General features: G+C 61.9%; 53 protein-coding genes, 4 tRNA genes and 1 riboswitch (2 of these 58 only partly in view). Of the genes, 19 read left to right on the forward strand and 38 right to left on the reverse strand.

The features are described 5' to 3' along the window. From M5C56_RS19465 to M5C56_RS19475, 3 genes are all read left to right on the forward strand, one after another. Positions 1 to 804: the 3' end of an autotransporter outer membrane beta-barrel domain-containing protein gene (locus M5C56_RS19465; protein WP_247263260.1), read on the forward strand. 1,407 nt of this gene lie to the left of the window's left edge; 804 of the gene's 2,211 nt are visible here — the last part of the coding sequence; its start codon lies beyond the left edge, outside the window; its stop codon occupies positions 802 to 804. Positions 805 to 1,191: 387 nt separating this feature from the next. Next, complete coding sequence (locus M5C56_RS19470) at positions 1,192 to 1,452, forward strand: short-chain dehydrogenase (RefSeq protein WP_103496447.1); 261 nt, start codon at positions 1,192 to 1,194, stop codon at positions 1,450 to 1,452. Positions 1,453 to 1,809: 357 nt separating this feature from the next. After that, positions 1,810 to 3,252, forward strand: coding sequence for an Ig-like domain-containing protein (locus M5C56_RS19475; protein ID WP_247263259.1), 1,443 nt, complete (start codon positions 1,810 to 1,812; stop codon positions 3,250 to 3,252). Between the two features lie 94 nt (positions 3,253 to 3,346). Here M5C56_RS19475 and M5C56_RS19480 read toward each other — a convergent pair whose 3' ends face one another. Then, positions 3,347 to 4,309 (reverse strand): zinc-binding dehydrogenase, encoded by a 963-nt coding sequence (locus M5C56_RS19480; protein ID WP_103496448.1) that lies wholly within the window; start codon positions 4,307 to 4,309, stop codon positions 3,347 to 3,349. A 183-nt stretch (positions 4,310 to 4,492) separates the two neighbouring features. On the opposite strand from M5C56_RS19480, the gene M5C56_RS19485 reads away from it, so the two are divergent. After that, entirely contained in the window at positions 4,493 to 6,577 is a 2,085-nt protein-coding gene (locus M5C56_RS19485) for a carboxy terminal-processing peptidase (RefSeq protein WP_178129971.1), read from the forward strand. 136 nt (positions 6,578 to 6,713) lie between these two features. Beyond that, entirely contained in the window at positions 6,714 to 8,489 is a 1,776-nt protein-coding gene (locus tag M5C56_RS19490; protein ID WP_103496450.1) for a bifunctional diguanylate cyclase/phosphodiesterase, read from the forward strand. Between the two features lie 190 nt (positions 8,490 to 8,679). Here the strand turns inward: M5C56_RS19490 and M5C56_RS19495 are convergent, their stop codons facing one another. From M5C56_RS19495 to M5C56_RS19510, 4 genes are all read right to left on the reverse strand, one after another. Then, positions 8,680 to 9,051, reverse strand: coding sequence for a hypothetical protein (locus M5C56_RS19495; RefSeq protein ID WP_040065236.1), 372 nt, complete (start codon positions 9,049 to 9,051; stop codon positions 8,680 to 8,682). After that, entirely contained in the window at positions 9,048 to 9,389 is a 342-nt protein-coding gene (locus tag M5C56_RS19500) for a helix-turn-helix transcriptional regulator (protein ID WP_103499739.1), read from the reverse strand. Before M5C56_RS19500 ends, M5C56_RS19495 begins: the two co-directional genes overlap by 4 nt. Before the next feature lie 112 nt (positions 9,390 to 9,501). Beyond that, on the reverse strand, positions 9,502 to 9,957 hold the full coding sequence (locus tag M5C56_RS19505) for a YkvA family protein (protein ID WP_103499740.1): 456 nt from the start codon (positions 9,955 to 9,957) through the stop codon (positions 9,502 to 9,504). Between the two features lie 293 nt (positions 9,958 to 10,250). Continuing rightward, positions 10,251 to 10,967, reverse strand: coding sequence for an FKBP-type peptidyl-prolyl cis-trans isomerase (locus tag M5C56_RS19510; RefSeq protein WP_103499741.1), 717 nt, complete (start codon positions 10,965 to 10,967; stop codon positions 10,251 to 10,253). A 267-nt stretch (positions 10,968 to 11,234) separates the two neighbouring features. On the opposite strand from M5C56_RS19510, the gene M5C56_RS19515 reads away from it, so the two are divergent. Together M5C56_RS19515 and M5C56_RS19520 are read left to right on the forward strand one after the other, a co-directional pair. Next, the gene (locus tag M5C56_RS19515; RefSeq protein ID WP_103499743.1) at positions 11,235 to 13,040 is read left to right on the forward strand and encodes a di-heme-cytochrome C peroxidase; all 1,806 of its coding nucleotides are present in this window, start codon (positions 11,235 to 11,237) and stop codon (positions 13,038 to 13,040) included. Positions 13,041 to 13,077: 37 nt separating this feature from the next. Then, positions 13,078 to 14,214, forward strand: a complete 1,137-nt coding sequence (locus tag M5C56_RS19520; protein ID WP_103499742.1) for a catalase family protein — start codon at positions 13,078 to 13,080, stop codon at positions 14,212 to 14,214. A 78-nt stretch (positions 14,215 to 14,292) separates the two neighbouring features. Here M5C56_RS19520 and M5C56_RS19525 read toward each other — a convergent pair. The 6 genes from M5C56_RS19525 to M5C56_RS19550 form a co-directional block, all read right to left on the reverse strand. Further along, positions 14,293 to 14,369: transfer RNA gene (locus tag M5C56_RS19525), tRNA-Asp, on the reverse strand. Positions 14,370 to 14,388: 19 nt separating this feature from the next. Then, a tRNA-Val gene (locus M5C56_RS19530) sits at positions 14,389 to 14,464 on the reverse strand. Positions 14,465 to 14,631: 167 nt separating this feature from the next. Next, positions 14,632 to 15,927 (reverse strand): MFS transporter, encoded by a 1,296-nt coding sequence (locus M5C56_RS19535; protein WP_103499837.1) that lies wholly within the window; start codon positions 15,925 to 15,927, stop codon positions 14,632 to 14,634. Positions 15,928 to 15,978: 51 nt separating this feature from the next. Beyond that, a complete protein-coding gene (locus M5C56_RS19540) occupies positions 15,979 to 17,118 on the reverse strand; it encodes a mandelate racemase/muconate lactonizing enzyme family protein (protein ID WP_103499838.1) in 1,140 nt (379 codons plus the stop codon). A gap of 300 nt (positions 17,119 to 17,418) precedes the next feature. Then, positions 17,419 to 17,495: transfer RNA gene (locus M5C56_RS19545), tRNA-Asp, on the reverse strand. Positions 17,496 to 17,514: 19 nt separating this feature from the next. Further along, positions 17,515 to 17,590 (reverse strand) — tRNA-Val (locus M5C56_RS19550). A 160-nt stretch (positions 17,591 to 17,750) separates the two neighbouring features. Between M5C56_RS19550 and rdgC the strand changes: the two genes are divergently transcribed. From rdgC to sugE, 3 genes are all read left to right on the forward strand, one after another. Beyond that, complete coding sequence (gene rdgC / locus M5C56_RS19555; protein WP_103499789.1) at positions 17,751 to 18,671, forward strand: recombination-associated protein RdgC; 921 nt, start codon at positions 17,751 to 17,753, stop codon at positions 18,669 to 18,671. 353 nt (positions 18,672 to 19,024) lie between these two features. Beyond that, positions 19,025 to 19,990, forward strand: a complete 966-nt coding sequence (locus M5C56_RS19560; RefSeq protein ID WP_103499848.1) for a bile acid:sodium symporter family protein — start codon at positions 19,025 to 19,027, stop codon at positions 19,988 to 19,990. A gap of 116 nt (positions 19,991 to 20,106) precedes the next feature. Beyond that, entirely contained in the window at positions 20,107 to 20,424 is a 318-nt protein-coding gene (gene sugE / locus M5C56_RS19565; protein ID WP_100940919.1) for a quaternary ammonium compound efflux SMR transporter SugE, read from the forward strand. Positions 20,425 to 20,657: 233 nt separating this feature from the next. Here sugE and M5C56_RS19570 read toward each other — a convergent pair whose 3' ends face one another. The 3 genes from M5C56_RS19570 to M5C56_RS19580 all read right to left on the reverse strand — a co-directional run bounded on the left by M5C56_RS19570 (position 20,658) and on the right by M5C56_RS19580 (position 24,198). Continuing rightward, positions 20,658 to 22,535: an MFS transporter gene (locus tag M5C56_RS19570; RefSeq protein WP_103494384.1), complete on the reverse strand. Its 1,878-nt coding sequence runs from the start codon at positions 22,533 to 22,535 to the stop codon at positions 20,658 to 20,660. A 91-nt stretch (positions 22,536 to 22,626) separates the two neighbouring features. Further along, a complete protein-coding gene (locus M5C56_RS19575) occupies positions 22,627 to 23,781 on the reverse strand; it encodes a TDT family transporter (RefSeq protein WP_103494385.1) in 1,155 nt (384 codons plus the stop codon). Between the two features lie 105 nt (positions 23,782 to 23,886). Next, positions 23,887 to 24,198 (reverse strand): cupin domain-containing protein, encoded by a 312-nt coding sequence (locus tag M5C56_RS19580; RefSeq protein WP_103494386.1) that lies wholly within the window; start codon positions 24,196 to 24,198, stop codon positions 23,887 to 23,889. Positions 24,199 to 24,322: 124 nt separating this feature from the next. Between M5C56_RS19580 and M5C56_RS19585 the strand changes: the two genes are divergently transcribed. Then, a complete protein-coding gene (locus M5C56_RS19585) occupies positions 24,323 to 25,285 on the forward strand; it encodes a helix-turn-helix domain-containing protein (protein WP_103494387.1) in 963 nt (320 codons plus the stop codon). A 63-nt stretch (positions 25,286 to 25,348) separates the two neighbouring features. On the opposite strand, the gene M5C56_RS19590 is transcribed toward M5C56_RS19585, so the two are convergent. Together M5C56_RS19590 and M5C56_RS19595 are read right to left on the reverse strand one after the other, a co-directional pair. After that, a complete protein-coding gene (locus tag M5C56_RS19590; RefSeq protein WP_247263258.1) occupies positions 25,349 to 26,113 on the reverse strand; it encodes a hypothetical protein in 765 nt (254 codons plus the stop codon). Between the two features lie 89 nt (positions 26,114 to 26,202). Beyond that, a complete protein-coding gene (locus M5C56_RS19595; protein ID WP_103494390.1) occupies positions 26,203 to 27,399 on the reverse strand; it encodes an MFS transporter in 1,197 nt (398 codons plus the stop codon). A 90-nt stretch (positions 27,400 to 27,489) separates the two neighbouring features. Between M5C56_RS19595 and M5C56_RS19600 the strand changes: the two genes are divergently transcribed. Together M5C56_RS19600 and M5C56_RS19605 are read left to right on the forward strand one after the other, a co-directional pair. Further along, positions 27,490 to 28,032, forward strand: coding sequence for a TetR/AcrR family transcriptional regulator (locus M5C56_RS19600; RefSeq protein WP_103494391.1), 543 nt, complete (start codon positions 27,490 to 27,492; stop codon positions 28,030 to 28,032). 105 nt (positions 28,033 to 28,137) lie between these two features. Further along, positions 28,138 to 31,608, forward strand: a complete 3,471-nt coding sequence (locus M5C56_RS19605) for a hybrid sensor histidine kinase/response regulator (protein WP_103494392.1) — start codon at positions 28,138 to 28,140, stop codon at positions 31,606 to 31,608. Between the two features lie 11 nt (positions 31,609 to 31,619). Here the strand turns inward: M5C56_RS19605 and rmuC are convergent, their stop codons facing one another. Continuing rightward, positions 31,620 to 32,984 carry a DNA recombination protein RmuC gene (gene rmuC / locus M5C56_RS19610; protein ID WP_247263277.1) on the reverse strand — a complete coding sequence of 455 codons (1,365 nt, stop codon included), beginning with the start codon at positions 32,982 to 32,984 and terminating at the stop codon, positions 31,620 to 31,622. 1,172 nt (positions 32,985 to 34,156) lie between these two features. On the opposite strand from rmuC, the gene M5C56_RS19615 reads away from it, so the two are divergent. The 3 genes from M5C56_RS19615 (at position 34,157) to M5C56_RS19625 (ending at position 36,594) form a co-directional block, all read left to right on the forward strand. Beyond that, positions 34,157 to 34,381 carry a hypothetical protein gene (locus M5C56_RS19615; RefSeq protein WP_003214941.1) on the forward strand — a complete coding sequence of 75 codons (225 nt, stop codon included), beginning with the start codon at positions 34,157 to 34,159 and terminating at the stop codon, positions 34,379 to 34,381. Between the two features lie 305 nt (positions 34,382 to 34,686). After that, the gene (locus M5C56_RS19620; protein WP_103494394.1) at positions 34,687 to 35,169 is read left to right on the forward strand and encodes a hypothetical protein; all 483 of its coding nucleotides are present in this window, start codon (positions 34,687 to 34,689) and stop codon (positions 35,167 to 35,169) included. Between the two features lie 144 nt (positions 35,170 to 35,313). Then, positions 35,314 to 36,594, forward strand: a complete 1,281-nt coding sequence (locus M5C56_RS19625; protein ID WP_247263257.1) for an outer membrane protein transport protein — start codon at positions 35,314 to 35,316, stop codon at positions 36,592 to 36,594. A gap of 83 nt (positions 36,595 to 36,677) precedes the next feature. Here the strand turns inward: M5C56_RS19625 and M5C56_RS19630 are convergent, their stop codons facing one another. From M5C56_RS19630 to M5C56_RS19695, 15 genes are all read right to left on the reverse strand, one after another. Then, positions 36,678 to 37,229 carry a glutathione peroxidase gene (locus M5C56_RS19630; protein WP_103499003.1) on the reverse strand — a complete coding sequence of 184 codons (552 nt, stop codon included), beginning with the start codon at positions 37,227 to 37,229 and terminating at the stop codon, positions 36,678 to 36,680. Positions 37,230 to 37,298: 69 nt separating this feature from the next. Then, positions 37,299 to 37,421 (reverse strand): hypothetical protein, encoded by a 123-nt coding sequence (locus M5C56_RS32395; RefSeq protein ID WP_256261664.1) that lies wholly within the window; start codon positions 37,419 to 37,421, stop codon positions 37,299 to 37,301. Beyond that, positions 37,418 to 38,617: an MFS transporter gene (locus M5C56_RS19635; protein WP_177102187.1), complete on the reverse strand. Its 1,200-nt coding sequence runs from the start codon at positions 38,615 to 38,617 to the stop codon at positions 37,418 to 37,420. The genes M5C56_RS32395 and M5C56_RS19635 overlap by 4 nt, the downstream gene beginning before the upstream one ends. A 61-nt stretch (positions 38,618 to 38,678) precedes the next feature. Further along, on the reverse strand, positions 38,679 to 39,092 hold the full coding sequence (locus tag M5C56_RS19640; RefSeq protein WP_103499001.1) for a MarR family transcriptional regulator: 414 nt from the start codon (positions 39,090 to 39,092) through the stop codon (positions 38,679 to 38,681). Between the two features lie 51 nt (positions 39,093 to 39,143). Then, the gene (locus M5C56_RS19645) at positions 39,144 to 39,881 is read right to left on the reverse strand and encodes an adenosylcobinamide-GDP ribazoletransferase (protein ID WP_103499000.1); all 738 of its coding nucleotides are present in this window, start codon (positions 39,879 to 39,881) and stop codon (positions 39,144 to 39,146) included. After that, positions 39,878 to 40,453, reverse strand: coding sequence for an alpha-ribazole phosphatase family protein (gene cobC / locus M5C56_RS19650; RefSeq protein ID WP_103498999.1), 576 nt, complete (start codon positions 40,451 to 40,453; stop codon positions 39,878 to 39,880). The genes M5C56_RS19645 and cobC overlap by 4 nt, the downstream gene beginning before the upstream one ends. Beyond that, complete coding sequence (gene cobT / locus M5C56_RS19655) at positions 40,450 to 41,505, reverse strand: nicotinate-nucleotide--dimethylbenzimidazole phosphoribosyltransferase (RefSeq protein ID WP_103498998.1); 1,056 nt, start codon at positions 41,503 to 41,505, stop codon at positions 40,450 to 40,452. The genes cobC and cobT overlap by 4 nt, the downstream gene beginning before the upstream one ends. Beyond that, on the reverse strand, positions 41,502 to 42,023 hold the full coding sequence (gene cobU / locus M5C56_RS19660) for a bifunctional adenosylcobinamide kinase/adenosylcobinamide-phosphate guanylyltransferase (RefSeq protein WP_103498997.1): 522 nt from the start codon (positions 42,021 to 42,023) through the stop codon (positions 41,502 to 41,504). Before cobU ends, cobT begins: the two co-directional genes overlap by 4 nt. A gap of 12 nt (positions 42,024 to 42,035) precedes the next feature. Then, positions 42,036 to 43,490, reverse strand: a complete 1,455-nt coding sequence (locus tag M5C56_RS19665; RefSeq protein ID WP_103498996.1) for a cobyric acid synthase — start codon at positions 43,488 to 43,490, stop codon at positions 42,036 to 42,038. Continuing rightward, on the reverse strand, positions 43,487 to 44,479 hold the full coding sequence (gene cobD, locus M5C56_RS19670) for a threonine-phosphate decarboxylase CobD (protein WP_103498995.1): 993 nt from the start codon (positions 44,477 to 44,479) through the stop codon (positions 43,487 to 43,489). The genes M5C56_RS19665 and cobD overlap by 4 nt, the downstream gene beginning before the upstream one ends. Further along, positions 44,472 to 45,380, reverse strand: a complete 909-nt coding sequence (gene cbiB, locus M5C56_RS19675) for an adenosylcobinamide-phosphate synthase CbiB (protein WP_103498994.1) — start codon at positions 45,378 to 45,380, stop codon at positions 44,472 to 44,474. Before cbiB ends, cobD begins: the two co-directional genes overlap by 8 nt. Beyond that, positions 45,377 to 46,027 (reverse strand): 5,6-dimethylbenzimidazole synthase, encoded by a 651-nt coding sequence (bluB, locus tag M5C56_RS19680; RefSeq protein WP_103498993.1) that lies wholly within the window; start codon positions 46,025 to 46,027, stop codon positions 45,377 to 45,379. Before bluB ends, cbiB begins: the two co-directional genes overlap by 4 nt. Next, entirely contained in the window at positions 46,024 to 47,382 is a 1,359-nt protein-coding gene (locus M5C56_RS19685) for a cobyrinate a,c-diamide synthase (protein WP_103498992.1), read from the reverse strand. The genes bluB and M5C56_RS19685 overlap by 4 nt, the downstream gene beginning before the upstream one ends. Next, entirely contained in the window at positions 47,379 to 47,990 is a 612-nt protein-coding gene (cobO, locus tag M5C56_RS19690; protein ID WP_103498991.1) for a cob(I)yrinic acid a,c-diamide adenosyltransferase, read from the reverse strand. Before cobO ends, M5C56_RS19685 begins: the two co-directional genes overlap by 4 nt. 82 nt (positions 47,991 to 48,072) lie before the next feature. Beyond that, positions 48,073 to 48,295: riboswitch (cobalamin riboswitch) on the reverse strand. 127 nt (positions 48,296 to 48,422) lie between these two features. Then, positions 48,423 to 48,596, reverse strand: coding sequence for a hypothetical protein (locus M5C56_RS19695; RefSeq protein WP_177102130.1), 174 nt, complete (start codon positions 48,594 to 48,596; stop codon positions 48,423 to 48,425). A 36-nt stretch (positions 48,597 to 48,632) separates the two neighbouring features. Here M5C56_RS19695 and M5C56_RS19700 point away from each other — a divergent pair, with 36 nt between their 5' ends. Together M5C56_RS19700 and M5C56_RS19705 are read left to right on the forward strand one after the other, a co-directional pair. Further along, positions 48,633 to 48,887, forward strand: a complete 255-nt coding sequence (locus tag M5C56_RS19700) for a hypothetical protein (protein ID WP_247263256.1) — start codon at positions 48,633 to 48,635, stop codon at positions 48,885 to 48,887. A gap of 339 nt (positions 48,888 to 49,226) precedes the next feature. Next, entirely contained in the window at positions 49,227 to 49,805 is a 579-nt protein-coding gene (locus tag M5C56_RS19705) for a hypothetical protein (protein WP_103498989.1), read from the forward strand. Positions 49,806 to 49,813: 8 nt separating this feature from the next. On the opposite strand, the gene M5C56_RS19710 is transcribed toward M5C56_RS19705, so the two are convergent. From M5C56_RS19710 to M5C56_RS19735, 6 genes are all read right to left on the reverse strand, one after another. Then, complete coding sequence (locus tag M5C56_RS19710; RefSeq protein WP_103498988.1) at positions 49,814 to 50,476, reverse strand: class I SAM-dependent methyltransferase; 663 nt, start codon at positions 50,474 to 50,476, stop codon at positions 49,814 to 49,816. Between the two features lie 24 nt (positions 50,477 to 50,500). Next, entirely contained in the window at positions 50,501 to 51,037 is a 537-nt protein-coding gene (locus M5C56_RS19715; protein ID WP_103498987.1) for a C40 family peptidase, read from the reverse strand. Between the two features lie 232 nt (positions 51,038 to 51,269). Further along, positions 51,270 to 51,905: an NlpC/P60 family protein gene (locus M5C56_RS19720; RefSeq protein WP_103498986.1), complete on the reverse strand. Its 636-nt coding sequence runs from the start codon at positions 51,903 to 51,905 to the stop codon at positions 51,270 to 51,272. 211 nt (positions 51,906 to 52,116) lie between these two features. Beyond that, positions 52,117 to 52,821 (reverse strand): DnaA regulatory inactivator Hda, encoded by a 705-nt coding sequence (hda, locus tag M5C56_RS19725; protein ID WP_100940947.1) that lies wholly within the window; start codon positions 52,819 to 52,821, stop codon positions 52,117 to 52,119. Between the two features lie 124 nt (positions 52,822 to 52,945). Further along, a complete protein-coding gene (locus M5C56_RS19730) occupies positions 52,946 to 54,019 on the reverse strand; it encodes an AI-2E family transporter (protein WP_103498985.1) in 1,074 nt (357 codons plus the stop codon). Positions 54,020 to 54,068: 49 nt separating this feature from the next. Continuing rightward, positions 54,069 to 55,133 (reverse strand): DUF2066 domain-containing protein, encoded by a 1,065-nt coding sequence (locus tag M5C56_RS19735; RefSeq protein ID WP_103498984.1) that lies wholly within the window; start codon positions 55,131 to 55,133, stop codon positions 54,069 to 54,071. 378 nt (positions 55,134 to 55,511) lie between these two features. Here M5C56_RS19735 and purM point away from each other — a divergent pair, with 378 nt between their 5' ends. Then, positions 55,512 to 56,472 carry the 5' portion of a phosphoribosylformylglycinamidine cyclo-ligase gene (purM, locus tag M5C56_RS19740; protein ID WP_100940951.1) on the forward strand. 98 nt of this gene lie beyond the right edge of the window, so only the first 961 of its 1,059 coding nucleotides appear in the window; its start codon is at positions 55,512 to 55,514; the stop codon falls past the right edge of the window.

Consider the following 56,472-nt stretch of genomic DNA (forward strand, 5'->3'; position numbering starts at 1 on the left):
GGCAATACCGGCTTCTGGATGCGCACCTACGGGAACAAGTTCAACGTTTCCGCCGCCTCCGGTACTGAATACAACCAGACCCAACGTGGCTTTACCCTGGGTGCCGATGCGGCCCTGCCTTACGGCGACGGTCAATGGCTGGCGGGTGTGATGGCCGGTTTCAGTGACTCCGACCTGGTGCTCAACCGTGGTAGCGGCGGTACCGTGAAGAGTTACTACATCGCGCCTTATGCCACCTGGAAAGACGCGAAAACCGGCTACTACTTCGATGCCGTGGCCAAGGTCAACCGCTTCAACAACGAAGCGAATGTCCAGATGAGCGACGGTCAGAAAGCCAAGGGTTCCTACAGCAACACCGGTGTCGGTGGTTCCGCGGAGTTCGGTAAGCACATCACCCTGGACAACGACTACTTCGTCGAGCCTTACAGCAAGCTGTCCGCCGTGGTGATCCAGGGCCAGAGCTACGACCTGGACAACGGCCTGCAGGCCAAGGGCGACAAGGCCTACTCCGTGCTGGGCAGTGTCGGCAGCACCGTCGGGCGTAATTTCGTCTGGGGCAAGGACCGCGTCGTGCAGCCTTACGTGCGTGCCGCCGTGAGCCATGAGTTCGCCAATAACAACCAGGTCAAGGTCAACAACAATACCTTCGACAATGACCTGTCCGGTTCTCGCATCGAGATCGCCACGGGCATGAGCGCCACGCTCTCCAAGGAAGCCCGGGTCTACAGCGAGATCGGCTACGGCGACGGCAAGAACATCAGCCAGCCTTGGGCCGCCAGCGTCGGCTTCAGCTACAGCTTCTAAGTTTGGCCGGTCGGACGGCAGCGCCGTCCGGCAACGCAACTCCCCCTCTAGAGAGGGCTGATCTTTGGATCAGCCCTCTCTACGACCACAGAATGATCGGTAACAATTCCCCACCTTGCATCCTCGCAAGCCTGCGGCTTATAGTCCGCCGGTCGTCCTTATTGGCGATACGGGTTTGGCGACTCGTTAGACAAATCGTGCGAAAGCTCTGCGCTTGTTTGCAGGGCTTTGTGCACGCGCAAGGCCGCTTTATGGCGGCTGTGCGCGGGAGACCTTCGGGTCTGCCGGCTTGGTTTGTCCCGGTTCGCCAACCTGCGTACAGCTGCCACCTTTTCGTTTGGCGACGGTCGGGTGGTGATCCCCTACGACAAACTAAGAGTTACCCTCATGAGCAAATACATACCGTTAACCGCCATCGACTGCCTGATCCCCAGCCTGTTGATCGACGCTGAAAGCCCCACCGATGTCCTCCACGCCAACGCCGCCGCCCGCTTCCTCGCGGCGACGCAAATGCTCGAAGCGCTGTCCCGCATTGAACTGCACAACGCCAATGACATCGACTTCCAACACATCCTCCAGGTCCCCGCGATGGTCATGCGCGACGGCTGCGACCTGATGGACGTGCTGGGTTGGCGGCTGCGGGTCTGACCGCTGGAAACCTGAATCTAAAAACGATCTCAAGCCTGGTTTGATTTTGTGGCGAGCGGGCTTGCCCGCTCGCCACAAGGCCGTGTTCCACTCCAGCCCTTGCACCGGCCCTGATTAACCACAGGAACAACCTTCTGCCTACCCTTCGGATAAACGGCCTTCGTTTACCCCCTCGAACTGTCAATTCTGACAGTAGACACACCTCACGCCAGGGTCCTTTAATAACCCCATATCCGCCTCTATCGCCGTATTGGCTGCCCCTCAAACACAGAGGTGTCTTCCATGAACCGGCGACGTTCCAGCCACTTTTTCTCCAATGGCGCTCCATTGAGTCCGAAGTGGCTCTTGCTGGCCTCAATGCTGTTGATCCTGTTGGGCTGCACCGCCCGGCAGGATCAACGCTCACTGACACAAGCACGCCAATCCTCGGTGCATTCACAATTCATCCTCGCCGGACAGGAAACGGCGGCACAACTCACCCAACGTTATCGCGATACACGCTCAGACTGCGGCGCGCCCTCCCGCCCGGCCTTTCTGTGCTCCGGCATCCTCCTCAGAGGGACCAATCCCTCGCCGGACTATCACGCCTGGAACCCCAGCGATTTCTCGATAGCAAGCGGCGGCGTGTCCTTTTCCTATCTGCGCACCGATGCCAAATACAAAGTGCTGGCTTATAACTATAAAAACGGCTTTTTCTTCAGCCCTTACCTCGGCAGCGAAGGCAAGGTCCACCCCGAAGTGCTGTGCTCCTTTGTCATCGATGGGCACACCTTCGAACGCCCGACCGAGCAAGGATGTGGCGCACATATTCGTTACCCGGACAGCGGGCCGTGTCGAAACCAGGGCATTACCACCGCTGCGCAGTGGCTGGCACATTACAACCGTGTCACGGGTGACGCCCAACGGCAGCAGCATCAATGCGCGTTCGATGTGCGCGATGCATTGAACGAACAAGCAACCGCGGCCTTCAATACCAGCATTGCGGCCATGAAACTGATTCCAAGCGAATCATTCGCGATGGAAAACGAACTGCGCATCGCCACCTGGGCGCAGAACATCCCCACCCAACTGCCCATCGAAGCGTTCTTTTATGTCAATGACGGGCTGGCGGGAGCCCAGCATGACCAGCGGGATTTCTATCAGGCAACGGGCATCACTATCCCCATCATCCGCATGACCCTGCCCGCCGTGGCGGCGAACGACGCGACCTTCGAGTTTCGCGCCCAGGACCAGGTCGATCAGGACGAACTGGTGATCGCGCCGTCGGTCATGGTGCTGGATGGCCTGTCGATCAAAGCCAGCTGGCCCCGCCTTCGCGACTCGGTCGGCAATGCCGCCACCCGGCTGCCCACGGGCGGTCACCCCCCCTACCGGTATGTGTCGAGCGCACCGGCCGTGGTCTCGGTAAATGCGGCGGGCAAGGTGGTCGGCGAACGGACCGGCAGCGCCACCATCACCGTCTATGATGCCAGCCACCAATCGGTGTCATACCCGGTGCAAGTGGGCAATGTCTTTCTATTGGGCATACAACCCTACCCCTTTGCAGACGTGCACGCCGCCAACGCCTGGGTCGCCAGTCAGGGGGGCCACTCACCCGGCCTGGCAGGGGCAACGGATCTGGCCCACTCATTCGGGCTCCCCCTGCCTCCCGGCACGATCGGCGCACAGAACTACTGGCTTCTGACCACTGAAGGTTGCCCGGCCGGCATGTCCCTGTATTACGCGTATCAGACTGCCAACTACGGTTGTGGCTATAACGTCAGTGCCGGCCTGGGTGCCCTGTACATGATCAGATACTGAATATGACGGTGATCGACCCAAGCGTGCCGACGGCAACCGTGAGCGCAACACTGCGCTCACGGCATTGGACCACTCTGCAAAGCCGTATCAGGGCTCAGGACAGACGCTCATCAATCACCAGCACCAGCTTCCCCGCCACCTGATTGCTCGCCAGCGCTTCAAAAGCCGCCTCGGCATCCTTGATCGGGAAAGTCTTGGCCAACTGCGGGCTCAAGCGCTTCTCGGCGAACAACGGCCAGACATGCTCACCCAGGTCGCGCAACAGATCGGCCTTGAACTGATCGTCGCGGCTGCGCAAGGTCGAACCGAGCAACTGGATGCGCTTGGCGAGGATCTTCGCCAGGTCCAACTGGGCTTCCCGGCCGCCCATCAGGCCGATCAGCACCCACCGCCCGTCAGCTGACAAAAGTTTCACGTTCAGCGCGGCGTAGTTCGCCCCCACCGGATCGAGGATCACATCGAAGGGACCGAAGTCGCCCAAACCCTCGATATCGTCACCCCGGACCACCCCGCCCTGGGCCCCCAGCGCCTCGCAATAGGCCAGCCGATCCGCCGAACCGACACTCACCCAGCAGGGGTTGCCGAAGGCCTTGCACAGCTGGATCGCCGCCGAACCGACGCCACTGGCACCGGCATGCAACAGCACTTTCTCACCCGGTTTGAGGGCCGCCAGCTGGAACAGATTCAACCACGCCGTGGCATAGACCTCAGGCAGCGCGGCCGCCTCCAGCAGGCTCAGGCCTTCCGGCACCGGCAGCACATGACGCCCGTCGACCACCACTTCCTCGGCCATGCCGCCGCCGGCCAGCAGCGCGCAGACCCGGTCGCCGACCTGCCAGGACGCCCCCGGCCCGACTTCGCTGATCACCCCGGAACACTCCAGGCCCAGCACCTGGCTGGCCCCGGGCGGCGGCGGGTAGAGCCCGGCTTTTTGTAACAAATCGGCACGATTGAGGCCCGCCGCCGCCACCCGAATCCGAACCTGTCCCACATCGCAGGTCGGACTCGCCTCTTCAACCCACTCCACTTGACCTTCAACGCCTTGCAATGCTTTCACAGTGCCTCCATAGTGAGTCTGGACTGAGCCCGTAGCTGTAGCGCCGGGCTTTTTGCATTATGCGACCGGCCCGAGGGTCGTACCAAAACGCGCAATGGGCGGTTTTGGTGCGCAGTCCCACGGAACCGGCGACTTTAAAGACGGCCTAATATGCGTTATCAATTGCCCCCGCGTCGAATCAGCATGAAGCATCTGTTCCCCAGCACCGCACTCGCTCTTTTCATTGGCCTTGGCATTTCCACGTTCTCGGCCAATTCGTTCGCAGCCAATAGCTGGGACAATCTTCAGCCCGACAAGGACGAGGTGATTGCCAGCCTGAACGTCGTCGAGTTGCTCAAGCGTAATCATTACAGCAAGCCGCCGCTGGACGCCGCGCGCTCGGTGATCATCTATGACAGCTATATCAAGCTGCTCGATCCCTCGCGCAGTTATTTCCTGGCCAGCGACATTGCCGAATTCGACAAGTGGAAAACCCAGTTCGACGCCTTCCTCAAGAGCGGCGACCTGAATGCCGGGTTCACCATCTACAAGCGCTACCTGGACCGGGTCAAGTCGCGTCTGGACTTCACCATCGCCGAGCTGAACAAAGGCGTGGACAAGATGGACTTCACCACCCAGGAAACCTTGCTGATCGATCGCAAGGATGCTCCGTGGCTGAAGACCAGCGCCGAGCTCGATGACCTCTGGCGCAAACGCGTCAAGGACGAAGTGCTGCGCCTGAAGATCGCCGGCAAGGATCCCAAGGCGATCCAGGACCTGCTGGTCAAGCGCTACAAGAATCAGTTGGCGCGTCTGGACCAGACCCGCGCCGAAGATATCTTCCAGGCTTATATCAATACCTTTGCGATGTCCTACGACCCGCACACCAACTATCTGTCTCCCGATAGCGCGGAAAACTTCGACATCAATATGAGCCTGTCCCTGGAAGGCATCGGCGCCGTGCTGCAGAGCGACAATGACCTGGTCAAGGTCGTGCGCCTGGTGCCGTCGGGCCCGGCGGACAAGACCAAGCAGGTGGCTCCGGCCGACAAGATCGTCGGTGTCGCCCAGGGTGACAAGGAGATGGTCGACGTGATCGGCTGGCGCCTGGACGAAGTGGTCAAGCTGATCCGCGGGCCGAAAGGTTCGGTGGTACGCCTGGAAGTGATTCCGGCCAGCAATGCGCCGAACGACCAGACCAGCAAGATCGTCTCCATCACCCGTGAATCGGTGAAACTGGAAGACCAGGCCGCGAGCAAGTCGATCCTGCACCTCAAGCAGGACGGCAAGGACTACAAGCTCGGGGTGATCGATATCCCGGCCTTCTACCTGGACTTCAAGGCGTTCCGCGCCGGCGATCCGGACTACAAGAGCACCACGCGTGACGTGAAGAAACTGCTCGGCGAGTTGCAGAAGGAAGGCGTCGACGGCGTGGTCATCGACCTGCGCAACAACGGCGGCGGCTCCCTGCAGGAAGCCACCGAGCTGACCAGCCTGTTTATCGACAAGGGTCCGACCGTGCTGGTGCGTAACGCCGAAGGCAAGGTCGACGTGCTCGAAGACGAAAGCCCGGGTGCCTTCTATAAAGGTCCGATGGCGTTGCTGGTCAACCGCCTGTCCGCCTCGGCTTCGGAGATTTTCGCCGGCGCCATGCAGGACTACCACCGTGCTCTGATCATCGGTGGCCAGACCTTCGGCAAAGGCACCGTGCAGACCATCCAGCCGCTCAACCATGGCGAGCTGAAACTGACGCTGGCGAAGTTCTACCGGGTTTCCGGGCAGAGCACCCAGCACCAGGGCGTGCTGCCGGACGTGGATTTCCCGTCGATCATCGACACCAAGGAAATCGGCGAAAGCGCGCTGCCGGAAGCCATGCCGTGGGACACCATCCGGCCTTCGATCAAGCCGGCGGTGGATCCGTTCAAGCCGTTCCTGGCCCAGCTCAAGGCTGACCACGAGGCGCGCGCGTCGAAGGATGCGGAGTTCATCTTCATTCGCGACAAGCTGGCCCTGGCCGAGAAGCTGATGAAGGAAAAAACCGTGAGCCTGAACGAGGCCGAGCGTCGTGCCCAGCGCACCGATATCGACGCCAAGCAGCTGGCCATGGAGAACGCCCGTCGCAAAGCCAAGGGCGAAGAACCGCTCAAGGAACTGAAGAAAGAAGACGAAGACGCCTTGCCGCCGGATCCGGACAAGAAAACCAAGCCCGAAGACGACGCCTACCTAAGTGAAACCGGGCGTATTCTGCTGGACTACCTGCGTTTGAACACGGCGGTGGCGAAACATTGAAAGATGATGGCGATTTAATGTTCCGCTGCTTCTGAGCGTCATCAAACAGTCATCATTCTGTCGTGAAATAAAGGACTGGGCATGGCTCTTGTAAAAAGAGTCGGGCCCGGTCCTTTTTTTATCGACCGAGACAACCATGACCATGACCGAACAGCTGAACGCCCTGAGTTCAATCCTGGCTCAGAATGGTCTGCACAGCTTGTTCCAACCGATCATCTCGCTGTCCGAACGACGGATCATCGGCTATGAGGCCCTCAGTCGCGGCCCCTCCAACAGCCCGCTGCATTCGCCCATCAACCTGTTCGCCGTGGCCCGCCAGGCCGGTCGCCTCAGCGAGCTGGAAATGCTCTGCCGCCTCAGTGCCTGCCGACGCTTCAGCGAGCAGAAGCTGCCGGGCAAACTCTTTCTCAACGTCTCGCCGGAATCCCTGCTGGAACCGACCCACCAGCCCGGGCGCACGCTGAAGTTGTTGCAGGACTTCGGCATCGACCCGAGCAATGTGGTGATCGAGCTCACCGAGCAGACCCCGACCGACGATTTCCAACTGCTGCAAAACGCCTTGCATCACTATCGCGCCATGGGCTTCTCCATTGCCCTGGACGACCTGGGGGCCGGCTATTCGAGCCTGCGCCTGTGGTCGGAGCTACGCCCGGACTATGTGAAGATCGACCGGCACTTTATCGACGGTATCCATCAGGACGGGCTCAAGCGTGAGTTCGTCGGCTCCATCCTGCAAATCGCCAAGGCCTCGCGGGCCCTGGTGATCGCCGAAGGCATCGAGCTACCGGAGGAACTGGCGGTGCTCACCGAGATGGGTGTCGACCTGGTCCAGGGTTATCTGCTCTGCCGGCCCCAGGAACAGCCGCCGCAGGAAGCGCGCACGCTGTTGCCCAAGCTGGAGGCCACCTCGATGGCCCTCAACGAAGAGGCCGGTGATCTCGGCACCCTGCTCAGCGTACAACCGGCGGTGGCCCTGAGCACGCCCACGGCGGACGTGCTGGAAGCCTTCCGGCGCCAGGCCAATCTCAACTCCGTGGCCGTGCTGGACGAACATAATCACCCGTGCGGTATCGTCCATCGGCATTCACTTTCGGAGGCCTTGCTCAAGCCCTTCGCCACCGAGCTGTTCGCCCGCAAGCCCATCAGCCGGCTGATGAGCAACGACTTTCTGGCGGTGGAGTTGAGCCAGTCGTTGCAGCAGGTCAGCCGCTTGCTCACCAGCCGTGCGCGGCAGCGTATCGAGGAAGATTTCATCATTACCCAGCAGGGCCAGTACCTGGGCCTGGGGCGGGTGATCGATGTGCTGAAACTGATTACCGAACTGAAGATCCAGCAAGCCCGCCATGCCAATCCGCTGACCCTGTTGCCGGGCAATGTGCCGATCCAGCAATGCCTGACCCGGCTGCTGCAACAGGCGCGGGAGTCGGTGATCTGCTATGTGGATATCGACAGCTTCAAGCCGTTCAACGATATCTACGGCTATGGGCGTGGGGATGAGGTGCTGTTGTGCCTGGCGCAATGCTTGAACGACCGCGTCGACCCGAGCCGGGATTTCGTCGGGCATATCGGCGGCGATGATTTCCTGCTGGTGCTGGGCGAGGAAGATTGGCGCAAACGTTTGAATCAGTTGCTGGAGGACTTCCAGAACCAGTGCCGGCGTTTCTACCGCGCCGAGCACCTGGAGGCCGGCTGTTTCATCGCCTCGAACCGCCAGGGCCAGCGCCAGGAGTTCCCGCTGCTGTCACTGTCCATCGGCGTGGTGCACCTGAAGCCCGAATCCTGTGGGCGGCTGGATGCCCCGCAGTTGGCCGAGCTGGCCTCCCAGGCCAAGCATCACGCGAAGAATGTGCCGGGTTACAGCATTCATGTGATCGACAGCGGCGAACTCACTTCCTTCGAAGACCGCGCCTGATCTCCAGTACGCCACCTAAACCTGTAGGAGCAGGGCTTGCCCGCGAAGCTTTTAGCGATCTTGCGGGCCCCTTCGCGGCGGTGCGGCGTCCCGACAAGCCCTGCTCCTACAGGTTATGCAGTGTTTTCAGGATCCGCTTCCCGCAGTGTTTCGTGGTGTTTTCAGGCCCCCATTCCGGCACCGAGGCGTCTCAGGCCTCGGCCGACTCGGGGTAATCGTATTCGAACACCCGCACCACTTCCGAAGCATGCCAGGACGCCGCGGCCACGCCATCGGACGGCCCGGAAAAACGCCCCAACCGCTCGACACACTCGAAGAAACCGGTACGTGGCAAACGGCTCGCGCCCTGGCTGATCACCAGTGAACTGCGCAGCGGTTGTTCGGCCTTGGCATCCAGGGCCGCCAGGTGCTCCAGGGCCGCCGTCAGGGTTTGCATGGCCGGGCTGGGCAACTGCAAGCGCTCCAGCAAGGCACGGTAGGTCAACAGATGGCGCTGGCGGCGCGCCTGGTCGAGCTCACCCAGCAGCCCATCCCAATGCTGACGACTGATGCGCACGCTCACGATGCGTCCCTCCAGCCGGCCACACCCAATTCCCAGGCCAGGCTGCGACGAATCGCGGCATCAGGCTCGCGCTCCCCGCTTTCGATCAGCCCCAGGTACGAAGGGCTGATGCCCACCGTACGCGCCAGGGTCTCCACGGCCAGGCCCTTGGCTTCGCGCAGGCTGCGCAATTGCTCGAAGGCCGGCAAGGCATCAGCCGGCGGCGCCGGGCTTGCTGGGGGAGATTGAAGCGGTTGCTGGCTGCTCAAACCGGCAGCCTGGAGTAACGCTTGATACTGGGCCCAGGGTAGAACCGCATACTCCGGTTTTCCGTCACGTGTAATTATTTGAAGATCCATCACCACACCCCGTAGGACTTTTACACATAGCGAGTCGGCGCTTTCCTTGTAGCTTAATCTTAACAGCCACCAAGGTCGCTAGGGGTGTGTTCTTAAAGGGAATGGCTGGGATTCAGTCCTTTTCGTGGCGTTGCAGTTGCAACTGCTCGGGTGTATCCGGCAAATGCTCGATCGCCCGCAGCTGTTCCGGTGCCTGCCGTTCGAGCCAACGACGGAAAGCCGTCAGTTCCTGGTCCAGGGTATTCATCACCCAGGCCAGGACGGCGATGTCGTCGAGCATGCCGAACACGGGGATAAAATCGGGGATGGCGTCGATCGGGCTGAGGAAGTACATCAGCCCCGCCACCACGATGATCATCGACTTGAGGTTGATGGCCCGGTACTCGCCGCGCCAGTAGGCCAGGCACAGCACCTGCAACAGCTTCAGGTCCTCCCTGAGCTTGCCCAGCCGGCCGCCCTGGTGCGCGCTCTTGCTCGCCACGGCAAACAACAGGGTCGGTAGACGGCCGCGCGACAGCACGCGTTGGGCCATGGGCAGGAAGCGTGTGAAATTCCAGGGTGCTTTCATCATCACTCCAATCGACAGCGACGCCAGGTTATCCACACAAATTGTGGATAACCTTGTGAACAGAGCCACTTTTCAACGCTGCAAGCCCCGTTTTACAAGGGGCCAGCTCAGATCGGGCGTTTTTTACTCACTGAAAAAAAGCCATTATTTCATTGACTTGGCATCAGTCTACGATTAGGCCCGTTAGCTGAATATTAAGACTATACCGACCTATGGATGTTCGTTTTCTTACAGCCTGCATCTCTCAGAAACGACAACGCCCCGAAAACGGGGCGTTGTCATGAGCCGGCGCCTTATTTGGCGGCGGCGTCTTCCTTGGCAGGATCCTTGATGGCCAGCAGTTCCAGGTCGAAGACCAGGACCGAGTTGGCCGGGATTGCCGGGCTTGGGCTTTGTGCGCCGTAGGCCAGGTCGCTCGGGATGTACAGCTTGTACTTCTCGCCGACGTGCATCAGTTGCAGGCCTTCGACCCAACCTGGAATCACGCCGCTGACCGGCAGGTCGATCGGGCTGCCGCGATCCACGGAGCTGTCGAAGGTTGTGCCGTTGGTCAGCTTGCCGGTGTAGTGAACGGTCACTACGTCGGTCGGCTTGGGTTGAGGACCGTCGGCTTTCTTGATGACTTCATACTGCAGGCCGGAAGCGGTCGTGACGACACCTGGCTTCTTGGCGTTTTCTTCGAGGAATTTCTTGCCGGCAGCCGCCGACTCTTCGCTCAGCTTGGCCATGCGCTCTTCAGCGCGTTTCTGCAGGGCGGCAAAGGCTTCGACCAGTTCGTCGTCCTTGAGCTTCTGCGGCTTCTTGCCGACGGCATCTTCGATACCCTGGGCCACGGCCTTGGAATCGAGGTCGTCCATGCCTTCCTGGGCCAGGCTCTTGCCCATGTTCAGGCCGATACCGTAGGAAGCTTTTTGCGCCGGGGTTTTCAGCTCTACGCTGGAATGCGAATCGCAACCCGCAAGTACCAGGCCTACCAGGGCTACCGCCGCCGCCAACCGATGCTGTTTCATGCTATTTCCTTGTTCATGCGCCTAAAGGGCAATCGTATAAAGCCGCGAGCTTATCAGGCCGCCACGACCAATGGCTACCGGCATGAGAGGGGCAAACAGCCAATAAGTTCAGGTGTTTGGGGCATTTTACAAAACCCTGACAGTCTGCTTACGTCTGCACCGACACGACTGAAGCGCCACGGGCCAGCAGTCACAGCCATCATGGCTACTTGATGCCAGGCAACGGCTCAGGCATAAGAAGGAAACAACTCGACAAGGATGCTGATCTTGCGCATTTTTTACCGTGTATTACTGGCAGCGTTTCTCCTGCTTTGCCTCGGCATCGCGGTGATCTTGTACTACGTCGTCAATCCGAAATTACCGACTTACGTACCGGCCCAAGTGCGTTATCTGGAGCAATGGAGCGAGGCCGACCGCCAGACCTATTACTACACCCCCCAGGGAACCCAGGTCAAAGGCCTGCGTTATGAGTGGTTCACCGCCCTGGAGCTGCCGTTTTCCGAACAGCGCTTTGCGGAACCGGCGTATCTGGCGCGGTTCGGCTTTCTGATTGATCCCAAGCGCAAGGCCAGCACCAACAACCCCGGTAATCTGCCGGTGGGTTTCGCCCGCCATCAGAATCCCGGCAGCAACGAGCAGTATCTGGATATCACCTGTGCCGCCTGCCATACCGGCGAACTGCGCTATAACGGCCAGGCGTTGCGGATCGACGGCGGCTCGGCCCAGCATGTGCTGCCTTCCAGCGTACCGACGGTACGTGGCGGCAGCTTCGGCCAGGCCATGGTCGCGAGCCTCGCCGCCACCTATTACAACCCGTGGAAGTTCAAGCGTTTTGCCCACAAGGTCCTGGGCGATAACTATGACGCCCAGTACGACCAGTTGCGCACCGACTTCAAGCAGTCGCTGGACATCTTCCTGAAGACGGCCTGGAACGATACCCATCGCGGGCTCTATCCGACCCAGGAAGGCCCCGGCCGTACCGATGCCTTCGGGCGCATCGCCAATGCCAGCTTCGGCGATGCCATCTCCGAGAAGAACTATCGCGTCGCCAACGCTCCCGTGGATTACCCACAGCTCTGGGATATCTGGACCTTTGATTGGGTGCAGTGGACCGCTTCGGCCCAGCAACCCATGGCACGTAATATTGGTGAGGCGCTGGGGGTTGGCGCGACCCTGAATTTCTTCGACGCCAACGGCCAGCCCTTGCAAGGCGCCGACCGCTACCCTTCCGGCGTGCGCGTGCGTGACCTGCAACGGATCGAGGAAACCCTCAAGCACCTGCAGCCGCCGCATTGGCCGGAAGACCTGTTCGGCAAGGTCGACCTGCCGTTGGCCGCCAAGGGGCGCGGGCTGTTCGCGGAAAACTGCGCCGGCTGCCATGTGCCCCCGGTGACCGAAGAGAAGGGTCGTCCGGTAAAACACCTGGTTTCGATTCCAGTCGCAGTGATCGGCACCGACCCGAACACCGCCAATAACATCGCCGACAATCGCTACGACCTGAGTGCACTGCAGTGGAACCCGGTCGAGCTGGCGAAACTGCCGGTCCAGTTGCACCCGGCACCCGAGGCGCCGCTGGATATGACGCAATTGTCGGTAGCCAAGGGCCTGGCCTACGTCACCGCCTTCGTCGAAGAGCGTGCCTATCGCGAGGCCAAGGTCACGCCGGAAGAACGCCCGGCCATGGACGGCTTCGGCCTGCCTATCGGTGTGCTCGAACAACGCGCCTACAAGGCCCGGCCGCTGGCCGGCGTATGGGCCACCCCGCCGTTCCTGCATAACGGCTCGGTGCCTTCGCTGTATCAACTGCTCTCGCCCCAGGACGAGCGCGCCGGCAGCTTCTATCGCGGCACCTTCGAGTACGATCCGCGTCATCTCGGTTATCGCCAGGAAGCCTTTCCCAATGGTTTCCTGTATGACACCCGGATCAGCGGCAACCACAACAGTGGCCACGAATTCCGTGCCGGCAAGCGTGGTAACGGCGTGATCGGTCGTTTGCTGCAGCCCGAGGAACGCTGGGCCCTGCTCGAATACCTGAAAGTCCTCGGCGGCCCGCTGGAGGCGCAACTGCCATGACCCCTCCCCTTCGCGTTCACGTTAAAAGGATGTCTACATGCTGACCCGACTCTGGCTGCGCCTCGGCGCCTTTCTGGGCAAGAGCCTGCTGATCCTGATCGGCCTCGGGCTGGTCGGCTGGGCCCTGGCCAGCGGCTGGTACGCCTGGCGCCATAGCGGCCCGGTGTCCGCCGAAGAGCAGATTCCGCCCGGCGAATCGGCCATGACCCAGAACATCATCCAGACCGCTGTGCGCATCGTCGACCAGCACCGCGAGGGCACCCGCTACCTGCGTGATGCCCATGCCAAGGCCCACGGCTGCGTGAAGGCCGAGGTCCAGGTGCCGAGTGATCTGAGCAGCGAGCTGCGCCAGGGTGTGTTTGCCGAACCGGGCAAGACCTGGCAGGCGCTGATACGCCTGTCCAATGGCAACGCTTATCCGCAGTTCGACAGTATTCGTGACGCCCGGGGCATGGCGCTGAAGTTGCTCGATGTTCCGGGCAAGCAACTGCTGCCAGGGCAACAGGGGCGCAATGAGCAGGACTTCGTGATGTTCAGTCATCCGAACTTCTTTGTCAGCGATGTCGCCGAGTACCAGCAGAACATCGGCGCCCAGGCGGACGGCAAGCAGGTTCTGGCGTTTTTCCCGAGCTGGAACCCGACCACCTGGCAGGTGCGCCATCTGTTTATCGCCCTGGCGACCTTGGCACCGGCGCCGATCAGTCCGACCCAGACCACCTATTTTTCGGTTTCGCCGTACAAGTTCGGCAATGACAACGCCAAGTTCCGCGTGGCCCCTGACCCGCAGAGTTGCCCGGAATATACCTTGCCGAAACAGAATGAGGACCTGCCGAACTTCCTGCGCAGCGCCCTGACCCAACAGTTATCCACAGACCGCGTCCCGGCCTGCTTCGTCCTGCAGATCCAGCGGCAGAATGCGCATCTGTATATGCCGATCGAAGACACCAGCATTGAATGGAAGGAGAGCGACGCGTCGTTCCAGACGGTGGCGCGGATTCGGATTCCGGCCCAGGACTTCGATACGCTGGAACAGAATATCGCCTGTGACAACCAGTCGTTCAGCCCCTGGCACGGGTTGGAGGCGCACCGGCCGATTGGTGGGATCAACCGGTTGCGCAAGGCGGTGTATGACGCGGTGAGCGATTACCGGCATAGCCGCAACGCCGAGCAATAAACCCCAGACGACAAAAAGCCCGCACAAGGCGGGCTTTGCGTGATGACCTGGCGTTCAGTGGTCCAGATCATTTGAAGATGGCGCAGCGGACGGGACTCGAACCCGCGACCCCCGGCGTGACAGGCCGGTATTCTAACCGACTGAACTACCGCTGCGCGTAGCGTTGAAGCGAAATGGTGGGTGATGACGGGATCGAACCGCCGACCCTCTGCTTGTAAGGCAGATGCTCTCCCAGCTGAGCTAATCACCCTTTCGTTTCGGTGCGGGCGCATTATGCCACAAAAAATCCATAACGCACTGATTTAGATAATCTTTTTTCAGAACCTGGATTTCTCGAAGCCCAGAACGAGAAAAACCGGGCATTAGAGAGACGAAAACCAGCGGCCCGCCTCCCCGCCGGCCCTGGCCTCCAATAACTTATTTCAATGCGACCGAAGGGCTGGTGCGCTGGTTTTCAGCAGCCGGGGCATGCCCGCGTACCGCCAGGATGACCACCAGCATACCCAACCCGCAGACCCCGGCGGCGATCACGAACGCAACGTTGTAGCCACCGCCGTATTGCACCACCAGGCCGGTCAGCGACGGCGCGATGATGCCGGCGAGGTTGGCCAGCAAATGCACGAAACCGCCGGTACCGCCGACACGATTCTTCGGCACGATGTCCTGAATCAGCCCCCAGCAGATCTGTGGTGTGACGAACAGGAAAATACTCGACACCGTGATGCAGGCCACCGCCATGCTCAACGACGACACCTGGGTGGTGATCATCACGCAACTGGCCGCGACCCCAAGGCCGACGATCAGCACGCACTTGCGTGCCAGGATCACATTGCCCAGCTTCCTGGCCAATGCATCGGTGACAAAACCACCGCCCAGAAAGCCCACCGCCGCTCCCAGCCAGGGGATCACGGCGATGATGCTCATGCTCTTGATGTCCAGGTGCTGAAAGTCCATCAGGTAGCTGGGCAGCCAGGTCAGGAAGAAATACAGCACATAGTTGAAGCAGAAAAACGCGGTCGCAACCGCCAGCACCGGAGCGGAAAAAATGTAGCTGACCAGGCTGCGGCCTTCCTGCACACCTTCGACCAACACCTCGGCACGGCTGACACGAATCAACTCGCGCTCGGCCTCGGACACCTTCGGGTGCTGCTCGGGCGTGTCCTTGAAGATCAACAACCAGGCCACCAGCCACAACGCACCCAGCAAGGCGATCACCACAAACGACACCCGCCAGCCGTAATTCAGCGCCACCAGGCCGACGATCGGCCCGGCCACGGCCGCGCCCAGGGGCTGACCGCAGTTGGTGAAGCCCAACGCCCGCCCGGCCTCTTCCCGAGGAAACCAATTGGTGATCGCCTTGTTGGTGGTGGTGCCCATCGGCCCCTCGCCCATGCCGAACAACACCCGGAAAATCAGCAGGTGGACGTACCCGGTAATGATCGCGGTCAATCCGCAAAACAGCGACCAGATACCCGCCGCCCAGGCAAAGACCTTTTTCGGGCCATAGGTATCGGCAGCCCAACCGCCGACAAAACACAGGGCGCAGTAACCGATGAAAAAGCTGCTGAAGATAAAACCCATCTGGGCATCGTCGATGTGCAGTTCGGTTTTCAACAGCGGCGCCACCACCGACAGTGCGGCGCGGTCCAGGTAGTTGAGCATGCCGGCAAAAAACAGCAGCCCGGCGATTCTCCAGCGGTAGTTGCCTTTCATTTTTTTATGGCCTTTGTTTATTATTTTTAGAGCGTGACAGCCTGTGGTGACTCAGCTGATCAGCGCATGGTCCGTGCAATAGGTCCGCAATACCTCGACGTCGGGCACAAAGCCCAGACCCGGCACATCGGGCAGGCTCATGCGGGGCTTGAAGGCGAGTTCGGGATACAGCAGGCGCTCGAACTCGATGAAGGGGACTTCCAGTGCCACGTCCGCCGGCAACAGCGTCAACAGATGGGCGACGGCGAGTAACCCGGGGCCGAAGTAGAAGCAATGGGGCACGACGCGGACAGCGTGCTCACGGGCAATGGCGAAAACCTCCAGCATCGCGCTGATGCCCCCGACCTTGGCGACACTGGGCTGCAGGATATCGACCGCACCCTGCTCGACCAGGGCGCGAATACCGTTCACCCCCGCTGCGTTTTCACCCGCGGAAATCGCCACGCCATGACGACGCACCTGGGCCAGACCATTGATATCGTCGGGCGGCCAGACGGGCTCTTCCAGCCAACCGAGGTCAAGCTCGTGCAACTGTTCAGCCATGTCGCACGCCCGGGCAACAGTCCAGGGGCAATTGACATCGACCATCAACTCGCCGACCAACACCGGCAGCGCCGCACGGGCCGCCGCGATGGCCGGATAGGTAGTTTCATGCAGCTTGATCTTGCGAAAGCCCTGCTGGCGGGCGCGTTTGACCTGGGCAAATACTTCGTCTGGATCGCCGCCATAACTGACCAGGCTGGCGTACAACTCAAGCTCGCGCGGCGTGCCGCCCAGCAGCTGGTACAACGGCTGGCCCGCCACTTGTGCAGCCAGGTCCCACAAGGCGATATCGATACCGGACAAGGCATAGACCATGGGGCCGGTGGAGCCGAAACCATGCAGGGCGCGACGTGCGGCGTCCAGGGTCCGGGCGCGGTCGGCCAGCGCGGTGCCGATGAACATGGGCGCCACCACTTCAGTCAGCGCCTTGAAGGTCACCGGATTGGAACCATGGCCAAAAGCCTCGCCCCAACCGCTCAGGCCGGTATCGGTGGTGACCTTGAGCATCAGGCTTTCCATACGCCGATGTCGGGGCGATGCGGCATTGAAGGCATCGTCGTCCTTGGCCGGCCCGAGGTTCTTGCGCTCAGGGGTACCCGCGGAGAAGGGGATGCCCAGGCGGATGATCTCGATACTGCGAATAATCACAGGCAGGTCTCCAAACGCTTTTTATTGGTGTTATAGACTGATGAAGCGAAGTGTTACGTTATCGTACAACATCATTGAGGAAGGAAGGAACCAATCCTGCGGGATATCCAAACAACGGAGTCGGGAATGCCGGCCTGGGAACGGCGCAACGTTGATCGCTGGGGAATTGAGGCCTGCTTGAATGGGTATTTGAAAACCGCGGCGGGCGCTGGATCCGAAGGGGATTCGGAAAACAAAAAAGCCCGCACAAGGCGGGCTTTCTGTGATGACCTGGCGTTCAGTGGTCCAGATCATCGAATATGGCGCAGCGGACGGGACTCGAACCCGCGACCCCCGGCGTGACAGGCCGGTATTCTAACCGACTGAACTACCGCTGCGCGTAACACTGATATCGAATGGTGGGTGATGACGGGATCGAACCGCCGACCCTCTGCTTGTAAGGCAGATGCTCTCCCGGCTGAGCTAATCACCCTTCGCTTTCGGTGTGGCGCGCATTCTACGGAGCAGTCCCGACTCTGGCAAGCACTTTTTTTAATATTTTTCTCAGGCCTTCCAAAGACTTAGCAGAGGGTTGGCCTATGGGGCTGCGAAGAGAATAATGCCCTCCTTTGTATAAAGGAGAGATGCACCCCATGTGGTTCAAGAACCTGCTGATCTACCGCCTGACCCAAGATCTGCCTTTTGATGCCGAGGCGCTGGAGACCGCACTGGCGAGCAAACCGGCCCGCCCCTGTGCAAGCCAGGAGTTGACCACTTACGGTTTCGTCGCGCCCTTCGGCAAAGGCGAAGACGCCCCGCTGGTGCATGTCAGCGGCGACTTCCTGCTGGTGGCCGCGCGCAAGGAAGAACGTATCCTGCCGGGTAGCGTGGTGCGCGATGCACTGAAGGAAAAGGTCGAGGAGATCGAAGCCGAACAGATGCGCAAGGTCTACAAGAAGGAGCGTGACCAGCTCAAGGATGAAATCATCCAGGCGTTCCTGCCCCGTGCCTTTATCCGTCGTTCGTCGACCTTTGCCGCGATTGCGCCGAAACAGGGCCTGATCCTGGTCAACTCGGCCAGCCCAAAACGCGCCGAGGACCTGCTGTCGACCCTGCGTGAAGTACTCGGCACCCTGCCGGTGCGTCCGTTGACGGTGAAAACCGCGCCAAGCGCGATCATGACCGACTGGGTGAAGACCCAGGTGACCGCGGAGCACTTCTTCGTCCTCGACGAATGCGAGCTGCGTGATACCCATGAAGACGGCGGCATTGTGCGCTGCAAGCGCCAGGACCTGACCGGCGAGGAAATCCAGCTGCACCTGAGCACCGGCAAGGTGGTGACCCAGTTGTCCCTGGCCTGGCAGGACAAGCTGTCCTTCGTGCTCGACGACAAGATGGTGGTCAAGCGCCTGAAGTTCGAAGACCTGCTGCAAGACCAGGCCGAACAGGACGGCGGCGAAGAAGCCCTGGGCCAGTTGGATGCCAGCTTCACCCTGATGATGCTGACCTTCGGCGAGTTCCTGCCGCAGCTGTTCGAGGCCCTGGGTGGCGAGGAAATGCCGCAGGGTATCTGATGCCGAGCAGGAGCCGGCTTGCTGGCGATTGGGGCCCTTGAGGTCGCCAAAAGCTTCGCTGGCAAGCCCTGCTCCTACAGTGCATTGTCGGCCACAGATTTTGTGTACGACACAGACCTGTAGGAGCCTGGCTTGCCAGCGAAGAGGCCCTCAAGATCGCCAAAAGCTTCGCGGGCAAGCCCTGCTCCTACAGTGCGTTGTCGGACACAGATTTTGTGTACGACACAGACCTGTAGGAGCCTGGCTTGCCAGCGAAGAGGCCCTCAAGATCGCCAAAGGCTTCGCGTGCAACCCCCTCTCCCACAGGCCCCGCGCTTGTCTGGCCCAACACTGCATATAACAAGGAAAACCCCATGCGCGCACTGGCCACACTCAGCCGCTTCGTCGGCAATACCTTCGCCTACTGGGTGTTGATTTTCGCCGTGCTGGCGTTCCTGCAACCCACCTGGTTCATCGCCCTGAAATTCGCCATCGTGCCGCTGCTCGGCCTGGTGATGTTCGGCATGGGCCTGACCCTCAAACTCGACGATTTCGCCGAAGTCGCCCGCCATCCCTGGCGCGTGGCCCTGGGCGTGATCGCCCACTTTATTATCATGCCCGGCGTCGCCTGGCTGCTCTGCCGGGCCTTCCAGCTGCCGGCGGAAATCGCCGTCGGGGTGATCCTGGTCGGCTGCTGCCCCAGCGGCACCTCTTCCAATGTCATGACCTGGCTGGCCCGCGGCGACCTTGCGCTGTCGGTGGCCATCGCCGCCGTCACCACCCTCCTCGCCCCGCTGCTGACCCCCGCGTTGATCTGGCTGCTGGCCTCGGCCTGGTTGCCGGTGCAGTTCAGCGAGCTGTTCTGGTCGATCCTGCAGGTGGTGTTGCTGCCGATTGTGCTCGGCGTCGTCGCCCAACGCCTGCTGGGTGAGCGAGTCCGCCACGCAGTGGAAGTCCTGCCGCTGGTGTCGGTGGTGAGCATCGTGATCATCGTCGCCGCCGTGGTCGCCGCCAGCCAGGCGAAGATTGCCGAGTCCGGCCTGCTGATCATGGCCGTGGTGATGCTGCACAACAGCTTCGGCTACCTGCTGGGTTACTTCACCGGCCGCCTGTTCAAGCTGCCACTGGCCCAGCGCAAGTCGCTGGCGCTGGAAGTCGGCATGCAGAACTCGGGGCTGGGCGCCGCCCTGGCCAGCGCGCACTTCTCACCGCTGGCGGCGGTGCCCAGCGCGCTGTTCAGTGTCTGGCACAATATTTCCGGGGCCCTGCTCTCGACCTGGTTCCGCCGCATGAGCGAAAAACAGGACCGCGCACAGGCGGCTGACAGCGCCCTGAACTGAAGGAAACTTGATCCACCGGACAAGAATGGGCACTATAGTGCACAGCGCAGGGACGACCTTGCGGCTTGAGCGCGGTATCCATCCGGGGACGACCCCATCCATAGATGGAGGTTTTCATGTCCTGGATCATTCTGTTTTTCGCCGGTCTCTTCGAGGTCGGCTGGGCCGTTGGCCTCAAGTACACCGACGGCTTCAGCCGCCCGCTCCCCACCGCACTCACCGTTGCAGCCATGGCTGTCAGCCTCGGCCTGCTGGGCCTGGCCATGAAGGAATTGCCCCTGGGCACCGCCTATGCGATCTGGACCGGCGTCGGCGCGGTGGGCACGGTGATCGCCGGGATCATCCTGTTCGGTGAGTCCATGGCGTTGTTCCGCTTGGCGAGCGTGGGCTTGATCATTGCCGGGTTGATCGGCCTGAAGGTTTCGGCGGCCTGACATCCTGTTCGACCCTACACTCACCCGACTATCTTGAGCCTCGACTTGCCACTACGACCAACACCGTCCTGTAGGAGCAGGGCTTGCCCGCGAAGCTTTTAGCGATCTCACGGGCCTCTTCGCTGGCAAGCCAGGCTCCTACAGGACGGTGTTGGCCGTAGTAGAGGGAAAGGTCAAGGCGGTATCAACAAAAACCGTGTTCAACCATGAGTAATGGCTGAACACGCAACGCTCTATCGGTGCACCATTCCGCGCAATTGCAACACCTGCTCACGCAATTGCTCCGGCACCGCCACCTCGGCCCCGACCGGCGTCCCCGCCACCAGGGTCACCCGCGACCACAATCGGCGGAACAAGCCCTTGGCCGGATCACGGCTGAAGAAACTGCCCCACAAGCCTTGCAACGCCAGCGGAATCACCGGCACCGGGGTCTCCTCCAGCACGCGGGTCATGCCGCCCTTGAACTCGTTGATCTCACCGTCGGTGGTCAGCTTGCCCTCAGGGAAGATGCACACCAATTCCCCTTCCTTCAGGTACTCGGCGATCTTGCGGAATGCGCGCTCGTAGATCTCCAGGTCTTCGCTGCGCCCGGCAATCGGAATCGCCCCGGCCGTGCGGAAGATAAAGTTGAGCACCGGCAAGCGGTAGATCTTGTAATACATCACGAAGCGAATCGGCCGCCGTACCGCGCCGCCGATCAGCAACGCATCGACAAACGACACATGGTTGCAGACCAGCAAGGCCGCCCCCTCATCGGGGATCAAGTCCAGGTTGCGGTGCTCGACGCGGTACATGGAATGGCTGAGCAGCCAGATCATGAAACGCATGCTGAACTCGGGCACGATCTTGAAGATATAGGTGTTGACCGCGATGTTCATCAGCGACACCACCAGGAACAACTCCGGAATCGACAGCTTCGCCACACTCAGCAGCAGGATCGAGACAATCGCCGAGACCACCATGAACAGCGCGTTGAGGATGTTGTTGGCGGCAATCACCCGGGCCCGCTCGTTCTCGGCGGTGCGCGACTGGATCAGGGCATACAGCGGCACGATGTAGAAACCGCCGAACACCCCCAGCCCGAGGATATCCACCAGCACCCACCAGGCCTGGTGATAACCGAGGATCGCCAGCCAGTCGTTGGCCTGCACGTTCTGCGGCAGATTGCCCGAATGCCACCACAACAACAGGCCGAACAGCGTCAGGCCGAACGAGCCGAAAGGCACCAGGCCGATTTCTACCTTGCGCCCTGACAAGCGCTCGCAAAGCATGGAACCGGCGGCAATCCCCACCGAGAACACCGTGAGGATCAGCGTCACCACGGTTTCATCGCCGTACAGCCACTCCTTGGCGTACGCCGGGATCTGCGTCAGGTAGATCGCCCCGACGAACCAGAACCAGGAGTTGCCGACAATCGAGCGCGACACGGCGGGCGTCTGCCCCAAACCCAGGCGCAAGGTGGCCCAGGACTGGCTGAAGATATTCCAGTTCAAACGCAGTTGCGGGCTCGCCGCCGCCGCCCGCGGAATGCCGCGGCTGGCCAGGTAACCGAGCACCGCCACCAGCACAATGGCGCTGGAGACGATAGGCGCGTAGTGCGCCGAAGACATCATCACCCCGGCACCGATGGTCCCCGCCAGGATCGCCAGGAAGGTGCCCATTTCCACCAGGCCGTTGCCACCCACCAGTTCGTCTTCTGCCAGGGCCTGGGGCAGGATCGAATATTTGACCGGGCCGAACAGCGCCGAGTGGGTGCCCATGGCGAACAGCGTCAGCAGCATCAACGACAGGTGATCGAAGACAAAGCCCACGGCACCCACCGCCATGATCACGATCTCACCCAGCTTGATCACCCGGATCAGCGCGTCCTTGGCGAATTTCTCGCCGAACTGGCCGGCCAGGGCCGAGAACAGGAAGAACGGCAGGATGAACAGCAAGGCACAGAGGTTGACCCAGATGCCGCGATCACCCGTGAGGGCCAGCTTGTAGAGGATGGCAAGGATCAACGACTGCTTGAACAGATTGTCGTTGAACGCACCGAGGGACTGCGTGACGAAGAACGGCAGGAAACGCCGTGTACGCAGCAGGCTGAACTGTGAGGGGTGACTCATCTTCCCTGTACCTGAGTGGCGCCGAGAGCGGCTTTCTTGTTGGAAGGCGGATCACCACCCCCGGGCCACAACCTTACCTAAAATCAGGCAACTATTTCGCTATTCCTGCCAGGCAAGGCGAAACAAAAAGCTCGCCTTTATAGGCACCGCGCAGGGTTTTCGAACCGACAATCAGCCAGAGCACCGCCAGCAGCGCCACCAGTACCAGGCCGAAACCACTGAAAAAACCCAGGTGCAAGGTGCTGCCCAATTTCAAGGTGGCCAGGGAGTAGACGCCCAGGGGGAAGGTGTAGCCCCACCAGCCGAGATTGAACGGGATGCCCCGGCGCAGGTAACGCAGGGTGATGAGCGCCGCCATCAGCATCCACCACAGGCCGAAGCCCCAGAGGATGATCCCGGCGACCAGGCCCAGCCCGCTGGCGATTTCACCGATGCCGGCGAAACCGTTGGCGGCGAAAATCGCCGGCGAGTCCGCGCCCAGCACCAGCATGCCCAAGGCCCCGGTCCCGATCGGGCCCAGCGCCAGCCAGCTCGAGGCCGCCATGTTTTCATGGGGCAACTTGTGCAAGGCCATGCGCAACAGCAGGATCACCAGGATGCTGAACGCCACCGGCACCGAGAACGCCCAGAGCACATAGCTGGTGATCAACACGTTGAACTGCATAGGGGTATCGAGCAGGTGCGGCGCCAGCAGGCCACCGCTGGCCGCCGCCACTTCCGCAGCCACCACCGGCAACAGCCAGACCGCGGTCATCTGGTCGATGCTGTGCTCCTGGCGGGTGAACATCAGGTAGGGAATCAGCACGCCGCAGGCCAGGGACATGGCCACGTCGATCCACCACAGCACCTCGGCGACCTGCACCGCGCTGTCGCCCCAGCGTGGCACGCCGAACAGCAGGAAACCGTTGATGATGGTCGCCAGCCCCATGGGAATGGTGCCGAAGAACATCGAGACCGTGGAATGCCCGAAAATCCGCCGCGCCTCATGGAAGAACAACACCCAGCGCGCGCCGTAAAGCAGGCTGAACACGGTGAACAGCAGGATATTGAACAGCCACAGGCCTTCGGCGAACGCACGCTGGCCCGGGACTTCGACCGGCAACTGCGCCAGGGCCAGCGCCAGGACACCGGTGCCCATGGTGGCGGCGAACCAGTTGGGGGTGAACTGGCGAATGACTTCGCGAGGGTGCTGCAGATGGCCTAAAGGCCGGATTCCGGGTTTGACGCTATTGGGGCACGGTTGCATGACTGACTCCTGTCCTCGGGTGAGGTTGCAGCCATCATAGAACCGGATCGAATATCCATATAACGGGTAATTTCTCTAACTGTTATCTGTTTTATAGATAATCTGTCATGGACTGCCTTCGGTTTCGATCACCAGCACCCGCGCCTCGCCCAAAGGTTCGGCCAGGTGCTCACAACCGATGTCGGCGTAGAAAATATCGCCGACTTCCAACATGACGGCCTGCTCGATCCCGTCATTGCGATAACGCATGCGGACCCGACCATCGAGCACCACAAACACCTCCTGCCCGTCATTGACGTGCCAGATATAGGGCTGGTCGGTCCAATGCAGGCGGGTGCTGATGCCGTTCATGCTGGCGATGTCCAGTGCCGCCCAGGGACGGCTGCCGGTGAAGTCTGCGCTGCGGATAATCGCCATGGGCGGGGTCCTTGATGGGGATGGTCGAGCACTCATGATTGCCCGTGATCCACACATTAATAAGTGGCCCGAAAGACAATCTCCGATAAGATCAGGCCAAATCGCTGCCCCGAGTACACAGACGATGACCACGATCCATGTCGCTGTAATCGCCTTCAACGACATCAGCCCTTTTCATTTATCCGTACCGACGCTGGTATTCGCCGAGCAGCGCGAAGGCATCGAGATGCCACGCTTTTCCCTGAAGGTCTGCGGCTTCGAGCCTGGTCCACTGATTACCTCGGCGGGTTTCGATATCCAGGTTCATCATGGGCTTGAGGTGCTCAGCCAGGCCGACGTGATCATCATGCCGTCCTGGCGCGACACCGAGGAGCGGCCGCCCGAGCCGTTGCTGGAAGCACTGCGCCAGGCACACGGCGAAGGCACGCGGATCGTCGGCCTGTGCCTGGGAGCCTTTGTTCTTGCTGAAGCCGGCCTGCTGGACGGACGCAAGGCCACCACCCATTGGAATTGGGCCGCGACCTTCGCCCGCAAATACCCTCGGGTGCTGCTGGATGCCGACGTGCTATATGCCGAGTCCGAGCACTTGCTGACCTCGGCCGGCACTGCCGCCGGCCTGGATTGCTGCCTGTACCTGATGCAGCAACTGTGCGGGGCCGAAGTCACGCACAAGGTGGCCCGGCGGCTGGTGGTCGCGCCCCATCGTTCGGGTGGCCAGGCGCAGTTTATCGAGCGGCCCCTGCCCCTGGCCGGCGAGCAGGATCGCCTGGGGCAACTGCTGCAATGGCTCGGGCACAACTTCACCCGGAGTCACTCCCTGGATGAACTGGCGGATCGGGTAGCGATGAGTCGCCGCTCATTCACCCGGCACTTCAAGCAACTGACGGGGACCACTGTCGGCCAGTGGCTGCTGGGGCAACGTTTGAGCCATGCCCAGCGACTGCTGGAAAGCAGCGCCCAGGGTATTGAAGCCATTGCCCTGGAAGCGGGGTTCGGCACGGCCCTGTCGTTACGCCAGCATTTCCAGGCCTCGCTACGGATTTCCCCGTCGGCTTATCGGGCGCAGTTTGCCGGGCGCCAAACCTGAGAACCTGTTGCCACGCGGTCCTTGTGGGAGCAGAGCTTGCTCGCGAAGAGGCCCGTAAGAACGCTAAAAGCTTCGCGGGTAAGCTCCGCCCCCACAATGACCGTATTCATCCGCCTCTTGCTCCAAACGATAAAGATCCAGCTGAGCCTCCCTGCGCAACCACGCGGCATCCAGCACCGGCTCCTTACCCGGCACTGGCCGTTTGATTTCATCGCCACGCACCAACGCGCTGCGCAAAATCGCAAAACGCGCGCGGTTGATATGCCCACCGGAACCATAGACCCCCGCCCTGCCCAATTTCGCAGCGACGCCGGTTTCTCGCCCGAACCAACCGCCACCGATACCCAGGCGCACCATGATAAAGGCATGATCGCGGAGAATCGCCGCACAGGTCTGGATCAGTTCGATAAACCCCTGGGTCGCGATATCCATCGCCTCCAGCCCATGCAGTTGGGCAATCCGCTTGCCGATCCACACCCCCTGGGTCCTTAGCAGCAGCACATCGACGCAGTCATGGGCCAACTCGACCCGGCGCCGCGGATCAGGCTCTTGCAACAGCGCCTGCCTGAGGGTCTGCAAGGCGAAGGCCATGGGCACCGAACCCTGGGGCCGCATTCGCCGCGAGGGCAGCACATGGCAAAGCAATTGATGCAAGCCGAACAGACTCTCGGGTTGCAGGAACAAACGGGCCTGAGCGGACAACGGCTGCCAGGCTACCTCCTGCAACAGACCGAGCATTTGTGTCAGATCCGCCGACTGGAACCTCAGGGCAAGCTGGGTGGACGCCGGCAAGGGCGTCCGGATGCCTGAGCGTGTGGGAGTCGTCATTGAGCACCGTGATCCTTCCGGTAAAAGACCCCAGTCTGACCAGCCCCCTGCCGTCGATCTTGCAATAACCGATCAGCCGGCTGACCGACTCAGGCCACCAGGTCCCGTGCCGGGCGACGCCACAGCAACATCAGCAAGGCTCCGAGCGACAGCCCGATCAACATCACGCCATAGCCGTCGGTCGTGGCGATCAAGCCCAGACTGTGACTCAGGTTGCCCGCCAACAACGCCGGCAGACAGAACGCCAGGTAGCTCAGCGCATAAAAAGCCGACATCAGCCCTGCCCGTTCATGGGGCAAGGCCAGCGGCACCACGCTGCGCAGCGCGCCGAGGAAACCCGAGCCGAAACCGCCCCCCGCGACCAAGGTGGCGAAGAGAAACAGCGGGAGACTGGCGCTGTGCACCGCCAGCAGAATCAGACTGACGCCAATGGCCAGCAGCACGGCCCCCAGGCGCAGGATTTTTTGCGCCGGGCGATCGCGCAAGGTGAAGATCGTCAACGCGCCGCTGAGGGTCAGGATTGCCACCAGCACGCCACCGATCAGGTTGGACGTCGAGCCGGTCGCGGCGCGTACCAGCGAAGGCGCGAGGGACAGGTAGAAACCGCCCATGGCCCAGACCGCGACGTCCACCGGCAAGGCGATCCACAGGGCCTTGCGCGCTTGCGGCGGTACATGCAGGGTCGGACGCAACGAGGCCAGCGCGCCCGGCTGCGCGCTGACCGTTTCCGGCAAGCGCCAGACAGTCGCCGCCTGCACCACCAGCAGGCCGAACAGAATCCAGTACACCAACTGCATGGGGTGTGGCGCGAACTCCACCAGCAAACCGGAACCGAGGCCCCCGCAGGCCATGCCCAGCAAAGGCGCGATACTGTTGATCAACGGCCCCTTGCGGTTGTCGTTGTCCAGCAGGGACGCACCCAGTACGCTGGTGGCCATGCCGGTGGCAAAACCTTGCAGCGCCCGCGCGGCAATCAGCAACACGACGCTGTCGGCCGTGATAAACAGCCACATCGCGCCGATATCCAACAGCAATGCGGTAAAGATCACCGGCCGGCGACCCAGATGGTCGGACAAGGAACCGACCGTCAACAAGGCCGCCAGCAGGCTCAGGGCATACACCCCGAAGATCAGCGTCAGGGTCGCCGCGGAAAACCGCAGGGTTTCCTGATACAGATGGTACAGGGGGGTCGGCGCGCTGGAGGCGGCCAGAAAGGTCAGCAAGGTGATCGACAGAAACACCAGGCTGGCACGGTTGGACACGGGCTTTTCGGCGCGATGGGACATAGGCACACTCCACAAAAGCTAAAATATTGCTTTTATGGAGTGTGCTACGGCTTTTCTCTTAAAGCAAATTCTTTGTGTTAAGGTTTTGGCATGGCGATCAAAGAAAGTGTACGTCCGGGCGGCCGCAGTGCCAGGGTGCAGGAATCGATTCATCAGGCGGTCCGTGGGCTTCTCGAAGAGCAGGACCGCGCGAGCCTGACCGTTCCGCAGATTGCGGCGCGAGCCGGGGTCACGCCTTCGACCATCTATCGGCGCTGGGGCGACCTGACGGTGTTGTTGGCCGATGTGGCATTTGCGCGTATGCGCCCGGAGGTCGAACCGGCCAATACCGGCAGCCTGCGCGGCGACCTGCGGGCCTGGGCCGAGCAATACCTGGATGAAATCAGCTCGGAACCGGGCCGGCAGATGATGCGTGACGTGCAATGCAGCACCAGCACCGGTTATTGCACCACCATCCTCGGCGGGCAGTTGCAGATCATTCTCGATCGTTACCCGCAAGCAATGCTGCCCAGCGTCGAGCGCCTGCTGGACCTGATCGTCGCGCCGACGGTGTTCCGAGTGTTGTTCGCGGACAAGCCGTTGAGTGTCGAAGCTCTGCACCAACAAATCGAGTTGGCACTCACCGCCCCCTAGCAACAGGGCTGCGACCTTGGTCGACACTGACGCCGCCCGGTCATCGTGCGAGACTGTAGCGCCAGGGCCGGACTGCCCTCGGAATGTCTTTTGCCGGGAGTTTCCATGTCGCTGTCCAGCGGGCTGATCGCCGCCGTCGCCCTGGCCTATATGGCCATCATGTTCGCCATCGCCTTTTATGGCGACCGCCGCAGCACGCCCCTGCCGCCACGCGTGCGGGCCTGGGTGTACAGCCTGTCCCTGGCCGTCTATTGCACCAGCTGGACCTTCTTCGGCGCGGTTGGCCAGGCCGCCGACCAGCTCTGGGCGTTCCTGCCGATCTACCTGGGCCCCGTGCTGTTGCTGGTGTTCGCACCCTGGGTCCTGCAAAAGATGGTGCTGATCAGCAAACAGGAAAACATCACCTCCATCGCCGACTTCATCGCCGCCCGCTATGGCAAATCGCAATCCCTGGCGGTGGTCGTGGCGCTGATCTGCCTGGTCGGCGTACTGCCTTATATCGCCCTGCAACTGAAAGCCATCGTCCTCGGCGTCAACCTGCTGATCGGTGCCGGTGCCGACGCCATGGGCGTACGCGCCCAGGACACGGCGCTGGTGGTGTCGCTGATCCTGGCGCTGTTCACCATCGTCTTCGGTACCCGCAACCTCGACGCCACCGAACACCACCGCGGCATGGTGCTGGCGATTGCCTTCGAATCCCTGGTCAAGCTGTTCGCCTTTCTCGCCGTCGGCGCCTTCGTCACCTACGGCCTCTATGACGGTTTCGACGATTTGTTCAGCCAGGCCAAAACCTCGGCGCTGCTGGCCGAATACTGGGAAGAAACGGTCAACTGGCCGTCCATGGTGGTGCAGACCGGCGTGGCGATGATGGCGATCATCTGCCTGCCCCGGCAGTTCCATGTCACAGTGGTGGAAAATATCGAACCTCAGGACCTGCGCCTGGCCAAATGGGTGTTCCCCGCCTACCTGATCCTCGCGGCACTGTTCGTGGTGCCGATTGCCCTGGCCGGGCGCATGATGTTGCCCACGGATGTCTTGCGTGATTCCTACGTTATCAGCCTACCGTTGGCCCAGGCCCATCCGTCGCTGGCCTTGCTGGCCTTTATCGGTGGTGCCTCGGCGGCCACCGGCATGGTGATTGTCGCCAGCGTCGCGTTGTCGACCATGGTCTCCAACGACATGTTGTTGCCCTGGCTACTACGCCGGCAGAACTCCGAACGGCCGTTCGAAGTGTTCCGCCACTGGATGCTCTCGGTGCGTCGGGTCAGCATTGTCGCCATTTTGCTGCTGGCCTATGTCAGCTACCGCCTGCTGGGCTCGACCGCGAGCCTGGCAACCATCGGCCAGATCGCCTTCGCCGCCGTGACCCAGCTGGCGCCGGCCATGCTCGGCGCGCTGTACTGGAAACAGGCCAACCGGCGCGGGGTGTTTGCCGGTATCGCCGGCGGCACCTTCCTCTGGTTCTATACCCTGATCCTACCCATCGCCGCCCGCAGCCTGGGCTGGTCGCTGAGCAGTTTCCCCGGGTTGGCCTGGCTGCACGGCAACCCGCTTAACCTGCCGATCAGCCCGCTGACCCAAGGCGTGGTGCTGTCGCTGGCAGGCAACTTCACCCTCTTCGCCTGGGTCTCGGTGCTGTCGCGCACACGGGTCTCCGAGCACTGGCAGGCCGGGCGCTTTATCGGCCAGGAACTCAATGCCCGGCCCAGCGCCCGCTCGATGCTGGCGGTGCAGATCGAAGACCTGCTGACCCTCGCCGCACGCTTTGTCGGCGAAGAACGCGCACGCCAGAGTTTTATCCGTTTCGCCTATCGCCAGGGCAAGGGCTTCAACCCGAACCAGAACGCCGACAGCGACTGGATCGCCCACACCGAACGCCTGCTGGCCGGGGTACTCGGGGCCTCCTCGACCCGCGCGGTGGTGAAAGCCGCCATCGAAGGGCGGGAAATGCAACTTGAAGATGTCGTCCGGATCGCCGACGAAGCCTCCGAAGTGCTGCAGTTCAACCGCGCGTTGCTGCAAGGCGCCATCGAAAACATCACCCAGGGCATCAGCGTGGTCGACCAGTCCCTGAGGCTGGTGGCCTGGAACCGCCGTTACCTGGAACTGTTCAATTACCCGGACGGCCTGATCAGCGTCGGCCGGCCGATTGCCGATATCATCCGCTACAACGCCGAGCGCGGCCTGTGCGGTCCCGGCGAGGCCGAAGTGCATGTCGCACGGCGCCTGCACTGGATGCGCCAGGGCCGCGCGCATACCTCGGAGCGGCTGTTCCCCAACGGTCGGGTCATCGAGCTGATCGGCAACCCGATGCCCGGCGGCGGTTTTGTCATGAGCTTCACTGACATCACCGCGTTCCGCGAGGCCGAGCAAGCCCTGACCGAGGCCAACGAGGGCCTGGAACAGCGCGTCACCGAACGGACCCACGAACTGTCGCAACTGAACGTCGCCCTGACCGAAGCCAAGGGCACGGCGGAAGCGGCCAACCAGTCCAAGACCCGCTTCCTTGCGGCGGTCAGCCATGACCTGATGCAGCCGCTGAACGCCGCCCGCCTGTTCTCCGCCGCCCTCTCCCACCAGGACGACAGCCTGTCCCGGGAGGCCCGGCAACTGGTCCAGCACCTGGACAGCTCACTGCGTTCAGCCGAGGACCTGATCAGCGACCTGCTGGATATCTCGCGCCTGGAAAACGGCAAGATCACGCCCAACCCGCAGCCCTTTGTCCTCAATGAGCTGTTCGACACCCTCGGCGCGGAGTTCAAGGCCCTGGCCCAGGAGCAAGGCATGAACTTCCGGGTTCGCGGCAGCCGTTTGCCGGTGAACAGCGACATCAAGCTGTTGCGGCGGATCCTACAGAACTTCCTGACCAATGCCTTCCGCTACGCCAAGGGCCCGGTCCTGCTCGGCGTGCGGCGCCAGGGCGGCCTGTTGTCCCTGGAAGTCTGGGACCGCGGGCCGGGGATTCCCGAGGACAAGCGCCAGGTGATTTTCGAGGAGTTCAAACGTCTCGACAGCCACCAGACCCGGGCCGAAAAAGGCCTGGGGCTGGGTTTGGCGATTGCCGACGGACTCTGCCGGGTACTCGGGCATCGCCTGCAAGTGCGCTCCTGGCCGGGGCACGGCAGTGTATTCAGCGTCAGCGTGCCGATTGCCCGTCATCCGGCGAGTGCGGCCGGCCACAGTCCGCTCGTCAACGGCCAGGCACTGAGCGGTGCCCAGGTGTTATGCGTGGATAACGAGGACAGCATTCTGATCGGCATGCACAGCCTGCTGACCCGCTGGGGCTGCCGGGTCTCGACCGCGCGCAATCGCGAGGAGTGCGCCGCGCTGCTCGATGGCGGCCTGCGTCCGCAACTGGCGCTGGTGGACTATCACCTGGATAACGGCGAGACCGGAACCGGCCTGATGACCTGGATGCGCACGCGCCTGGCGGAGCCGCTGCCCGGTGTGGTGATCAGCGCCGACCTGCGCCCGGAAACCGTCGCACAGGTGCATGGGGCGGGGTTGGAGTACCTGGCCAAGCCGGTGAAACCGGCGGCGTTGCGGGCGTTGTTGAGTCGGCATCTGCCGCTTTGAACGCGGGCTGATTACTCAGGCAACTGCACCACGCCGTCCTCATCGGTCATCGCCCGTTCCAGCAGCTCCGCGGGCAGGCTCTTGCTCGCCCGCGCGCCCAGCAGCTTGAGCTGCTCGCTGCGGCTGACCAGGTTGCCACGCCCATCCGTCAGCTTGTTCCGCGCGGCAGCGTAGGCCTTGTCCAGTTGCTGGAGGCGATTGCCGACCTCGTCCAGGTCCTGGATAAACAACACGAACTTGTCGTACAGCCAACCGGCGCGCTCGGCGATTTCCCGGGCGTTCTGGCTCTGGCGTTCCTGCTTCCAGAGGCTGTCGATCACCCGCAAGGTGGCGAGCAAGGTGGTCGGGCTGACAATCACGATATTGCGGTCGAAGGCTTCCTGGAACAGGTTCGGCTCGGCCTGCAAGGCCGCCGAAAACGCCGCTTCGATGGGCACGAAGAGCAAGACGAAATCCAGGCTGTGCAAGCCTTCCAGACGCTTGTAGTCCTTGCCGGCCAACCCCTTCACATGATTACGCAACGACAGCACATGCTGCTTGAGCGCCGCCTGGCCGATCGCCTCGTCATCGGCGCCGACATATTGCTGGTAGGCGGTCAGGCTGACCTTGGAGTCCACCACCACCTGCTTGTCACCCGGCAACAGGATCAGCACGTCCGGCTGGAAACGCTCGCCATCCGGTCCTTTCAGGCTGACCTGGGTCTGGTACTCGCGGCCTTTTTCCAACCCGGCATGCTCAAGCACCCGTTCGAGAATCAATTCGCCCCAGTTGCCCTGGGTCTTCTGGCCCTTGAGCGCCCGGGTCAGGTTGGTCGCCTCATCGCTCAGGCGCAGGTTCAGCTGTTGCAGGCGCTCCAGCTCCTTGCCCAGGGAGAAGCGTTCGCGGGCTTCCTGTTGATAACTCTCTTCCACACGTTTTTCGAAGGACTGGATACGTTCCTTCAAGGGGTCGAGCAATTGTCCGAGGCGCTGCTGGCTGTTTTCGGCAAAACGCGCCTCGCGCTCGTCGAAGATCTTCGCGGCCATTTCGGCAAACTGCGCACGCAGTTCATCCCGCGAGCCCTGCAGGTCGTCCAGGCGCTGCTGATGGCTGTCCTGCTGTTCCCGCAGCTCGGCACTCAACGACGCCGCCTGGGCATCCAGGCGGCGCAGCTCGGCCTCTTTCTGGGCACGCTCGAGGTTCCAGGCATGGGCGGCGTCGCGACCGTTGTCACGCTCGATCTGCAGCAGTTCGACTTCCCGGCGCAGCGCCGCCAGTTCCGCTTGCTTGACGGTATTGGCCTGGCTCAGGTCGCTGACCTCGTCGCGGCTGGCATCCAGTTGTGCACCGAGCCCATCCGCCGCCAGCCGGGCACTGCTCAGACGCTCGTCAAACAGCACCAGCTCGGCCTGGGCAGCACTCGCCCGGCGCTGCAACTGCCAGGCCAGGGCCAGCAACGGCAACGCCGCGCCCGCCAAACCGAGCAAGAGACTGGTCAGATCCAACGCCATAAGAACTCCCAAGGTGCCAACCAATTGTAAAGAATCAAGGGTAACGAAGGTGATCGGCCCTGGACAGTTCGCGCCAGGTAGAAATCGTATCGGGCCGGGACAAGGGCAAGGAAGCCAAGCGAAATTTCATGTAGCACTGCACGCCAGATCGCGGGGCGCGCCACTCTACGCTGTTTTTCGTACGGGTAAAGCCGAAAAAACCCGACATGCCCGTCCTAGAGCAAGCGCTTGGGACAATCCACAGAAGCTGTGGATAACTCAGTGGACAACCCCTCTCCAACCCTCGCAAAGCCGCATGGAATGGGGCTCGCAGTCAAACTGTCGATTTTTTCACCAATAAAAAAAGACGATATTTTTCATTGACTTGTATTGGCGATACAGGCATTCGAGGGACAGATTGCGCAGATGACCGTCCGGTGACAAGCCGTGGGCCGATTGTGCACAAGTAGTGCGATAACGGTTATATCGACGCACCTTTTTTGCACAGGCGCCGCCATTCGCTCTTTAGCGCCACTCCTGGAGCCAGCATATCGCCCCCTTTTGGGCAGCGTCCCGCCAGCGAAATTCCGCCTCGGTACCACGGGAGCGCCTTGAACAAGTTTTTTGCCAACACGCTTCCCTTATCCGTTTTAATGCGATAGTATCCGCCCCGTTAGTACCAAGCTGAAAGTCAATTCAGGTCGAACATTCCCTCAGAAGCACTCTCCAAAATGGATCAGTCGCTCGAAAGAAGGGATCGACCCCTCGATGGTTTCCAGGTAAATCTTTCCCAGTACAGCCTTTGAAAGGCGGCTGGAGAATGTTGTTACTCTGACCGAACCAACCTGCAAGATTGATCAGGATCTTCACCCCGGGCCCAGAACCTTTGCCCTTGTTGTGATTGCCTGCCCTCCTAAGTACCTACCTGCCAGCCCCAGCGCCACTTGATTTCATGCGCTCAACTGGCGGCTTTGTTCCAGTCAGGTTCTTCGTCCGATCCATAATGGTTCGACGCTACTGGAACGTTTTAACGTTGCACGGATCAGATTCCGTGTCATTTGCAGGAACACCTAATAATTATGTCGACTCAAATCCATACCCAGGACGCTATTCGCACCCTGACCAACGCCTTCGCACCGATGAACTGCCTGATCATGGCCGCTCGCAAAGGCTGCTTCAGCTTCACGCTGGTCAACGAACACGGTATCGCTCGTCACAGCGAACGTCTGTATCCGGACCAGTACTCCAGCGCCGAACCGCTGCAGGCGGTCATCGACCGCACGCGCCAGGCCCTGGTTGCCTGAGGCCCGTATAGCCCAGCTTAGAAACAAGCTGTAACCCAAAAGCCCGGTCTTTGTTGCCGGGCTTTTTATTGCCTGAAGTTTCGCGATTTTGACTGTATGGCTAAGCACGAATAAATATATAAGCCACGCGCTCATAGTTTAAATATTTTAAAAACAGTCCTTTACAGCAGAGATATGACACTACACTTCAACTCAAGCGGCCCGGGCCGCTTCCGGCGGGCCTGAACGCCTCCACCGCTACCAGGGGCCAGGCCACGCCGACCAATAAAAAACGCCGATCACACGGCCGGAGTATCGAGGGTGTCATGGGTATCGCCGCCAGGGAACTGCGCCTTTATGTGATTCGCCCGACCCTGCTGTACCTGGGTCGCCACAGCCCGAGCGCCGAAGCACTGCTGCTGGGCATCGCCGCCAGCCAGTCGGACCTGGGCTCGGCCCTGCACGACCGCCGCGGTCACGGCCTGTACTGCATCGACGAAAGCCGCCATGCCGCGTTATGGGACCGCTACCTGGCCCCGGACCCGGAATTGGCCAGCCTGGTGCGCGGCCTGGCCAGCCAGCATGCTTTTTTTAGCAGCCCGAATCTCGAACTGGCGGTGAATCTTCGTTATTCCACGGCCATCGCCTGGCTGCTGGTGGAAGAACACCACCCCAAGCTGCCCGCCATCGACGATCTGCTCGGTATGGCGCGGATCTGGCGACAGACTTTCCAGCCACAAGGACGTTTACGGGATTTCACTCGCGCCTGGCAAAGTTGTGACTCATCGGTCACTCCGATCGCCTGCTAGAGCCAAAACCCAGTTTCCGGGAAAACCGATCGATTTTGGTCGGATTGTCCTACAAAACCGCTCTATCTCCAGCAATTCACCCTATAGCGCCGGGGCGAAAATGTTGCTACTTTTCGCCTCGGTGATCACCACGGAGTTCTAATAATGAAAAAAGTAATGCTCAAGACCACTCTCAGCCTTTCTGTTGCTCTGGCATCCACCCAGCTTTTCGCGAGTGGCTTTGCCCTCAACGAACAGAGCATCAGCGGGATGGGGACCGGTTATGCGGGTCGATCTTCTTCTGCCGAAGATGCAAGTACCGTTTACGGCAACCCTGCCGGTATGTCCCTGCTCAAACGCGATCAAGTCACTGCCGGCGTTGCCGCGATTGATGCCAGTTCCGATATCAAAACCGTTCGCGGCGGCCCTCCAGGCGGCACCAGCGACGGAGACATGGTTCCATTCACCTCTGTACCCAACGCCTTCTTCGTCAAACAGCTGGGTAACGGCTGGGCATTGGGTCTCGGTGCCTACGCGCCTTTCGGCCTGATAACCGATTATGAAAGCAGCGCTTCCGGTCGTTATTACGGCCAGAAGAGCGAAGTCAAGGTTGTCACCCTGCAACCGACTGTCAGCTATGCATTCAACGATATGGTTTCCGTCGGTTTCGGTCCGACCATCAACCGTATCAGCGGCGAACTGAGTTCCGCGACGCCGTTTGCCCCGACTTTCGGGCGCAACGACGGTTCGGTGGACGTCAAGGGCGACGACACCGCGATCGGCTACAACATCGGTGTGATTGTCCAGCCTACCGACACCACCCGCCTGGGCCTGACCTACCATTCCAAGGTCAGCTACACCCTGGATGGCCACACCAGCATCACCGGCGTCGGCTTCGGTCCGTTCAATGGCAGCCGCTACAAGGGTTCCCTGGATATCACCACGCCAGAGAACGTCGACTTCTCGATCACCCAGAAACTGGATGATCAGTGGACCGTGTATGCCGGTAGCACCTGGACCCGTTGGAGCCGTCTAAAAGACATCACCATCAACAACCAGGGTGTTCCTGCCGGGCTTGGTGGCTCCCCCGGTCCGATCGGTACCATCACCGAACAACAGAACTGGCATGACACCTGGGCCTCGGCGATCGGTGTCTCCTACCGGGTCAACAAGGAATGGATCCTGCGCAGCGGCTTGTCGGTTGACCAGGCGCCAACCAACAATACCGATCGTTCCGTGCGTATCCCGACCGGTGATCGCCGGGCCATCAGCTTCGGTGCCGGCTACAGCCCAACCGACGACCTGACGATCGACGTCGCCCTCTCCTACCTCAAGGAAGAAGACGTCAACGTCAACCTGAACAACCCGCAAAAAGGCGGCGCCTACACCGCCAAGTACGAAAACAGCGCTTGGGGCTACGGCCTGGGCATGACGTACAAGTTCTGATTCACTACGGGCCTGAATCGCTCGCTAGCTGGATAGAAAAAACCCGCATCGTCTGATGCGGGTTTTTTATTACCTGATATTTATCAGGGCTTCGAGGCGATGGCCTTCTCCACCGCCTCGATCAGCTCGGGATTGTCGGGTTTGGTCAGGCTGGAGAAATGCGCGATCACCTTGCCCTGGCGGTCCACCACATACTTGTAGAAATTCCACTTCGGCGCCGCGCTCTGCTGCGCCAGCACCTTGAACAGGTGCACGGCATCCGGCCCCCTGACTGACTGCGGTTCGGTCATGGTGAAGGTGACGCCATAGTTCACATAGCAGACCTTGGCCGTCTCGGCGCCGTCGTCGGACTCCTGCTTGAAGTCATCCGACGGCACGCCGATCAGCTCCAGGCCCTGGCCCTTGTAACGCTGATAGAGCGCCTCAAGGCCTTTGAACTGTGGGGCAAAGCCACAGAAGCTGGCGGTATTGACGATCAGCAGCGGCTTGCCGGCAAAACGCTGGCAAAGATCGATGGACTCCTTGGCCCGTAACTTCGGCAATTGTCCCTGCAAGAGTTCCGGACAACCGGCAGCCAGAGCCGCCCCGGAAAAGGCCATCAAAACGGCAGGAACCGCCAGCCAGCGCATCGCCATATCCTGAATCCTGGAAAAGAGATCGAGCCGTCAACTTACGCGCCGGCTCCCCTTCCTAGCAAGCAGCGCTTAACAAGCGCCCATGCCCAACTGCATCAACGCCAGGCCGCCCTGATGCCAGCCCCACCAGGCCAGCGCCAGCAGCAAGGCGATCACCGCCAGGGCCAGCAGTCGCGACCAGAAGGCACTCATGCCAGGCCTGCCTGTGCCTGTAACCGCGCCACGGGCCGCTCACGCACCGGCCAGTTCAAGGCCGCAGCGAGCAGGCTCAGAAGGATCGAGACCTGCCAGATCAAGTCGTAGCTGCCGGTGTGGTCATACACCACCCCACCCAGCCAACCGCCGAGGAAAGCCCCCAACTGGTGGAAGAGAAACACGATCCCGCCAAGCATGGAGAGATTGCGCACGCCGAACAGCGTCGCCACGGTGCCATTGGTCAGGGGCACCGTCGACAACCAGAGAAAGCCCATGGCCATGCCGAACAGATAGGCACTGAACTGCGTCACCGGCACCCAGAGAAACACCACGATCACCACCGCCCGTGCCAGGTACAAAGCAGTCAGCAGGCGTGGCTTGGACATCCGTCCACCGAGCCAGCCGGCGGTGTAGGTACCGAAGATATTGAACAGACCGATCAGCGCCAGCACCGTGGTCCCGACCGTGGCCGGCAGGTGCTGGTCGACCAGGTAGGCCGGCAGGTGCACACCGATGAATACCACCTGGAAACCACAGACAAAAAAGCCGAACGCCAGCAACCAGAAGCCGGAATGGGAACAGGCCTCGCGCAGTGCCTCGGACAGGGTCTGCTCCCCCTCAAGCTTGGGCAGCGGCTTGTCCTTGAGCATGCTCACCAGCGGCACGATCAGCGCCACCAGCACGCCCAGCACCAGCAACGCCGTCGACCAGCCGAGCCAGCCGATCAACCCCAGGGTACCCGGCAGCATGGCGAACTGGCCGAAGGATCCGGCGGCACTGGCAATACCCATGGCCATGCTGCGCTTCTGCGGCGGTACGGCACGTCCGACCACCCCGAGGATCACCGAGAACGAGGTTCCCGACAGGCCGATACCGATCAGCAGGCCCGCACTCAGGGACAGGGTCAGGGCGGAATCGGACAGGCCCATGCACACCAGCCCGACGGCGTACAACACGCCACCGATCAACACCACTTTCGCCGCGCCGAAGCGGTCGGCCAGGGCACCGGTAAAGGGTTGGGACAGGCCCCATATCAGGTTCTGCAAGGCGATGGCAAAGGCGAATACTTCGCGGCCCCAGCCGAACTGCGCGCTCATGGGGGGCAGGAACAGCCCGAAACCGTGCCTTATCCCGAGGGACAGCGCGAGGATCAGCGCACTCCCGAGCAAAATCCAGCCACTGGCACGCCACATCGAGGTCATTATTGTTCTTCCTTAGCGGGTATATACCCGTTTTATGTCGATAAAACGGCGATTACTCGCCGCTTGCCAACTCTTCCAACAAGGCTACCAGAGCCGCGCGCTTTTCATCACCCAGGCGGTTCGCCAGACGCTGCTGCGCCGCTTCCCAGGCGGGCCCGGCGGCCACCAGCCGTTCGGCCCCGGCATCGGTGAGCCGGACCAGGCGGTTACGCTGGTCGGCGCCTTCGGTCAGGGCCACCAGGCCATCACACTCCAGCACCCGCAGGTTGCGCCCGAGGGTACTGCGATCCAGGCCCATGGCTTCGGCCAGGCTGGAAATGCTCGGCTGGTCGAGGCGCTTGAGATTGCACAGCAGAGAATACTGGGCAACGTTGATCCCGAAGCCGTCGAGAGCGCCGTCGTAATGCCTGCTGACGCCACGAGCGGCGCGACGCAGGCTGATGCATAAGCAATCGGTTGATAACATGGCGTGTGTATATACCCGTGACACAGTGAAAACAAGTTTTGCGCAACGCCTTCAGAACAGCGCCAACCCCACCAGCACCACCACTTCCAGCAACTCCAGCAACGCCCCCGCCGTGTCGCCGGTGGTGCCGCCCAGACGTCGCATCATCAGTTGCCGCAACCAGCAGAAACCCAACACCGCCAGCAACACCGCCCCGGCGCCCTTGAACCCGGCCAGCAACCCACAGAACAACGCACTCGCCAGCAACACATACCAGCCGGCCCGGCGCGGCAGATGATCGGCCAATGCCTGCCCCAATCCACCGGCACGCACATAAGGCGTGGTCAGGAACAACCCGAGCAAGGCACTACGACCGATCAGCGGCGCCAGCAGCAACGCCACTGTCTGCTGTTGCTCGATCAACGCCAGCAAGGCACAGAACTTCAACAGCAGCACCAGCACCAGGGTGACCACGGCAATCGGCCCACTGCGCGGGTCCTTCATGATCAACAAGGTCCGCTCACGATCGCCGAAACCGCCCAGCCAGGCATCCGCGCTATCAGCCAGGCCGTCCAGGTGCAGGCCGCCGCTGAGCAGCACCCAGGCCGTCAGCAACAAGGCGCCATGGAGCAACAGCGGTGCCCCCGCCAACGTCCAATCGAGTGCATAAAGCACGCCGCCGAACAGCAACCCCACCAGCGGGTAGCACAACAACGACCGCCCCATCTCCCGAGGTTCCGGCATGCCCGGCAGACGAATCGGCAGGCTGCTGAGAAACTGCAAGGCGATCCAGAACGGCAAGCGGCTCACGGCGCTTCCCCCAGCCCACCGTCAGCCGCCACCTGCAGCGCGAACAAGGCGCCATGGGCCACCTCGATCTGCAATAGCTGCTCGCGCGGCAAGCCACGGGCACGAGCCAGCAGAACCTTCATCACCCCACCATGACTGATCAACAGCAGGCGCTGGCCGGCATAGCGCTGCTGCAAGCGCGACACCGCCGCCAGTACCCGCTCGGCGAACAGCTCAACCGGCTCGCCATCCGGTGGTGTGAAGCCGTAAGGATCGGACCAGAACCGCCCAAGATCGTCGGCGTCCGTCTCCATCAACGCCGCCGCGCTCCGCCCTTCCCAGGCACCGAAATGCAATTCGCGCAGGTCACCCTCGATCTCGACCGGAAGCCCCAGGCGCGCGCCCAGCTCTTCGGCAAACCGCGCGCAACGCTGCAAGGGCGAACTGATCAGGCGATCCCAAGGCCCTTGCTGCGCCACACCGGCACGCATCTGCTCCCAGCCCTTGTGTGTCAAGGCATCGTCCAGGCTGCCGCGCAAGCCGCCACCCAGTTCGGTTTCGCCGTGACGCAACAGGTCCAGGCGCACACTCATGCCGGGCGATCCGCCACGGCCGCCTCGGCAAAGGTCGCCATCTGCCCGTGCAGGTCGCAGGCCAGACGCACCAATGGCACCGCCAACGCCGCGCCGCTGCCTTCACCCAGGCGCAGGCCCAGATCGAGCAACGGCTCGGCCAGCAGGCTCTCCAGCACATGCCGATGCCCGCGCTCGGCGCCACGATGGGCGAAGATCAGCCACTGCCGGCACTCGGGATTCAAGCGCACCGCGACCATCGCCGCAACGGTGCAGATAAAGCCGTCGACCAGCGCCGCCACACCCTCCTGGGCACAGGCCACATAGGCCCCGGCCAGCGCCGCGATCTCGAAACCGCCCAGGCGGAACAAGGCCTGCAACCCATCGTCGGTGTGTTCGGCATGCAGCGCCAGCGCCCGCTCGATCACCTGCGCCTTGTGGCTGACGCCGGCCGGGTCGAGCCCGGTGCCGGGGCCGGCCAACAACGCCGCCGGGCATTTCAGCAACGCACAGGCCACCGCGCTGGCCGAAGCCGTGTTTCCGATGCCCATTTCGCCGCCGATAAACAACTCGCTGCCCGCTGCTACCGCGCGCCGTACGCTGTCACGCCCGGCTTCCAGCGCCAGGCGGCCCTGGGCTTCGGTCATGGCCGGGCCTTGGGCGAAGTTCGCAGTCCCGGCGCCGATCTGCAGATGACGCACACCTGGCAGGTTGAGCATCGGCGTGACCGTGCCGAGGTCGTTGATATCCAACTGCGCGCCCAGTTGCCGCGCCAGCACACTGATGGCCGCACCGCCGCCGACGAAGTTGGCGAGCATCTGCCCGGTCACTTCCTGCGGATAAGCCGATACGCCTTCAGCTACCACGCCATGGTCACCAGCAAAAATCGCGATCCACAGCGTATCGACCCGCGGCTTGAGCCGGCCCTGCAGACCCGCCAGTTGCACCGCGACCTGCTCCAACTGGCCCAGGGAGCCGGTAGGTTTGGTCAGTTGCTGCTGACGCTCGAATGCCGCATCTTGCGCCTGCAGATCAATCGCCTTGCACGGGTTCAGCCACCACGATTCACTCATAACACAGTTCCTTTCAAAGTCAGGGGCAAACCGGCGACTGTCAGCACCACACGCTGACAACGCTCGGCCAGAGCTTGATGCAGCCAACCGGCTTCATCGACATAACGGCGAGTCAATTCGCCCAACGGGACGATACCCAGACCGGTTTCGTTGCTGACAAAAATAATCTCTCCCGGCAATTGCGCCAGGTTCGACAACAGGGCTTCGCGCTCGACCTTCAAACGCTCGGCGTCCTCCAGCATTAAAAGATTGGTCAACCACAGGGTCAGGCAATCCACCAACAGGCAGGTGTCGGCCGCTGCGTTTTCACGCAGGACCCGGGCCAGCTCCAGCGGCTCTTCAATCAACTGCCAATGGGCCGGACGACGCTGGCGATGCAGGGCGACCCGCTCGTTCAACTCGCCGTCCAGAGGCTGGCTGGTGGCGATATAGGTCACCGGCAGCGTGCTTTCAGCCGCCAGGCGTTCGGCCAGGCGACTCTTGCCGGAACGGGCACCACCGAGGATCAGTTGCAGCATGCCAGGACGCCCCTATTCAAGACCGCAGAGCTGACGCAAGCGGTCGGTATCCAGATGTTTTTCCACCAGGTCGGCCAGGCGTTCGATATCGCGCTCGCGCAGGGCGTGATAATCCATCTCCTGCACCTGCGCCAGGCCGGCCCAGCGCAGCAGGGCACTGCACGCCCGGGGCGACTCGAACAAACCGTGCAGGTAAGTCCCGAGCACCTGCCCGTCGGCGCTTTGGGCACCGTCGCAACGACCATCGGCCAGGTGCACGGCCGGCTGCTCCAGCGCCGTACCGACGGTGACCCCGGCATGGATCTCATAACCGCTGACTTCAGCGTCTTCCAACGCCAGACGGCCGTGCACATTGCGCAGTTGTTTTTCCTGCTCGAGCTCGGTGCTCAGGGCCAGCAGGCCGAACCCGGCACTGGAACCCGGCGCCCCTTCCAACCCGAGGGGATCATGCACCTGCTCACCGAGCATCTGCAGGCCACCGCAGATGCCCAGCACCTTGCCGCCATAACGCAGGTGACGGTTGATCGCCGTGTCCCAGCCCTGCTGGCGCAGATAGGCCAGATCGCTGCGCACGCTCTTGGAGCCGGGCAGGATGATCAGGTCCGAGGCCGCAATGGCCTGGCCGGGACCGATAAATTGCAGGTCGACCTGGGGATGCAGGCGCAACGGATCGAAATCGGTATGGTTGCTGATGCGTGGCAGCACCGGCACCACCACCTTCAGCACCTGGTCGGCCTTGTCGGCCTGGCGCTGGTCGAGCCCGTCCTCGGCCTCCAGGTGCAGGTCCAGCACATAGGGCAGCACGCCGATCACCGGCTTGCCGGTACGCTGTTCCAGCCAATCCAGCCCGGGCTGCAACAACGCGAGATCGCCGCGAAAACGGTTGATGATAAAGCCCTTGACCCGCGCCTGCTCGCTGGGCGACAGCAGCTCGAGGGTGCCTACCAGATGGGCGAACACCCCGCCGCGATTGATATCGGCAATCAGCAGCACCGGGCAATCCACCGCCTCGGCGAAGCCCATATTGGCGATATCCCCGGCACGCAGATTGATCTCCGCCGGCGAGCCCGCACCTTCGACCATCACCACCGGATAGGCGGCGCTCAGGCGCTGGTGCGAGGCCAGCACCGCCTGCATGGCGATGGCTTTGTAGTCGTGATAGGCCACGGCGTTCATGCTGGTCACGGCGCGGCCATGGATAATCACCTGGGCGCCGGTGTCGCTGTTGGGTTTGAGCAACACCGGGTTCATATCGGTGTGGGGCACGAGGCCCGCCGCCTGGGCCTGGACCGCCTGGGCCCGGCCGATCTCGCCGCCGTCGGCGGTCACCGCACTGTTGAGCGCCATGTTCTGCGGCTTGAACGGCACCACGCGTACACCCTGGCGAGTCAGCCAGCGGCACAGCGCAGTCACCAGGGTACTTTTGCCGGCATCGGAGGTGGTGCCTTGCACCATCAAGGTGGTCATGCCGGCTCCCCGGCAAACGCCAGCAACGCCTGCTCCAGGCGCAACCAGTGCGCTTCATCCGCGGGCAGGCCGAAACGCAGGCTGCTGTTCTGGGTGAACAGGCGCAGCAGAATGCCCCGCCGTGCCATGAACTCATACAACGCCTCGGCCCGCGCCGTCACCAACCACTGGAACAGCGCGCAACCGCCCTGGGGCGCCAGGCCGAAACGCGTCAACAATGCCACCAGACGCTGACTGGCCTGTTCGCTGCGCACACGCTGGCGCTCATGGCCGGCGGTATCGGCGAGGCACACCTGCCCCAGCACCCGGGTCGGCCCGCTGACCGCCCAGGGTCCGACCTGTTCGGCGAGCAACCTGAGCAGTTGGCCTTCGGCGAGGACAAAGCCCAGGCGCACACCGGCCAGACCGAAAAACTTGCCGAACGAGCGCAGGACAATCAACCCGACCCGATGACTGTGGGCCGCCAGGCTGCGCTGCGGGGTGTTGTCCATAAAGGCTTCGTCCACCACCAGCCAGCCACCGCGCTGGGCCAGGCGCGCATGCCATTCCAGCAACCGCTCCGGGGCCAGGCTCAGGCCGGTGGGATTGTTCGGATTGACCACCACCAGCACATTGAGGCTGTCGAGAAAAAAATCGACTTCGTGTTCCAGCACTTCACGCACGATGTAGCCGTTGCGTCGCCAGGCTTCAGCGTGCTCGGCGTAACAAGGCGACAGCACACCGACCTTGCCCGCACGACGCAGGCGCGGCAGCAACTGGATCGCCGCCTGGGAGCCGGGCACCGGCAACACCTGGGGCGCGCCGTAGTAGGTGCAGGCGGCCTGTTCCAGACCGTCATCGGTTTCCGGCAGGCGCGCCCAGGCACGCTCGGGGATCGGTGGGATCGGCCAGGGCCAGGGCGCCAGGCCACTGGACAGGTCCAGCCAATCGGACTCGGCAATGCCGTAGTGTTCCACCGCCTTGCGCAGGCGTCCGCCGTGCTCAAGCATAGATCTCAGCTCCCAGACAGAGAATCAGCAACCACAACCACACACCCCGTTGCACCAACTGCCAGCCGCGGTCGATGGAGTCGGCGGTGGCCGGCTCCCCTTCGCCCAACTGCGGACGCTGGTGCAATTCACCGTGATAAATCGCCGCCCCGCCCAACTCGACCCCCAGCGCGCCGGCGCCCGCCGCCATCACCGGCCCGGCATTCGGGCTGTCCCAGGTCGGTCCCTGGCGGCGCCAGCATTGCAGCGCCAGTCCGGTTTTACCGAGCAAGGCGTAGGTCAGGGCCACCAAGCGTGCAGGAATATAGTTCAAGACATCGTCGATCCGCGCCGCCGCCCAGCCAAAACGCTCGAAGCGCTCGTTGCGGTAGCCCCACATGGCATCGAGGGTATTGCTCAGGCGATAGAGCACCACACCGGGCGCACCGGCCACGACAAACCAGAACAACGCGGCGAACACCGCATCGCTACCGTTTTCCAGGACCGATTCGGTGGCCGCGCGGGCCACTTCGGTGTGATCGAGTTCCGTAGTCTGGCGGCTGACCAGATAACTCACCCGCTGGCGGGCGCGATCCAGGTCGTCGCTGCGCAACGCCTGGGCCACGGGGATCACATGCTCGCCGAGGCTGCGCAGACCGAGGGCGCAATAGAGCGCGAGGATTTCGACGAGCCAGCCGATATAAGGCGCCCACGACAAGGCCGTGGCCAAGAGGGTCAGCGGCAGCACCGCGAGCACCCAGGCGGTGACCCCGTGACTGCGCCAGCCACGTCCGCCGGAGTTGAAACGTTGTTCGATACGGTCCGCCAGACGGCCGAACGCCACCAGCGGATGCCAGCGTTTGGGTTCGCCCAGCAGCGCATCCAGCGCAACCCCGGCGACACTCAACAACGCCACACTCATTGACTCACTCCCCAATAATTCTCATACAACAATTCACTCAAGGGACGCGGCTGCGCCCAACCTTCCAATACCAGCATCGGTGCCGGATAAAATGCCTGGACCGGGCCCAGGCACAGCACCGCCAGCGGCTTGGCCCCCGCCGGCAGACCGAGCAGTTGCGCCAAGGCCAACGGCTCGAACAGCGAGACCCAGCCCATGCCCAGGCCTTCGGCGCGGGACGCCAGCCAGAGATTCTGGATGGCACAGGACAAGGACGCCATGTCCATTTCCGGCAAGGTCCGCCGGCCGAAGATATGGCGCTCGCGATCGTCCATCAGCGCGGCGACCAGCACCTCGGCACAGTCGTTGATGCCCTCGACCTTCAACTTCATGAATTCATCGGAACGCTCACCGAGGGCCTCGGCGGTGCGGATCCGTTCTTCTTCCACCAACTGCTGGATCTGGCCGCGCAATGCGCGGTCGGTAATACGAATAAAGCGCCAGGGCTGCATCAGCCCGACACTGGGCGCCTGATGCGCCGCTTCCAGCAGGCGCGAGAGCAATTCGGGCGCCACGCTGCCACCGGTAAAGTGGCGCATATCGCGACGTTCACCGATGACACGGTAGACCGCCGCGCGTTCTTCAGGGCTAAAAGCGTTGTCGGTCATGGCCTCCGCGCGGGTAAGTCCGCGCGCTCCGAGAGTGCGCCGGCCTTGGCAGAGTGGGTATCCGGTGCCAACAGCGCGGCAATCGCCCGCGGGTTGGACGGAAAATAAAAATGCACATAAGAGGCGGTCATCCGCCCCTGGCGATACACCGCCTCGGCGCCGCGCCCACCATTGGGGCTCAGGCCCCGGGCAATCGGCTCGAGCACCGTGGTGGTCAGCGAATGGTGATAGGTGTGGCCGCGCAACAGCCCTTCGGGCAAGGTCACCGCCTGCAAGGCCAGGGCCGCGAGGCGCTTCTGCATCGTCGCCTCACCTGCTAGTAACCCGAGCAGTTCCGCGCGTTGTCCTTCGACATCGGTCAGCGCATCGAGCAGATAGAGCATCCCGCCACACTCGGCGAGCAAGGGCTTTCCGGCCTGGTGGTGGGCACGGATCGCCGCCAGCATCGGGGCGTTCTGCGCCAGGGCCAGGTGATGCAGCTCCGGATAACCACCGGGCAGGTAAAGGCTGTCCGCCTCGGGCAAGACCTGATCGTGGATCGGCGAGAAAAACCGCAACTCGGCGCCCATGGCCCGCAACAGGTCCAGGTTGGCGCCATAGATGAAGGCAAAGGCCTCGTCATGGGCGACGGCGATGCGCACACCGGCCAGCAGCGGCTCGGCGGCTATCGGCTCGGGCGCCTCAAAGGCCACCGCTGGCGGCAATGCGACCTCGCAACTACCGGCCAAGGCCTCGGCGGCCGCGTCCAGGCGCTTGTCCAGGTCGTTCAATTCACTGGCCTGCACCAGGCCGAGATGGCGGCTCGGCAGCTCGATCCCGGTTTCCCGGGAGAGCGCGCCGTACCAGCGCAGGCCTTCGGTCAGGCTGCCTTCGAGCAACTGCGCGTGACGCAGGGTGCCGACGCGATTGGCCAACACCCCGGCGAACGGCAGGTCCGGCTGGTAACGCGCCAGCCCCAGGGCCAGGGCACCGAAGGTCTGGGCCATGGCCGTACCGTCGATGACTCCGAGCACCGGCACACCGAAATGTCGGGCCAGATCGGCGCTCGACGGCGTGCCGTCAAACAAGCCCATGACCCCTTCGATCAGGATCAGGTCAGCCTCGCCCGCCGCTTCCCAGAGCAGCCGGCGGCTTTCCTCGGCGCCGACCATCCACAAATCCAGCTGATAGACCGGCGCACCGCTGGCGCGCTCATGAATCATCGGGTCGAGAAAATCCGGGCCGCACTTGAACACCCGGACCTTACGCCCCTGATTGCGGTGCAGGCGCGCCAGGGCCGCCGTCACCGTGGTCTTGCCCTGGCCGGAAGCCGGCGCGGCGATCAGCACTGCCGGGCAATGACGCGTTTGCCTCATAGTTCGATGCCCTTCTGGGCCTTGATCCCGGCCTGGAACGCATGCTTGAGCAGGCCCATTTCGGTCACGGTGTCGGCCAGCTCGATCATTTCCGGCTTGGCGCCGCGTCCGGTGACCAGCACGTGCTGCATCGGCGGACGGGCTTGCAGGTCGGTCAACACCTGGTCGAGGTCCAGATAACCGTGCTTGAGGGCGATATTCAGCTCATCGAGCACCACCAGGCCGATGCTCGGATCACGGAGCATTTCCTGGGAGACTGTCCAGGCGGCTTCGGCGGCGGCGATATCGCGCTGGCGATCCTGGGTCTCCCAGGTAAAGCCCTCGCCCATCACATGGAAGCGCACCTGCTCGGGGAAGCGCCGGAAGAACAGCTCTTCGCCGGTGCTGTTGCGTCCCTTGATAAATTGCACCACGCCGCACTGCATACCATGGCCCATGGCCCGGGCGAGCATGCCGAAGGCCGAGCTGCTCTTGCCCTTGCCGTTGCCGGTCAGGACCAGCAACAGGCCGCATTCGTTCGGGGCACTGGCAATACGCTCGTCGATGACGGCTTTTTTGCGCAGCATGCGCGCCAAGTGACGTTCGTCGCGATCGGGGGATTCGTTCATGGCAGCTCTCCGTTGGGGCTGGATAAGGCAAACGGGGGGCAGGAAAAAACGCGGCCGGGGCCGTCCAGCATCGCCCGCCGTGACGCTGTGGGATGGATCAGGCCGGTCTCCGGGCTCATGAGCTGCGTATTCGCGGGACCGCGCGCCTTCCCATGTCGGCTGGACACAGTGGCTCAAGGCGCGGTCTTGACTCATTTACCGTTGCGGGGGCAGCGCCGGAATCGCGCCTGTCGAAGGGCTCACCGGCTTCCCTGTTTCACCCTGTCGGCGGTTCGCCACAGAGCACCTGAAACAATCGGCGAAGGTTAGAGGGTTGGGGGTGGAGCGTCAAATAAAGCCGGTGTCAGAAAAACAAACGCCCCGGGCCAGGCGGGGCGTTTGTAGACAATTTGGGAAGAAGCCTTTTGCCAAAGTCGGTAGTTGCAGCCAATGTCAGGAGCGAGCCCCCGCGAGCACACCAGCAGGCTCGAGTTCCTTGCCACGGTTCAAACCGACCTTGAGAAAACGACGCTGATTTTCAGAAACACCCACAGCAGCCAACGACATGGCTTCAGTGGTGAATTTGGCAATCATGGCCGCTTTCGCAGCGTTTTTAGTCGTTTTCATAGACACCTCTGTGTCTTGACAATTAAAGAGATCTTAATGACCCGCTACAGAAATCACAAGGCGACCGTCATCGCCAAAATCAAACCCCAACTCCTTGTACAAGGCGATAGCTCCCTTTGCTGGGTCTTGCGCCTCAATTTCCTTGCATTTGAGCATGCGAGCATAGAAATCAACGGCAGACAGGGACAAGGATGCAGCCAGACCTTTCAGAGGATGCGTTTTGTCGCCCCGCCCCTCCAAGAGAATGATTTTTATACAAATCCTACTCTTCCTTGGCGTCGCATAGCATAAACCGCACAACTCAGGACCGAACCACAATGCCAGGTCAAACCCTTTCAGATCGGTCCGTTTCCACTTTCTCACTTCTTCCCATGGATAGAGAGTTGCACGCGCGCCCCAATGCTCCGTCGCCGCTATCGCGCAGTGATCGATCGGCTCAAACCGAACCTGACGGGTGTCGATACCGGCAGCGATGCACTCAGGGTCACTGGGTGCGACAGCCAGCTCAAAGCCGAGCGCTCCTCCAAACCCCGACCAAGATCAAAAAACCGGCGCCAGAATTTGTGCTACGTTGACTAAGGTGATATCAAATAGCCACAACCCGACCAACAATAAATAAAGGGTAGTCCCATGCAAGGCCTGATCATCAACAATCCGAAACTGGAATTCCTGCGTCCCGCCCTGGAACGCTGGCCTGAATGCATTGATCGCTACAATCAACTCCTCGGTGACGGTCAGGCGCCCTACTGGTTCAATGAACGGGCCAACCTGGGGTTGCTATCGGTAGCCGCCTGGGCCGCGGAAATGGTCAGCCTGGAGCATTTTCCGACCAAGAAGCAGATCGAAGACGGTGACCGCAGCGGACGCTGCGACCTGCAGATCTCTACCGCGCAGGAGTCGGTCTATATCCAGGCCACGCAACGCTGGCCCAAGGTCAACAACCTGAACCCTATGCCGGCCCTGCTGGATGTGGCGAGCGATGCGAAAAAGATCAGCCACCCCCACCACCTGAAACTCGGCTGCCTGTTCGTCTCGCCGTTCAAACCGCAGCAGAGCCCCAGCCCGGAAGACCTGCAAGATATGGTCGATGACCTGCAAAAAGCCAACAGCTGCGCCGTGGCCTGGTATTTTCCCTACGCCTATCGCAAATTGCACAACGAAGCTGGCCAGTATCACCCCGGCATCGCCCTGCTGTTCAAGGAGGCCTGAACAGGCCCCTAACGCTTACGGCACAAAGTCAAACCATCGCCCAACGGCAGCAACGACAGATCCACCCGCGCGTCATCCTTCAAGGCCCGGTTCAGCGCCTGGATGGCCCGGGTGTCGGCGCTTTGTGCATTCACCTCCAGTACCCGCCCGCTCCACAGCGTGTTATCGAAAATCGCCAGGCCGCCCGCGCGCAACAAGCGCAAGGCACTTTCCAGATACGCCGGGTAATTGGCCTTGTCGGCATCGATGAACATCAGGTCGAACTGCCCGCCCTGCCCCTGCCGCTCCAACTGCGCCAGGGTCTCCAGCGCCGGCGCCAGGCGCAACTCGATACGTTCGGCCAGGCCCGCCTCCCGCCAGTAGCGCAGCGCAGTGGCGTTGTAGTCCCCGGGGATGTCGCAACACAGCAGGCTACCGCCCTCCGGCAAGGCCGAGGCCATGCACAAGGCGCTGTAGCCGGTGAAGGTGCCGACTTCGAGCAATCGTCGGGCGCCGGTCAGCTTGACCAGCAGCGCGAGGAACTGGCCCTGCTCAGGCGCCACCTGCCAGCGCGCCATGGGCAGCGCCTGGGTTTCGTCGCGCAGTCGCTTGAGCAACGGCGTTTCGCGCAGGGAAACGTCCAGCAGATAACCGTAGAGGGCATCGTCCAGCTTGAGGGTGCGAGCGGTCATGACAACCTCGCGGTAACTCGGTGATTAAGGGTTGCTCGCCAGGTGCCCGGCCGGCAACACACGTTTGGCGTTCAGGTAGGCGTGTTGCCAATAGGCCTTGGACAGGCTGTCCAGTTTCACCGTGCCGCCAGTGGCCGGCGCATGGACGAAACGGCCTTCACCGACATAGATGCCGGCATGGCTGACCTGGGAGCCGCCATTGGTGGCGAAGAAGATCAGGTCGCCGGTCTGCAAGGCGTTCTGCGGCACGCTTGGCGCCCGCATCACGATCATCTCGCGGGTCGAACGCGGCAGGTTGATGCCCGCCATATCGCGATACACATAGGCAATCAGGCCACTGCAATCAAAACCCGAGTCCGGTGTGTTGCCGCCCCAACGATAGGGCGTGCCGACCAGGCCCAAGGCGCGGAACAGCACGTCTTCTGCTTCTGGCGAGGAGGGTTGCGGGGAGGCGAACACCACGGGACGAGCCACCGGTGCTGGCGGCGGCGGCGCATGGCCGGCACAGGCACCGAGCAATGCGGTGAAGGCAATCAAGGCAATACGGGCCGTGGTCGACATGTGCAGAAATCCTGACTGAATGCGGCTTTCTCTGCCGTGGCGTAGAGAAATCAAAACCGCGCAAGCAGGGCTCGCGCGGTCAGATACTCAACAATATGTCAGGATTCTAGCGGCTATACGCCAAACTTCAAGTATCACTTTAACTTCGGACGTTTTTTGTACAGCTTGCCTGGCATTGGAACCTGGCTTTTAGCCATCAACTAGGCCGATGGCGCTGAAAACGTCCAAGTGATTACCGGTTGCTGGCGGTGACCGTAGTAGGAGCCATCGCCAGGGCGCGCTTGGCTTCGATAAAGGTCTTGCTCCAGTAGCTGTCGCCCAGGCTGTCGATCCGCACACCACCGCTACGGCGGCTGCTGGAGTGGATGAACTGATCATCACCCAGGTAGATCCCGGCGTGGCTGACACGCCCGCGACGACCATTGGTGGCGAAGAACAGCAGATCACCCGGCTTGAGCTTGTTGCGTGCAACCAGCGGCGCCTTCACGTTGATCATCTCACGGGTGGAGCGCGGCAGGTCGAGCCCGGCTTCCTCACGGAACAGATAACCGATGAAGCCGCTGCAGTCAAAGCCGGAGCTCTCGTTGGTGCCACCAAAACGGTAACGGGTACCGATCAGGGACATGCCACGTTCGAGAATGCTGTCAGCAAGGACAGGCAACCGGTAAGGCTTGCCGTCGGCGAACTCGGCGAGTTCTTTTTCCGTTGCCAGCTCATCGTCCAGTACGGCCGAGGATTTGACGCCAGAAACCGAGGCGGTTTTGACCGAATTATCGACCTGTTGTTGCGAAACCGGCGTATGCGCCGCGCAACCGAACAACAGGGTAACAAGTGCGAGAGGCACGAGGGGTGCGAAGCGATTTAGCATGGGCACGACCGTGGCTGATTTGTAAGGAAACGCGACTATGCCCTCTATCACCCTCATTTGCAAATTTTATGGGACAGGATGTGACTCGGTCGTTTCTTGAAAACATCTAAGGACTTAATACCCAAACGGATCCCACACGCCCGAAAGAAAGCTTCCGGCGTGGGTTTTGTGACGTCTGGAATTTGGCGAAAAAGCGCTGAAAGCCCCGGTTTTACCAGCCCAGGGTCTCTTTTAGAAAGGGTATGGTGAGCTTGCGCTGGGCCTGCAACGAGGCCTGATCGAGCCGTTCGAGCAATTCGAACAGGGCGCTCATGCTGCGAGTACCACGGGTCAGGATGAAATGTCCTACCTCGTCGGTCAAATGCAGGCCGCGTCTTGAAGCACGCAGTTGCAAAGCCCGCAGCTTGTCTTCATCCGAGAGGGGGCGCATCTGAAAAATCAGCGCCAGGGTCAGGCGCGATTTCAGGTCGGCCAGCTTGACCGGCAGTTCACGGGGCGAAGTCGAGGCGGCAATCAGCAGGCGTCGCCCGCTGTCACGCAGACGGTTGAACAGGTGAAACAGCGCCTCTTCCCAATCTGCGCGCCCGGCGACCACTTGCAGGTCGTCCAGGCACACCAACTCGTACTGCTCGAGATTGTCGAGCAACTCGACCCCACGGTCCATCAACTCCGCCAACGGCAGGTACACCGCCGGCTCCCCCATCTGCTCGAAGCGCAGGCACGCTGCCTGCAACAGGTGGGTACGCCCCACGCCGTCCTTGCCCCAGAGGTAGATCAGGCTTTCGGTCCACCCGGCGTCGGCTTCGCATAGCCGCTCGACATAGCCGAGTGCAGCGGCATTGGCGCCTGGGTAGTAGTTGATGAAGGTGGCGTCATCACGCAGACGCACACCTAGGGGCAGCTGAATCGGTTTCATGCTGACTGAACGGTTACCGGGAACCGTTAGTGGCCTCTGTGTAAAGTCTGCAAAGTTTATACCCGTGAGGCTGGGTGCACAATGCAACAGACCACAAGCAAAATCAAAGGTTTGCGTGCGCTCTTCAGAGATCGGGGTCTTCCCGGCCGCCGTACATGTCCGAACTTTTGTACAGATCGTGCATATGCCGCACCAGCACCATGATCACCGCGGCCACCGGCAGGGCCAGTAATATGCCCGTGAAACCGAACAGTTCACCCCCGGCCAGGATCGCGAAGATCACCGCCACCGGGTGCAGGCCGATGCGGTCGCCGACCAGCAGCGGCGTCAGCACCATCCCCTCCAGGGCCTGGCCGATCATGAACACCGCGAGGATGCCGATCATCGGGTACAGGTCACCGCCAAACTGGAACAGGCCGGCGATCATCGCCGCGCTGATGCCGATCACAAAGCCCATATAAGGCACGATGGCCGCCAGCCCGGCCAGCAGGCCGATCAACAGGCCCAGTTCCAGGCCGACCAGCATCAGGCCACCGGCATAGATCCCCCCCAACGCCAGCATCACCAGCAACTGGCCACGCATGAACGCCCCCAGCACGTCATGACACTCGCCCGCCAGGGAGACAATCTGCGCCTCGCGATCACGGGGCAGCAGGCTGCGGATCTTGGCCATCATCAAGTCCCAGTCTCGTAGCAGGTAGAAACTCACCACGGGCACCAGCAACAGGTTCGCCGCGAAGCCGATCAGTGCCAGGCTCGAAGCCGTCGCCTGGGACAGCACCACGCCGACGATATCGCCGGTCTGGCCCATATGCTCGCTGATGGCTGCCTTGACCTTGTCGAACTTCCAGAAACCGTCGGCCAGGCCGAACTTGTGCTGGGCCCAGGGCAGAGCGGTGTGCTGCAGCCAGTCGAGCATCTGCGGCGCCAGCTCATAGAGGCGGAAGAACTGCTTGGCCAGCATCGGTACCAGCACCAGCAGCAAGGTCATCAACACCAGGATAAACAGCGCGAACACCGAGACCACGCCCCAGGTCCGGGACATCCCGAGTTTTTCCAGGCGGTCGACCAGCGGGTCGAACATATAGGCCAGCAGCAGGCTCACCAGGAACGGCGAGAGTATCGGGTGCAACAGGTACACGAACACGCACAGCAGGATCGCCGCGCCCAACCAGAACCATCGACGTGTGTCGGTCATGGACGACCTCTGCCTTATATATAGAAAGAAATTCAATAGAACCGAAAACCTACCAACGGAAACGCAACTGCGCCGCCGCAGGTACAGGTGCAACAGGTGCCGCGGCCGGGGCGCCTGGGGAGACTGGCGTCGCGTTGGCCGTCACCGCCGGCAAGGCTTCGCCCGCTGGGATCTCCTGCAACTTCGCCAGCCCCAGTTGCGCGCGCAGCTGTTCGGCACTGCCGTTGACCTGATAGATGATCCGGTCGCCGTCCACGCTTTGTGGCCGACCGCCAAAGGGTTCGAGCAAATGCTCCAGGGCCGCGTAACGCTCCAGGGTCATGCCCTGCACTTCCAGCCGTTGTTCGGTCGCCACCCCGGGCTTGGCCGCAAAACGCGGCGCCAGGCGTTCGCTCACCGCCAACAGCACCGCATCCGCCAACGCGGCGCTGTCGGCGCCCTGGGCCGTGCCCTGCTCTTTCTGGTCGCCCAGCCACAAGCGCCATTTCGCCTGCCACTGCCCGCCCTCTTCATGGGCATGCACCGCCAGCAGTGCATCGGCGCCGTAGCGCTCGGACACGTCGTGCAACGGCGAGGCATCGCTGCCTTCAAGATTCTTCGCCGTGGCGACGATCTGTTCGTTCAGGTCAGCCAACGGCAGACGCAGTGGCAGGCCACGGTGTTGCGCCGCCCGACGCAACGGCTCGGCGGCCGATTGACCGTCACCGACCAGGCTGGAGCCCTCGGTCGAATCGTTCAGCCACCAACCGAGAATCGCCGGTCGGTTGCTGCCCCACAGCGCCAGCCCGGCGCCGCGCAAGGCACGGTCGGTACTCACCGGGTCGAAATCCACCTGCAGGCTTTCCGGCGGCCCGGCGTCGTAACCGTACTGGCTGATGATTTGCTGCGGATCCTTGCGCACTTCGGCCAAGCCGGGGTTCTGCAGCGCCTTGGGATCGCCGGTCAGGCGCAACACCAGGGTTTCCAGGGCTCGCTGGGTGGCCTGGTTGCGTTCATCCGGGGTCTGGCTGCTGACCGGTTCCCGTACCTGGTACAAGCCATTCAGGGTTTGCGCGTGGATCGCCAGGCTCAACAGGGAAAGACAGCCGGCACTCAATAATTTGATCAGACGCATGAAAAATTCCCGACGGACAGAAAGCGGCAGGTAAAGACCGCGTGAATACAAGGCGACAGGTTTAGGACCACGGCGCAGTGCCATTATTCACACAATCGCTGAAAAGTTTTTCCCCGTCATAAAGATCGCGGGTCAAGGGCTATACCTTATACAGCCGCGTCAATTGCGGCCAGCACGAGCGTACAGGGATTTTTTTAACACGATATGACCCTGCCGTCGGCCCGAGGATGGCCGCTGCTGCCCAAGCCTGATAAAATCGCGCGCCTTCGCAGACCGGCGAGCGTCAGGCCCCCAGGAAACCCGAACCCGTTCGTTTTCCCGATGAAGCCCGACCGCTGCCGGTCGATACCCCCTGAATCCCCCCTAAAGGCCTGGATCATGAGCAAGCAACCCTCCCTGAGCTACAAGGACGCCGGTGTAGACATCGACGCCGGTGAAGCATTGGTCGAACGCATCAAGAGCGTGGCCAAGCGCACTGCGCGCCCGGAAGTCATGGGCGGCCTGGGCGGTTTCGGCGCCCTCTGCGAGATCCCGGCCGGTTACAAGCAGCCGGTCCTGGTCTCCGGCACCGACGGCGTCGGCACCAAGCTGCGCCTGGCACTGAACCTGAACAAGCATGACAGCATCGGCATCGACCTGGTGGCCATGTGCGTGAACGACCTGGTGGTCTGCGGGGCCGAACCGCTGTTCTTCCTCGACTACTACGCCACCGGCAAGCTCAATGTCGACACCGCCGCCCAGGTGGTCACCGGCATCGGCGCCGGCTGTGAACTGGCCGGCTGCTCCCTGGTAGGCGGCGAAACCGCTGAAATGCCGGGCATGTACGAAGGCGAAGACTACGACCTGGCCGGTTTCTGCGTCGGCGTGGTGGAAAAGGCCGAGATCATCGACGGCTCGAAAGTCGCCGCCGGCGATGCCCTGATCGCCCTGCCGTCTTCCGGCCCGCACTCCAACGGCTACTCGCTGATCCGCAAGATCATCGAAGTGTCGGGTGCCGACATCGAAACCATCCAGCTCGACGGCAAACCGCTGACCGACCTGCTGATGGCGCCGACCCGCATCTACGTCAAGCCATTGCTCAAGCTGATCAAGGACACCGGCGCGGTCAAGGCCATGGCCCACATCACCGGCGGCGGCCTGCTCGACAACATCCCACGCGTCCTGCCAAAAGGCGCCCAGGCCGTGGTCGACGTGGCCAGCTGGCAGCGTCCGGCGGTCTTCGACTGGCTGCAGGAAAAAGGCAACGTCAACGAAACCGAAATGCACCGCGTGCTGAACTGCGGTGTCGGCATGGTCATCTGCGTCGCCCAGGAGCACGTCGAAGCAGCACTCAACGTCC

The organism is Pseudomonas sp. MWU13-2862 (genome assembly GCF_023242495.1).
Taxonomy (GTDB): Bacteria; Pseudomonadota; Gammaproteobacteria; order Pseudomonadales; family Pseudomonadaceae; genus Aquipseudomonas; species Aquipseudomonas gingeri_D.

Coding starts and splice junctions, on each gene's coding strand:
- M5C56_RS19625 (WP_247263257.1), top strand. CDS start 35,314: ATGAAAAAAGTAATGCTCAAGACCACTCTCAGCCTTTCTGTTGCTCTG.
- M5C56_RS19585 (WP_103494387.1), top strand. CDS start 24,323: ATGACCACGATCCATGTCGCTGTAATCGCCTTCAACGACATCAGCCCT.
- cobD (WP_103498995.1), bottom strand. CDS start 44,479: ATGCTTGAGCACGGCGGACGCCTGCGCAAGGCGGTGGAACACTACGGC.
- M5C56_RS19695 (WP_177102130.1), bottom strand. CDS start 48,596: ATGAAAACGACTAAAAACGCTGCGAAAGCGGCCATGATTGCCAAATTC.
- M5C56_RS19665 (WP_103498996.1), bottom strand. CDS start 43,490: ATGACCACCTTGATGGTGCAAGGCACCACCTCCGATGCCGGCAAAAGT.
- M5C56_RS19470 (WP_103496447.1), top strand. CDS start 1,192: ATGAGCAAATACATACCGTTAACCGCCATCGACTGCCTGATCCCCAGC.
- M5C56_RS19705 (WP_103498989.1), top strand. CDS start 49,227: ATGCAAGGCCTGATCATCAACAATCCGAAACTGGAATTCCTGCGTCCC.
- M5C56_RS32395 (WP_256261664.1), bottom strand. CDS start 37,421: ATGAGTGCCTTCTGGTCGCGACTGCTGGCCCTGGCGGTGATCGCCTTG.
- cbiB (WP_103498994.1), bottom strand. CDS start 45,380: ATGAGTGTGGCGTTGTTGAGTGTCGCCGGGGTTGCGCTGGATGCGCTG.
- hda (WP_100940947.1), bottom strand. CDS start 52,821: ATGAAACCGATTCAGCTGCCCCTAGGTGTGCGTCTGCGTGATGACGCC.
- M5C56_RS19590 (WP_247263258.1), bottom strand. CDS start 26,113: ATGACGACTCCCACACGCTCAGGCATCCGGACGCCCTTGCCGGCGTCC.
- M5C56_RS19715 (WP_103498987.1), bottom strand. CDS start 51,037: ATGTCGACCACGGCCCGTATTGCCTTGATTGCCTTCACCGCATTGCTC.
- M5C56_RS19700 (WP_247263256.1), top strand. CDS start 48,633: ATGACCCGCTACAGAAATCACAAGGCGACCGTCATCGCCAAAATCAAA.
- M5C56_RS19575 (WP_103494385.1), bottom strand. CDS start 23,781: ATGCAACCGTGCCCCAATAGCGTCAAACCCGGAATCCGGCCTTTAGGC.
- M5C56_RS19720 (WP_103498986.1), bottom strand. CDS start 51,905: ATGCTAAATCGCTTCGCACCCCTCGTGCCTCTCGCACTTGTTACCCTG.
- M5C56_RS19560 (WP_103499848.1), top strand. CDS start 19,025: ATGCGCGCACTGGCCACACTCAGCCGCTTCGTCGGCAATACCTTCGCC.
- M5C56_RS19490 (WP_103496450.1), top strand. CDS start 6,714: ATGACCATGACCGAACAGCTGAACGCCCTGAGTTCAATCCTGGCTCAG.
- bluB (WP_103498993.1), bottom strand. CDS start 46,027: ATGACCGACAACGCTTTTAGCCCTGAAGAACGCGCGGCGGTCTACCGT.
- M5C56_RS19635 (WP_177102187.1), bottom strand. CDS start 38,617: ATGTGGCGTGCCAGTGGCTGGATTTTGCTCGGGAGTGCGCTGATCCTC.
- M5C56_RS19710 (WP_103498988.1), bottom strand. CDS start 50,476: ATGACCGCTCGCACCCTCAAGCTGGACGATGCCCTCTACGGTTATCTG.
- M5C56_RS19485 (WP_178129971.1), top strand. CDS start 4,493: ATGAAGCATCTGTTCCCCAGCACCGCACTCGCTCTTTTCATTGGCCTT.
- M5C56_RS19500 (WP_103499739.1), bottom strand. CDS start 9,389: ATGGATCTTCAAATAATTACACGTGACGGAAAACCGGAGTATGCGGTT.
- cobC (WP_103498999.1), bottom strand. CDS start 40,453: ATGAGTGTGCGCCTGGACCTGTTGCGTCACGGCGAAACCGAACTGGGT.
- rdgC (WP_103499789.1), top strand. CDS start 17,751: ATGTGGTTCAAGAACCTGCTGATCTACCGCCTGACCCAAGATCTGCCT.
- M5C56_RS19640 (WP_103499001.1), bottom strand. CDS start 39,092: ATGTTATCAACCGATTGCTTATGCATCAGCCTGCGTCGCGCCGCTCGT.
- M5C56_RS19735 (WP_103498984.1), bottom strand. CDS start 55,133: ATGCGTCTGATCAAATTATTGAGTGCCGGCTGTCTTTCCCTGTTGAGC.
- cobT (WP_103498998.1), bottom strand. CDS start 41,505: ATGAGTGAATCGTGGTGGCTGAACCCGTGCAAGGCGATTGATCTGCAG.
- M5C56_RS19580 (WP_103494386.1), bottom strand. CDS start 24,198: ATGGCGATTATCCGCAGCGCAGACTTCACCGGCAGCCGTCCCTGGGCG.
- M5C56_RS19535 (WP_103499837.1), bottom strand. CDS start 15,927: ATGAAAGGCAACTACCGCTGGAGAATCGCCGGGCTGCTGTTTTTTGCC.
- M5C56_RS19570 (WP_103494384.1), bottom strand. CDS start 22,535: ATGAGTCACCCCTCACAGTTCAGCCTGCTGCGTACACGGCGTTTCCTG.
- M5C56_RS19600 (WP_103494391.1), top strand. CDS start 27,490: ATGGCGATCAAAGAAAGTGTACGTCCGGGCGGCCGCAGTGCCAGGGTG.
- M5C56_RS19520 (WP_103499742.1), top strand. CDS start 13,078: ATGCTGACCCGACTCTGGCTGCGCCTCGGCGCCTTTCTGGGCAAGAGC.
- M5C56_RS19505 (WP_103499740.1), bottom strand. CDS start 9,957: ATGAAAGCACCCTGGAATTTCACACGCTTCCTGCCCATGGCCCAACGC.
- M5C56_RS19595 (WP_103494390.1), bottom strand. CDS start 27,399: ATGTCCCATCGCGCCGAAAAGCCCGTGTCCAACCGTGCCAGCCTGGTG.
- M5C56_RS19475 (WP_247263259.1), top strand. CDS start 1,810: ATGCTGTTGATCCTGTTGGGCTGCACCGCCCGGCAGGATCAACGCTCA.
- M5C56_RS19685 (WP_103498992.1), bottom strand. CDS start 47,382: ATGAGGCAAACGCGTCATTGCCCGGCAGTGCTGATCGCCGCGCCGGCT.
- M5C56_RS19605 (WP_103494392.1), top strand. CDS start 28,138: ATGTCGCTGTCCAGCGGGCTGATCGCCGCCGTCGCCCTGGCCTATATG.
- cobU (WP_103498997.1), bottom strand. CDS start 42,023: ATGCTGCAACTGATCCTCGGTGGTGCCCGTTCCGGCAAGAGTCGCCTG.
- M5C56_RS19630 (WP_103499003.1), bottom strand. CDS start 37,229: ATGGCGATGCGCTGGCTGGCGGTTCCTGCCGTTTTGATGGCCTTTTCC.
- M5C56_RS19620 (WP_103494394.1), top strand. CDS start 34,687: ATGGGTATCGCCGCCAGGGAACTGCGCCTTTATGTGATTCGCCCGACC.
- sugE (WP_100940919.1), top strand. CDS start 20,107: ATGTCCTGGATCATTCTGTTTTTCGCCGGTCTCTTCGAGGTCGGCTGG.
- M5C56_RS19615 (WP_003214941.1), top strand. CDS start 34,157: ATGTCGACTCAAATCCATACCCAGGACGCTATTCGCACCCTGACCAAC.
- M5C56_RS19730 (WP_103498985.1), bottom strand. CDS start 54,019: ATGACCGACACACGTCGATGGTTCTGGTTGGGCGCGGCGATCCTGCTG.
- M5C56_RS19510 (WP_103499741.1), bottom strand. CDS start 10,967: ATGAAACAGCATCGGTTGGCGGCGGCGGTAGCCCTGGTAGGCCTGGTA.
- cobO (WP_103498991.1), bottom strand. CDS start 47,990: ATGAACGAATCCCCCGATCGCGACGAACGTCACTTGGCGCGCATGCTG.